Source organism: Streptomyces sp. V4I2 (genome assembly GCF_030817655.1).
In the GTDB taxonomy this organism is placed as follows: Bacteria; Actinomycetota; Actinomycetes; order Streptomycetales; family Streptomycetaceae; genus Streptomyces; species Streptomyces plumbiresistens.
This window is the reverse complement of the sequence record NZ_JAUSZM010000003.1, coordinates 8042292-8099276: the sequence shown is the minus strand read 5'-3', so window position 1 is coordinate 8099276 and position 56985 is coordinate 8042292. Positions and strand designations below refer to the sequence as shown.

Here is a 56985-nt window from a genome sequence, read left to right as displayed (position 1 = left end):
GTCACCCTCACCCCGGGTGCCGCCCGGGGCGGCAAACAGAGCCTCTACCAGCTCTCCTGGTCGACCGGGAACATCGCGGCCCCCGTGCTGTTCACCACCCTCCTGGCCGCCGGTGGCCTCGTGCCGTGGGTGGTTCAGGGCACTGCCTGTCTCCTGGCGCTGCTGGCGGTTCCCGCTCTGCGGCCGCTGCGCCCGGCGGCCACCGCCCCCACCGATCCCGAGGAGAGTCCGACATCACCGTGAAAGCGCACATCGCCTCCACCCTCCGCGAGGTCCCGGCGGACGACTGGGACCGGCTCGCCCGTTCCGCGGGCCTGTACCTCTCCCACCGCTGGCTGCTGGGAGAGGAGTCGGATCCCACCGCGACCGCGTCGTACGCCCTGGTCCGTGACGGGGACGGCACACTCCTCGCCGCCGCCCCCCTCTACCTCGTCCACAGCGAACCCAACGACTTCTACGACCCCCACCTGCTGGAGCTGTCCGGCCCGCCCGGACCGCGGGTGCTCGCCGGTGCCCGCCGCGGGTACCACAACGCGCCCCTGACCAACCCTGGCCTGCCTCCTGAGCGGCGCACCGCCTGCCTGGCCCTGTTGCGTGACTGCGCGCGCACTCACGCCGAGCGCCACGACACCACGCACTGGTGGCCGTATCTGACCCAGACCGCCGCCGAGCAGCTGGGCGCGGTGTACGACAAGGCCTCGCCGCAGCGGATGGACGACGACGCCGCCATCCCCCTGCCCGGCGGCTCCTTCGAGGACTACCTCGCCTCCCTGCCCTCCAAGCGCCGGGTCGCGGTGCGCCACGAACGTGCGGCGTTCCGCGACGCCGGGTTGAGCATCCGTCACCTGCTGCTCGGAGACTGCTTCCGGGAGGCCGGGCAGTTGCTGGCAGCCCTCCAGTCCTCGCACGGACACACAGCCGACGACGCCGGCCTGATGACCCGTCTGCTGGGCCGGCAGGCCGAGGCGATGGGCGAGCAGGCCCGGGTGACAGCCGCCTACGAGGGGCAGCGCATGGCCGCCTTCAGCCTCTACTACCACTTCGGCGGCACCACATGGCTGCGCGCCGTCGGCACCGACCCGTCCTGTTCCGCCCCGTTCGCCTACTTCAACCTCACCTACTACCTGCCCATCGAGGCCGCTTACCAGGAGGGCACCACCACCCTGCACGCGGGGATGAAGGCCATCCGCGCGAAGCAGCTGCGCGGGGCCGAGGTCACCGGCCTGTTCGCACTCCGATAGGCACGCCCGCGTCAGGCGTCAGGCCTCCGGGGTCAGACGCAGCGAGATCGAGTTGATGCAGTACCGCTGGTCCGTGGGGGTCGGATACCCCTCCCCCTCGAACACGTGCCCGAGATGCGACCCGCACCGGGCGCACCGCACCTCGGTCCGCACCATCCCGTGCGACCGGTCCTGGATGAGCTCGACCGCGTCCGTGTCCTTCGGGTCGTAGAAGGACGGCCAGCCGCAGTGGGACTCGAACTTCGTGGTGGAGGTGAAGAGTTCGGCGCCGCAGGCGCGGCAGGAGTAGACGCCCTCGGTCTTGGTGTCGGTGTACTCACCGACGAAGGCGGGCTCCGTGCCGGCCTGCCGCAGCACGGCGTACTCCGCCGGGGTCAGCTCCGCGCGCCACTGCTCGTCCGGCTTGTCGACGTCGTACGACATGAAGGCCAACCCCTTTGCTTCTGTGCGAGTCACTTCTGTGCGAGACGGTCCAGGATCTGCGGGCCGAGGTCCGTCACGTCACCCGCGCCCATGGTGAGAACGAGATCACCGGGCTTCGACATTCCCGCGACGGTCTCCGGCACCGCGCCCTTGTCGCGCACCGGCGTCACGTCCGCGCCCGCGGCCCGCGCCGCCTCGATGATCAGCTCGCTCGTCACGCCCGGGATCGGGTCCTCGCGGGCCGGATAGATGTCCAGGACGACCGACGCGTCGGCCAGGGTCAGCGACTGACCCATCTCCTTGCCGAGTTCCTGCGTCCGGGAGAAGAGGTGCGGCTGGAAGACGACCAGGATCCGGGCGTCGCCGGCCGCCGCGCGCATCGCCTCCAGATCCGCCGTCATCTCCGTCGGGTGGTGGGCGTAGGAGTCGATGACCTGGACCCCCGCCGCCTCGCCCTTCAGCTGGAGGCGCCGCTTCACACCGGTGTACGCGGCCAGCGCCGGGGCCAGCTCGGCGGCCGGCACGCCCAGCGCCACGCCCGCCGCGAGCGCCGCCACCGCGTTGTGGGCGTAGTGACGACCGGGCACGGAGACCGTGAAGGTGAGTTCCTCGCCGTCCAGGAGGACACTGACCTCGCTCTTCAAGCCCTGCGCCGTCACGGACAGAACCCGTACGTCGGCGTCCTCCGACTCCCCGTACGTCACCGTCCGCACCGACCCGGCCAACCGCCGCGTCAGCTCCCGCGCGCCCTCGTGGTCCGCCGTGATCACCAGCGTGCCACCGGGCACGATCCTGCCCGCGAACGTCTCGAAGGACTCGTAGATCTCGTCCATGGAAGCGTAGTTGGCGTGGTGGTCGAGCTCGACGTTGAGGATGATCGCGACCTCGGGCGCGTACTTGTGGAAGCTGCGGTCCGACTCGTCCGCCTCGGCGACGAAGATCTCGCCCTCGCCGTGCAGCGCGTTGGAGCCGGGCGCGTCCAGATCGCCGCCGATCGCGTACGACGGCTTCAGGCCCAGCTCGCTCAGCGACACCGCCAGCATCGACGTGGTCGTGGTCTTGCCGTGCGTGCCCGCCACCGCGATCGGCCGCAGGCCGTCCATCAGCCGGGCGAGTGCGTCCGAGCGGTGGACCACCGGGATGCCCAGCTCGGCCGCCCGGGCCAGCTCCGGGTTGTCGGCCCGGATCGCCGACGAGACGACGACGCACGTGGCGTCGTCCGCCAGGTGCCCCGCCGCGTGCCCGATGTGCACGGTCGCGCCCAGCGCGCGCAGTGCCTCGGCGGTCGCGGACTCCTTCGCGTCGCTGCCCGCCACCTTCGCCCCGCGCTGCGCGAGGATCTTCGCGATCCCCGACATCCCGGCCCCGCCGATGCCGATGAAGTGCGGTCGGTCCATGGCGGTGGGAAGGCCGGGTGCCATGTGTGTCTCCCTGTACGTGCTGGTGCGGCGACGGTTCGGCCACCCACCCTACTGACCCGTGGCCCACGCGACGGACAGCCGGTTGCGTCAGGCCTTGCTGTGCGAGAACAGCTTCAGCACCGGCACCCCCACCTTGTGCCGCGCCCGCGAGGCCCAGTCCCGGTGGAAGAACTCCTCCACGTAGTGCGGATCCGTCAGCACGATCACCTCGTCCGCGTCGATCTCGCCGACCAGGGACTTGAGCGCGTCCAGCGGATGGGCCTCGATCAGCCGCCCCTCCGCCTCGCTGCCGGCCGCCCGCAGGGCGCGCAGGGACACGTCCAGCGCCTGCTCGGCGAGCCCCTTCACCTTCTCGCCCTCCGCCGTCTCGAGCTCCCGCGCGGCCTCGTCGATCTCGCCGAGCGCGACGTCGTCGATGGCCCGCAACAGCCGGTCCGCCTGGTCGCCGCGCGGCTGCAACAGGACGTGGAAAGCGACCGGTTCGTCCCCGTGCAAGGTGGTGACGAACTCCACGTCGGCGGACGTAAGGGCCTTCTCGATCATCAAAACGCTTGTGAACACCGGGCGCCCCTTCTCCTCCGTGGGCCGTGCGAGGCCCTGCGGAAACCATCCTGCCCCGCGATCGCACAGGTACTGCCGGTTTCAGTGTGCCCGTCGAAAACGAAACGGAACGGCAGATTCCGCCGAGTCGCCGCCGAAGGGGGCGATCGAGCCGGTTTCGGGAGCAGCCGGGCCCGTCACGGCCGGTGGCCTCGGGCTCACGGCCGCCGCTTCCGGCCGGCTCACGGCCGTCGGTAGCGACTGAAGAGGAAGCCCTCCTCCTCCAGCAGGGACACCAGTGCGAACCGCTGCGGAACGGCGACCGAGGGCCCGCCCGCGATGCGCTGTGCGTCCCCCGCGGTGAGCATCGGGGCCACGGTCAGGCAGAGCTCGTCGAGCACCCCGGCGGCCACCAGCTGGCCGAGCAGCCGCGGGCCGCCCTCCGTGAGCAGCCGGGTGTGGCCGAGCTCGGCGAGGGCCCGTACGGCACGGGCGGGCTCGACGCCGACGCCGTCACCGGCGACGACCACCCGGGCGCCCGCCTTCTCGGCCGCCGCGATCCGGTCCGGGGCCGCGGCGGCGCCCGTGAGGATCAGCGTGGGCACCAGGGGGGAGGTGAACAGCGGGAGCGAGAAGTCCAGGTTCAGGCTGGCGCTGACCACCGCGATCGCGGGGACGGGCCCCTGCCCGGCCGCCTCCCGCAGCTCCGCGAACTCGGCACGCGCGCGTGCGGGCCGGTATCCCTCCTTGCGTACCGTTTCCGCGCCGGCGATCACCACGTCCGCGAGGGCCCGCAGGGTGCCGAAGATCCGCATGTCGGCGGCGCTGGAGATGGGCTGCGAACGGCCGTCGTGCTGGCCGGCCCCGTCGAGCGTGGACACCATGTTGGCCCGCAGCCAGACCTCCGGCCCACCGGAACCGGCCCCGGAGCCGGCCGCCCCGGCCGCTCCCCGGGGCCCCAGCCCGGGATAGGCGTAGGCGGCGGCCAGCTCGGCAGGGCTCCACTCCCGGTCGACCAGATGAGCCCGGCCGACCCCACCGGCACCATCACCTCCGGAGCCTTCACGTACACCCCCCTCCCCCTCGCCCGGGGGAGCCTCACCGGGGGTCCGGTTCACTGTCTCGTCGGTCACAGGAAACAGGCGTCGCATGTCGTGCAGTGTGGCACGCCCCCTGCGCTCCGACCGGTCGGTCGGGCCCAGGGCGCGGGGTCCGGCGGGCCTCCCCGCCCTCGGCTTCACCGGGCTCGTCCGCCGGGCGCCGCACACCCGGTCCGGCCGGTCCCGCCGGGCAGGCCCTAGCATGGGTAACCGTGCCTACCTCCCCCGCCGCGTCCGGATTCGGCCCCATAGCCGACATCGCCCCGCTGTCCCTGTGCGACCGTGAGCCGCATGTCCCCGCGGACCGGCTGGTCGCCGAGATGGTGCCGCCGCCGCGGTTCGACTCGGTGCGCTTCGGGACGTACATCCCGGACCCGAACCAGCCCAGCCAGACCGAGGCCGTGCGCGTCCTCGAGGGCTTCGCGGCCGGGCTCGGCGGGGCACACGCCTCCGGTGCCGGCAAGGTCAGGCGCGGCTTCCTGGGCCTCGGGAAGGGCAAGGCGCCGAAGACCCCGCCCGGCCCCCGTGGCGTCTACCTCGACGGCGGCTACGGCGTCGGCAAGACCCACCTGCTCGCCTCCCTCTGGCACGCCACCCCGGCCGAGCCCGCGCTCAAGGCGTTCGGCACCTTCGTGGAGCTGACCAACCTGGTCGGCGCCCTCGGCTTCCAGAAGACGGTCCAGACCCTTTCGGGCCACCGTCTGCTGTGCATCGACGAGTTCGAACTGGACGACCCGGGCGACACCGTCCTCGTGTCGACGCTGCTCGGCAAGCTCGTCGACGCGGGCGTCGCCCTCGCCGCCACCTCCAACACCCTGCCGGGCAAGCTCGGCGAGGGCCGGTTCGCGTCGGCCGACTTCTTTCGCGAGATCCAGGGGCTGTCCGCGCACTTCCGCGCCCTGCGCATCGACGGCGAGGACTACCGCCACCGCGGTCTGCCCGAGGCGCCGGCGCCGTTCACCGACGAGCAGGTCACCCGGGCCGCGCACCGCACGCCCGGTGCCTCGCTCGACGGCTTCCCCCAACTCCTGGACCACCTCGCCCGCGTCCACCCCAGCCGCTACGGCGCCCTGACCGACGACCTGACGGCGGTCTGCCTCACCGACGTCCGGCCGATTCCCGACCAGTCGACGGCCCTCAGGCTCGTCGTGCTCGCGGACCGGCTCTACGACCGCGAGGTCCCGGTCCTGGCCGCGGGGCTGCCCTTCGACCGGCTCTTCAGCGAGGACATGCTGAACGGCGGCTACCGCAAGAAGTACTTCCGGGCGATCTCGCGACTCACCGCGCTGGCCCGGGACGCGAAGGGCCTGGTCGAGCCCTCCTAGCGCACCGACTGCCCAAGATCAAGAGCGGGTTCACGCCAGCCACCCTGCCCGCTTCAGCCTCTCTTCAGGTCGAAACGTTAAGTTAACCCTGCAAACAACTTTGCCGGGCTAAGGTGTTTCTTGACCAGCCATTGACCAACCTTTGGCTTGGGCCAGAGAAGGACCGGCAAGGGACCAGAGACGAGAACTGCCTGAAGGGGGGCGCATGTTCCGAGGTACGACGGTACGGACCGTGATAGCGACCCTCGCCGCCGTCCTGCTCGCCCTCCAGTTCTTCGCACCCACCGCGTCCTTCGCATCCGCGCATACGGCCCGTCAGGCAGAGGCCAAAGCCCAGCCCGGAACCAAGCTCTCCGGCAAGGCACTGCGCGACGAGTCCGTCACGTACCGCCACTGCGACCCCGCCGAGGACCCGACCGGTCCCCTGCGCAACCGCGACCGGCACCGCGCCGTCGACTTCGCGCCCGAAGGGCCCGAGCGACCGCTGCCGGTCCAGGATCCGGCGGCCGTGAGCAAACCTGCCGTGCCCGGCGCCTTCCGGATGTCAAGACCCCCGACATCCCACGCCCCGGCCGCACTTCAGGTCTTCCGCTGCTGACAGCGCCGACAGCACGCAGTCACATCCCCCACATCTGTCATGTACGTCCGACGCGCCCTTCGGCGCGCCAGGAGGAGTCACCACACATGCAGCCCCTCATCGACAACGCCCGCACGTTCGGACAGCGCCCTGAGGAGTTCGCCAGGCTGGCCGAAGGCCAGTCTCCGCAGGTCCTCTTCATCACCTGCTCCGATTCCCGGGTCGTCCCGGCGCTGATCACGGGCGCCCGCCCCGGCGAGCTCTTCGAGCTGCGCACCGCGGGCAACATCGTCCCCCCGTACGCCTCCGAGCACCCCACCAGCGAGGCGGCCACCATCGAGTACGCGGTGGAGGTGCTCGGCGTCCGCGACATCGTGGTCTGCGGGCACTCGCACTGCGGCGCCGTCGGCGCCCTGGTGCGCGGCGACGACCTGACCGCCGTACCGGCCGTGCGCGACTGGCTCACGAACGCCACGCCACGCCCCGCGGGGGCGGTCGAGGATCCGTGCGTGGCCGAGGGCGTGCAGAGCCACGTCCTCGCCCAGGTACTGCGGCTCCGTTCCTACCCCTTCATCGACAAGAAGCTGACGGAAGGCCAACTGAACATCCACGCCTGGTACTACGAGGTCCACACGGGGTCGGTGCTGACCCACGACGTGTCCTCCGACGCCTTCCGGGCACTGTGAGGACGGCCGTGGACCTGCGAACCAAGTACCCTCACCTGCGGCAGGACTTCGCCGCCTCCCTCGTCGTCTTCCTCGTCGCCCTCCCGCTGTGCGTCGGCGTGGCCGTCGCCTCCGGGGTCCCGGCCGAACTGGGCCTGGTCACCGGCATCGTCGGCGGCATCGTCACCGGTCTCATGAGGGGCAGCAGCCTGCAGGTCTCCGGACCGGCCGCGGGTCTGACCGTGCTCGTCTTCGAGGCGGTCCAGGAGTACGGCCTCCCCGTGCTCGGCGTCATCGTCCTCGCCACCGGGCTGCTCCAGATCCTCATGGGCACCCTGAAGCTCGGGCGCTACTTCCGGGCCATCTCGGTCTCCGTCGTCGAGGGCATGCTGGCCGGAATCGGGCTCGTCCTGATCGCCGGACAGCTGTACTCGGTCGTGGACGCCGAGGCCCCGGCCTCCGGCCTCGGCAAAATAGCCGGGCTGCCCGGCGCTCTCGCCGACGCCGTCACGAACACCGGGGCGCTGGCCTCGCTGGGCCTCGGCGCGGGCACCATCGCCGTGCTCGTGCTGTGGAAGCGGATGCCGAAGCAGCTGCGCACGGTCCCCGGACCGCTCGCCGCCGTCGGTCTCGCGACCCTGGCCGCCCTGGTCTTCTCGATGCCGGTCGCCACCGTCGAGGTACAGGGGCTGCTGGGCTCCATCCAGCCGCCGTCGATGGACGCCTTCGGTGAACTCGCGAGCGTCGGCGTGCTCGGCACGATCGTCGCGTTCACGCTGATCGCGTCCGCCGAGTCGCTGTTCAGCGCGGCGGCCGTGGACCGGCTGCACGACGGTCCGCGCACCGCGTACGACAAGGAACTCGTGGCGCAGGGCGCCGGCAACGCGCTCTGCGGCGTGCTCGGCGCGCTGCCGATGACCGCGGTGATCGTGCGCAGCGCCGCGAACGTGCAGGCGGGCGCGAAGACGAAGGCGTCCCGCGTGATGCACGGCGTGTGGCTGCTGCTGTTCGCGGCGCTGCTGCCGAACGTCCTGGCCTACATCCCGATCCCGGCCCTGGCGGGCATCCTGGTGCACGCCGGTGCCAAGCTCATCCCCGTCCGGCAGATCGTGACGCTGTGGCGCGAGCACCGCGGCGAGGCGCTGATCCTGGTCGTCACGGCCGTGTCGATCGTCGCGGTCAGCATGTTCGAGGGCGTGCTCATCGGTCTCGCGCTGGCGGTCGTGAAGACCGCCTGGGAGGCCTCGCACATCAAGATGGAGGTCATAGACAAGGGCGCCGGCCCCGTCCAGGCGTACCTGTCGGGCAACGCGACCTTCCTCCGGCTGCCGAAGATACTCGACGATCTGGAGTCGCTGCCCCAGGACCGCCCGGTCGAGCTGGACCTGGCCGGGCTGCACCACCTCGACCACGCCTGCCGTACGGCTCTGGAGAACTGGGCCGAGCGGCACAGCGCGGTCGGCACGGAACCCGTGCGGGTCACTGCCGCGTAAGCACACCGGTGCCTGGTCCGGGGCCGATCGTGGCCCCGGACCAGGCACCGGGCATATCGTTGCAGGAGCAGACAGAGCGGACCTCTCGACGAGGAGGCCGGGATGCTCGAGGAACTGTTGGCGGCGGGCATCGCCGCCGGTTGTGCCGGGGCCGTCTACATCGCCTCGGCGGCGCGGGTCGTCAAGCAGTACGAGCGCGGGGTGGTCTTCCGGCTCGGGCGGCTCGCCGGTGAGGTGCGACCGCCGGGATTCACCTTGATCGTCCCGCTCGTGGACCGGCTGCACAAGGTGAACATGCAGATCGTCACGATGCCGGTGCCGGCCCAGGAGGGCATCACCCGGGACAACGTGACGGTGCGCGTGGACGCGGTCGTCTACTTCAAGGTGGTCGACGCGGCGTACGCGCTCGTCCGCGTCGAGGACTACAAGTTCGCGGTCTCCCAGATGGCGCAGACCTCCCTGCGTTCGATCATCGGCAAGAGCGATCTGGACGACCTGCTGTCGAATCGCGAAAAGCTGAACCAGGGGCTGGAGTTGATGATCGACAGCCCGGCCGTGGAGTGGGGCGTGACCATCGACCGCGTCGAGATCAAGGACGTGTCGCTGCCCGAGACCATGAAGCGTTCCATGGCCCGCCAGGCCGAGGCGGACCGTGAGCGGCGGGCCCGGGTCATCAACGCGGACGCGGAACTGCAGGCGTCCAAGAAGCTCGCGGAGGCCGCCGGCGTGATGTCGGAGCAGCCCGCCGCGCTCCAACTGCGCCTGTTGCAGACGGTGGTGGCGGTCGCCGCCGAGAAGAACTCGACCCTCGTCCTGCCCTTCCCGGTGGAGCTGTTGCGCTTCCTGGAGCGGGCACAGCAGGCGCCTGTGGAGCAGGCGTCCCAGAAGCCGATCGGGAAGTGACACGTCTACGCGCGTGGTTCCCGCGGCCGTCGGCAGGTGGTAGACACGGCGGGGTCACATGTTCCTGTCCGCCAGCAGGAAGGTTGCTGCCCCATGTCCGAGACCACCACCTCCGCCTCCGAGACGGCCTCCGCCTCGACAGCCGACACGTCGACCCGCCGTCAGATACTGGCCCGCACGGGCGCCCTGGGCGTCTCGATCGCCTTCGCCGGAAACCTCTCCGAACTCTTCGCGGGCACCGCCGCCGCACAGTCCCTGGGCCGGACCGGCTACGGCCCGCTGGTCCCCGACCCAAAGGGCCTGCTCGACCTGCCGGAAGGTTTCCGCTACCGGGTCCTGTCCCGCGCGGGCGACCCGCTGCGCTCCGGCGAGGGCAAGGTCCCCTCCAACCACGACGGCATGTCGGCCTTCGCCGGCAGAAACGGCAGTACTCCCGTCGTACATCTGGTCCGCAACCACGAGAACCGCAACACCGCCACGCTCGCCGTCCCGACGGTCAAGGGATTGACCTACGACCCGGCCGGCAAGGGCGGCTGTACGACGCTGACGCTGGACTCCCGTGACAGGGTGCTGTCCGAGCGGGTCGCGATCGCCGGTACGGCCGTCAACTGCGCGGGCGGACCGACCCCTTGGGGCACCTGGCTGACCTGCGAGGAGACCGAGGACAAGGCCGGCACCAACGGCTACACCAAGGACCACGGATTCATCTTCGAGGTCGACCCGGTCGACCCGCACCGCTCCGGTGCCGTACCGCTGACCGCGATGGGCCGCTTCCAGCACGAGGCGATCGCCGTGGACCCGAAACGGGGCATCGTCTACGAGACCGAGGACGCCTTCCTCAAGCCCTTCGGCCTCTTCTACCGCTTCCTTCCCGAGAAGCCGCTCGGCGGACCCGGCTCGCTGCGCAAGGGCGGCCGGCTCCAGGCGATGCGCGTGCCCGGCGTACCCGACCTGTCCTCGATCCAGGACACGGGCGCCTGCTTCGGCGGCGTCGAGTGGGTCGACGTACCGGACCCGCTCGCGGCCGAAACCCCCATCCGCCTCCAGGACTTCGGCCCGAAGGGCATCACGCACGCGCAGAAGCTGGAGGGCTGCTACTGGGGCGGGCGGTCGGTGTACTTCGTGTCGTCGTTCGCGCACAGCGCGGAGGGCTCGGCGGCCGACCACTTCGGGCAGATCTGGCGCTACGACCCGTCGGAACGCCGTCTGACCCTGGTGATCGTCTTCGGCCCGGACACCGACATCCAGCTCCCCGGCGAGTCCCCGGACAACATCTGTCTCGCCCCCAGCGGCGGCCTGATGGTCTGCGAGGACGGCAACGGCGCCCAGCACGTCTACGGCGTCACCCGGCGCGGCGAGGTCTACGCGATGGCCCGCAATCGTCAGAACATCGGCACGCCCGAGGAACCGGAGTGGGGCGAGTTCGCCGGAGTGACCTTCTCCCCGGACGGCGGGACGATGTACGTCAACTGCTACACGCCCGGGACGACCTTCGCGGTGACGGGGCCGTGGCGTAAGTAGCCGGACCGGAAGGGGTGCCCCGTGGCCGACAAGGACGCTCGTGGGAAGTCCGGGAAGGGCGGGAAGCGCGGCAGGACCAGGCTCCGTGAGCTGCTGCGTGTGCCGGGCGGCGAGCCGGTCGATCTCGCCTCCTACGACACCGGCTCCGTCCCTGTCGGCCCCGGGAAGAAGTCCGCGGGCAAGGCGGCCACCGCCCGCATGGGCGAGGACCTCGCCGGCCTGCAGGAACGCCTGTTCGCGGCGAGCACGGCGGGCGACCGGCGCCGGGTCCTGCTCGTCCTCCAGGGCATGGACACCAGCGGCAAGGGCGGCACGATCAAGCACGTGATCGGCTTCTGCAACCCCTCCGGCTGCCGCGTCCGGGCGTTCCAGGCACCCACCGCCGAGGAGCGGGCGCACCCCTTCCTGTGGCGGGTCGAGCAGGCCCTCCCCAACCCCGGCGAGCTGGGCATCTTCGACCGCTCGCACTACGAGGACGTCCTCGTCGCCCGGGTCCGCGAACTCGCCCCGCGCGACGAGATCGAGCGCCGCTACGACCAGATCAACCGCTTCGAGAAGTCCCTCGCCGCCGACGGCACGACCGTGATCAAGTGCTTCCTGCACATCTCCTACGAGGAGCAGCGCCGCCGCCTGGTCAAACGCCTCGACCGCCCGGACAAGCACTGGAAGTTCAGCCCGTCCGACATCGACGACCGGGCGCTGTGGCCCGCGTTCCAGGAGGCGTACACGATCGCTCTGGAGCGCTGCTCGACGTCGTACGCCCCCTGGTACGTGATCCCGTCGGACCACAAGTGGTACCGGAACTGGGCGGTGGGCCGGCTGCTCCTGGAGCATCTCCGGGAGCTCGACCCGCGGTATCCGAAGCCCGACTTCGACGTGGCTCAGTGCCGTCGGCGGTTGCTCGCGCAGTGAACCGGGCCGGACGGGGTACCCGGCCCGCATGACCGAGAACCCGCACGTCAGCGGCTCGTACTGGCTCCAGACCGCACAGGGCCCGGACCGCGCCACGCTGGCGGACGACATCGAGGTGGACGTGGCCGTGATCGGCGCCGGAGTCGCCGGGCTGAGCACGGCCTGGGAGCTGGCGCGGGCCGGGCAGCGCGTGGCGCTGCTGGAGGCCGAGCGGGTGGCGGCCGGCGTCACCGGGCACACCACCGCCAAGCTCACCGCCCTGCACACCCTGATCTACGACAAACTGCGGCGCACCCGCGGCCCCGAGGGCGCACGGCTGTACGCCCGCTCGCAGTCCGAGGCGATCGAGCGGGCCGCGCAGACCGCGCAGGAGCTGGGCGTCGACTGCGACTGGGAGCGCCGGAGCGCGTACACGTACGCCTGCGACCCGGGCCGGATCGACGAGCTGCGCGCCGAGGCCGCGGCCGCGCGGGAGGCGGGGCTGCCGGCCTCCTTCGTCACGGAGACCGGGCTGCCGTTCGCCGTGGCGGGCGCCGTGAAGGTCACCGGGCAGGCGCAGTTCCATCCGCGCAAGTACCTGCTGGCCCTCGCCGACGACCTGGTAGCGCGGGGCGGGCAGGTGTACGAGCACACGACGGTGGTGGGCCTGGAGGAGGGCGAGCCGTGCCGGCTGACCACCGACGCGGGGGCGCGGGTGACCGCCCGGGACGTCGTGGTCGCCACGCACTATCCGGTCTTCGACCGCGCCCTGCTGTTCACCCGGCTCTCCCCGCGCCGCGAGCTGGTCGTCGCCGGGACCATCGGCGCCGACCGGGACCCGGACGGCATGTACATCACGCCGGACGAGGGCACCCGGTCGGTCCGTACGGCACCGCACGGCGAGGACCGGCTGCTCATCGTCACCGGGGAGCACTTCACGCCCGGCACCGGCGACACCCGCTCCCGCTTCCAGCACCTGTCCGACTGGGCCGCCGAGCACTTCCCCGACGTCACCCTCACCCACGCCTGGGCCACCCAGGACAACGACCCCACGGACACCGTCCCGCTCGTCGGCCCGATGCACCCGGGCGCCCACCACACCTACGTCGCCACCGGCTTCGGCGGCTGGGGCCTGAGCGGCGGGATGATGGCGGGCCGTCTCCTGACGGCGCAGATCACCGGCGAGGAGTGCGCGTGGAGCGAGCTGTACGACCCGCGCCGGCTGCGCTCGACCGTCCGCGAGGCGCCGTCGTTCCTCAAGCACCAGGCGCAGGTCGCCCGCCACTTCGTCGGCGACCGGCTGCGGCCGCCGCCGCCGGTCGAGGCGCTGCCGCCAGGCGAGGGCGCCGTCGTCCGTGCCGACGGCGACCGGCTCGCGGTGTACCGGGACGAGGCCGGCCATCTGCACGCCCTCTCGTCGCGCTGCACCCACATGGGCTGTCTGGTCGCCTTCAACGCGGCCGAGTGCGCGTGGGAGTGCCCGTGCCACGGCTCGCGCTTCGACACGGACGGCAAGGTGGTCCAGGGACCGGCGACGCGGCCGTTGGAGCAGCGGGAGATCTGACCGGGTGACACAGCAGCCGCGCCTGCGCCCATAGCGAGACGATCATCATACGTTCCTACGGTGATCACTCGCGTACGTCGTGTCACCACCGCCTGCGGCCTTGCCGCCACCCTCGCCGCTCTCGCCGCCTGCGGCACTCCTCAGGCGCCCCAGCCCGCTCGCCCCGCCCCCTCCGCGTCCTCGGCGACCCCGTCCCGGCCGCCGACCCTCGCCCCCGGCCCGGCCGGCCTGACCCCCGTCTTCGAGAACGGCCCTCACCGCGCCTCGGACAGGACCGTCGCGCTCACCTTCGACGCCGACATGACCGCCGGCCAGGGGCCCCGGGCGGCGACGGGCGAGCGGTTCGACAATCCGCGGCTGATCGCGACGCTGCGCGCGCTGAAGGTGTCGGCCACGGTGTTCATGACGGGCCGGTGGGCCGAGGAGTACCCGGCCCAGGCCCGCTCCATCGGCCGGGACCCGCTCTTCGAGGTCGCCAACCACTCCTACAGCCACTACGCCTTCACCGACGACTGCTACGGGCTGCCGACCGTCTCCGAGAACCGGATGCGCGCGGACGTGGAGCGGGCGTACGGGGCGTTCCGCGAGGCCGGGGTGCCCGATCCGATGCCGTACTTCCGCTTTCCCGGCGGCTGCTACGACCGCCAGGCCCTGAAAGCGCTGACCCCGGCCGGGGTCACCGCCGTGCAGTGGGACGTGGTCGGCGGGGACGCGTTCGCGACGGACGCGGACGCCGTGGCCCGGCAGGTCCTGGAGGGGGTGCGGCCGGGGTCGGTCGTCGTCATGCACTGCACGCGCAGTGCGGCGCCGGCGACCGAGCGGGCCGTGCGCGTGATCGTGCCGGAACTGCGGAAGCGGGGGTACCGGTTCGTGAAGGTGTCCGAGCTCATCGGGGACGCGGCGCTCAGCCCGAGCAGGCCGTCCGCTGCGCCTCCTGCCACTCGCACACCGGGCACAGGGTGATCCCCTTGTACGACTCCGGGTACTCCGTGGGCTTCCGGCACAGGACGCACTCCGCGTACGGCGGCCCGTCCGCCTTCGGCGGTGTCGGCGCCTCGCGGATCGTGCAGTAGTCCTCGCTCATACACCCAGGGTAGGTTCCCGTCCCCCGGTTGGCAGACTGTGCGGGTGAGCAATGAGTCGACGCCCGTGAACGAAAGCCCCTTCCGGTCCGAGCCCGGTGAGCGCGATGTCGCACCGCAGTTCGTGCTGCCGCTCGTCGTGCGTATCGAGCGGGGCGCTCCCCCGGCCCGTACGGACGCTCTGGAGACCGCCGCCCGTGCCGTACTCGTGATGCTGAGCGACGAGCGGTCCCTCGGGGACGGCGACTGGGCCGAGACCGTGCGCGCATGGCAGGACGCCCGGATCCGCAAGGTCGTGCGGCGGGCCCGCGGTGCGGAGTGGCGGCGGGCCGAGGCGTTGCCCGGTGTGACCGTCACCGGGAAGTCCGCGGAGGTCAGGGTCTTCCCGCCGGTGCCGTTGGACGGCTGGCCGAAGGATCTGGCCCGGCTCCAGGTGTCCGGCACGGACCTCGACGACCCGGAGCCGCCCGTGGCGGCGGACGGCTCGGTGCCCGTGCTGTGGCTGAACCCGGAACTGGACATGTCGGCCGGCAAGGCGATGGCGCAGGCCGGGCACGGTGCCCAGCTCGCCTGGTGGGAGCTGTCGCAGGAGGAGCGGGCCGGGTGGCGTGACGCCGGTTTCCCGCTGGCCGTGCGGACCGCGGACCCCGGCCGCTGGGGCGAACTCACCACGCTCGGGCTGCCGTTGGTGCGGGATGCCGGGTTCACCGAGATCGCACCCGGATCGTGCACGGTGGTCGCCGACCACCCGGCACTGCGCTGACCGGCGGGGGTGTATCGGCCGCTCGTTTTCGCCCGCTGATTGAACAGCGGGGGTGGCTCCCGCGTATCTCCAGGCACTGCCCGAGGCCCGCCCGAACCTCAAATGTTGCTCTGAAGGAGCGTGCGGAGGGGTTCGGGGCCGCCCGGCGGGGCCATACCTCCGTCACGCCCGAGGAGGCGGCACCGCGGATCCGGAGGAAGCCGAGGAGGGGACCATGAAGCGACTGGGAACGGGCATCGGTTGGCGGCCCGAGATCGCGGACGCCGTGGAGCGCATGCCCGGCATCGACTGGGTCGAGGCCGTGGCCGAGAACGTGTGCCCCGGGCACCTCCCCGACTCGCTGCTGCGGCTGCGCGAACGCGGGGTCACGGTGGTCCCGCACGGCGTCTCGCTCGGCCTCGGCGGCGCGGACCGCCCCGACGAGGCCCGGCTGACCGCCCTCGCCGAGCGCGCGGAGGCGCTGGGCTCGCCGCTGGTCACCGAGCACATCGCGTTCGTCCGGGCGGGCTGGCCGCTGACGGCCTCCCCGCGCCTGGAAGCCGGCCATCTGCTGCCCGTCCCGCGCACCCGGGACGCCCTCGACGTGCTGTGCGAGAACATCCGCATCGCGCAGGACGCGCTGCCGGTGCCGCTCGCCGTCGAGAACATCGCCGCGCTCATCTCGTGGCCCGGCGAGGAGATGTCCGAGGGACAGTTCCTGTACGAGCTGGCCGACCGGACCGGCGTACGTCTGCTGATCGACGTGGCGAACCTGCACACCAACCACGTCAACCGCGGCGAGGACCCGGCCGAGGCGCTCGCCGAACTGCCCCTGGAGGCCGTCGCGTACGTCCATGTCGCGGGCGGCTTCGAACGCGACGGTGTCTGGCACGACAGCCACGCCCACCCGGTCCCCCGCCCGGTCCTCGACATCCTGACCGACCTCGCGTCCCGGGTGTCCCCACCGGGCGTCCTGCTGGAGCGGGACGAGAACTTCCCCGAACCGGCCGAGCTGGAGGCCGAGTTGGGGTCGATACGGGAGGCGCTGGCCAAGGGCGGCGCGAAGCCCGCGCCCGCCGGTACGCCGACGCCCGCCCCCTCGTCACCGGCTACGACCGCCGACGACCTCACCCGCCAGCGCCTCGCCCTCGCGCAGACGGCCCTGCTGTCCGCGCTGGTCGCGGGGACACCCGTACCGGAAGGCTTCGACCGGGTACGGCTGGGCGTGCAGGCCCGGGCCCTCGCCGGAAAGCGTGCGGACGTCGTGGCCAAGATCGCCCCGGAACTCCCGGAGATCCTCGGCACCGCCTACCGCCCCGCCTTCCTCGCCTACGCCCCCGGCCACCCGATGACCGCCGGCTACCGCCGCGACGCCCTGGACTTCGCCGAACACGTCCTGCTCGCCGGCCGCCTGGAGAACCCGGCGGCCCGACGCGCCCTGCGCGAGTGGTGGCTCGACCGCTCGGGATCGACCCCGCGCTCCCAACGACCGACGGTAAGACTGGCCCGAGCAACACGCCGGGCACTGCTGCGACGCTGAGCGCAGGCCCCTGCCGCCTGCTGAGCGCAGTCCCTGCCGCCCGCAGCGGTCGCCCCAGGCCACCAACCCGCGGTCAGCGGAGACCGCCAATCCACGACGGCCCACCCCAAATCCAGGCCCAGCCCTGCCCGCCGACCCGGACAACCGAGGCGGCCAACCAACAGGCACCCGAACCCGCCTATCCGCTGACGCCGGAACCGCCAGCACGCGGACGCCGAGGCCGCCAAACCGCAAACGGCCGAGGCAGCCGGTCCGCAGACGCCGAGGCCGCCTCTCCGCGCGCAACCAAGCCGGCCAGGACCCGTGCGCCGAGGCCGCCGGTCCGCAGACGCCGACGTCCTCAGTCCGCGGCCAACCGACAGGCTGCCCAACCCGCCACTCCAGGACCATCCCAGCCCGCCGATCCGCGGACGCCGGGCCCGCCAGTCCGCGGATCCCGAGCCCCCAGCACGCGGACGCCGGGCCGCCAGTCCGCAGACGCCGAGCCCCCAGCACGCGGACCCCGAGCCCTCAGCACGCGGGCGCCGGGGCCGGCAGTCCGCGGACGTCGAGCCCCCAGCACGCGGGCGCCGAGGCCGTCAGTCCGCGGGCAATCGTGCCGCCTAGGGCGGCACGGGTGGGCGCGGGCGGCACCCCGCCACGCCGGGCTGCGCACCCCACCGCACCGGCCAACCGCCCAACCGCCCTACGCCGCACCCCGCACCCCGACTAGGCGCACCCCCCACCCCCGACTGTGCCGGGGTTAACACCGCTCGACGACAGCCCACACCCCGCCCGCGCCTCACCCGCGTTTGTCACGAAACGCACCCCGCTCCCCTCCTCCATCGACCCTGCAACGCCCCCGATACGACCATTCGCCCCCGTACGGCAGTTGGCGTAGACCCCGCAGTAACATGTCAATCCCGCACCCGAAACGCACTAGCGTGCGGTGCCGCAAGCAGGAGGCACCATGCGACCCCGACCCCCCATCAACGGCAGAGGCATATTCACCGGCACCGGTCTCATCATCACCTGCCTGACCGCGACCCTCGTGGCGCTGATCTTCCCGATCTGGTCGTACGCCGACCGTTCCGGGACCGGCGTGGACGTGCTGAACGCCGAGACCGTGTCGACGAAGTACGGTCCGCTGTCCGGGCTCGACCGCGAGTTCGTCACGAAGGTCCGGCTGGCCGGACTGTGGGAGCTGCCCGCGGGACAGCAGGCGCAGCAGAAGGGCACCACCCAGGCCGTGAAGACGGCGGGACAGCACCTCATCGAGGGGCACATGTTCCTGGACGAACGCGTGCGTGACGTCGCGTCCGAGCTCGGTCTCGCACTGCCCAACGAGCCCAACGAGCAGCAGAAGCAGTGGCTCCAGACGCTGACCGCGGCCCAGGGCGTGACCTACGACCGGGACTTCGCCAACATCCTGCGGCTGGCGCACGGCAAGGTGTTCTCGGTCGTCGCCCAGGTGCGCGCCAGTACCCGCAACTCCCTGGTGCGGGCCCTCGCCGACGACGCGAACACGACCGTGCTGGACCACATCAAGGTCCTGGAGGCCACGGGTTACGTCGACTTCGACGCCCTCGCCCAGGAGATGGCCGCCGGCTCCACTCCCCCGCTCACCAACTCCCCGGCCCCGCCCGCCCCGCTCGCCGACCCGAGCCCGGCGATCCCGGTGACCCCAGCGACCCCAACAACCCCGGCGACCCCGGCGGCATCCCCGAGCTATCCGCTCCCCCCGCCCGCCACCAGTCCGCCGCCCCCACCGGATCAGTGACCGCGACACCGACCGGAACGTCACATACCGGCAACTCCTGGCCCGGATCGTGAACAAGGCATGGCGCCGCCCCGACCCGGTCGCATAGAAAATCCACATGTACTGGGTCCTTCTCCTGCTGCTGGCCTGGGCCGCCGCCGGCACGGCGTGTACGCGGCTGTGCCTGGCCGCCGTACGCGCGGCGGCCGTCGACGCGGACGCGGGCCGGGTACACGATCTGACGCTGTACGAGGCCGCGTTCCTGTCCGGCGGGCCCGGACGGGTCGCCGACCTGGCCCTCGTCTCCATGGCGCGCCAGCGGCGGCTGCTGCTCGCCCACACCGGCTGGGCGACCGTGGTCGACCCGCGCGGCCGGGACGACCTGGAACGGTCGGTGATAGGGGCCATCGGGCCGGAGGGGCAGTCGCTGATCGCGCCGGTACGGGCCACCGCCGCCGCCACGGACGCGGTGCGCGGCATCGCCGACCGGCTGGTCAGCGCGGGGCTCGCCGTGCCCGACGGGGCCCGGGCGGGGGTCGCGGCGGGGATCCGTCAGGTGCAGCTCGCCGTGGTGGCCGTCGCCGCGCTGGGCGCCGCCGCGCTGCTGACGCCGGCCCAGTCGGACATGCCGCGGCACCTGGTCGCCCTCTGGTTCGGGCTCCCGCTCGCGCTCACCCTGAGCTGCCTCGCGATCGCACGCATCGAGGTCCACCCGTACTCGCGCTGGGCCTCCCCGGCCGGCCAGCGCCTCCTCAGCGCCCTCACCAGGCGACCCGGCGGGGGCGACCGTACGGATCTCACCTCCGTCGCCGTCCACGGCATCCGCGCGATCGGCGAACCGGACCTGCGCGCGGCCTTCGCCCACGGCGGCGAGCAGCCGTACCGGCGCGAAGCGCGGTAGCGGACAGCGGGCCCCGCAGGGGGCGCACGGAGGCATAGGGTCCGACACCGGACGGGCGGTGCTTGCCTTCGCCCACAACGGAACGAAATATCCCTTTTGTTGCTGCCGTGCACCGAAGGGATACGCGATGAGAGCCCCCGCCCTCTACTCGGCTGCCGGGTCCTTGCTCCTGACCACGCTCGCCGCCGCCCCGGCCGACAGCGCCCCGGCCGTGCCGGGCGCGGCCGAGGTGCGCGGTACCGCGGTGGCCGCGGCGCGGGCCCGGGCCGCGGGCATCGACTTCGGCGCCTGCCCCAAGGGAGAGGACCTGCCCGGCAGCGTGCAGTGCGGCACGGTGTCCGTCCCGCTCGACTACGCCCGTCCCGACGGCAAGCGGATCGAACTGACCGTCAGCCGGACCCGGGCCACCCACAAGGACCCGCACAACAGCAAGCGCCGGGTGTCCCGGCAGGGCGCCCTGGTCTACAACCCGGGCGGGCCGGGCGCCTCCGGTCTGTACTTCCCGCTGATCGGCGCGCTCCCCGAGTGGAAGCGGCTGGCGGCGGCGTACGACCTCGTCGGCTACGCGCCGCGCGGGGTGGGCCGTTCCGCGCCCCTGTCCTGCGAGGACCCCAAGCGGTTCTACAAGGCGCCCTCGCCGGCGCCGACCCATCCCTCGGAGTCGTACAAGAGGGAGCGCATCGCGCAGGCGAAGGCGTACGCGCGCGGTTGCGCGCAGCGGGCCGGCGGCGCGCTGCGGCACTACACCTCCCTCAACAACGCCCGCGACCTGGACGTGCTGCGCGCCGCGCTGGGCGAGGAGAGACTGACGTTCATGGGCGCGTCGTACGGCACCTACTTCGGGGCGCTGTACGCGACGCTGTTCCCCTCGCACGTGCGGCGGATGGTGTTCGACTCGGCGGTGAACCCGGACCCCGACCAGATCTGGTACCGCAACAACCTCGGCCAGTCGGCGGCGTTCGAGGGCCGCTGGGCGGACCTCAGGGAGTGGATCGCCCAGCACGACGACGTGTACGGGCTGGGTGACACGGCCCAGGAGGTGCTGCGCAGCTACGAGAAGGCGGCGGCGCGGCTGGCCGTGGAGCCGGCGGGCGGGAAGGTGGGGCCCGGGCAGTTGCAGGGGGCGTTCCTCACGGCCGGGTACTACGACGACTACTGGCCGCACCGCGCGCAGGCGCTGTCGGCGTATCTGAAGGGCGACCCGAAGCCGCTGATCCAGCAGGCCGGGCCGCATCCGGAGGCGGCGGCCGAGGCGGAGAACGCGCACGCGGTCTACACGGCCGTCGAGTGCAACGACGCGCCCTGGCCGACCGAGTGGCGGGTGTGGGACCGGGACAACACGCGGCTGGCGCGCGTGGCGCCGTTCGAGACCTGGGACAACGTGTGGATGAACCTGCCGTGCGCCTACTGGCCGGCGCCCCGGCAGCAGCCCCTGGACGTGCGGACCGGTCCGGGTGAGCTGCCGCCGACGATGATCCTGGCCGGTGAGCGGGACGCGGCGACTCCGTACGACGGCGCCCTGGAGTTGCACCGGCGGCTGTCGGGCTCCGTGCTGGTGACCGAGCGGGACTCCGGCACGCACGGCATCGTCGGCGGGCCGAACCCCTGCGTCAACGGCCACGTGGACGCGTATCTGCTGGAGGGCCGGCTCCCGGTGCGGCGCGCGGCCTGCGCACCACGTCCGGAGCCGAGGCCCGGGCCGGCGGCCGACTCCCGGAAGACGCCGACCGCCAGGGCGGCAGCCGCACGCTGAGCGCCCGGCCCTTGGCCGATCAGGCCAGGCCCGCGACCAGCTCGCCGATGTCCTTGCGGCGCCCCGTGTAGAAGGGGACCTCCTCGCGGACGTGCATCCGGGCCTCGGAGGCGCGCAGGTGGCGCATGAGGTCGACGATGCGGTACAGCTCGTCGGCCTCGAAGGCGAGGAGCCATTCGTAGTCGCCGAGGGAGAACGAGGCGACCGTGTTGGCGCGCACGTCCGGGAAGCCGCGGGCCATCTTGCCGTGGTCGGCGAGCATGCGGCGGCGGTCCTCGTCGGGCAGCAGGTACCAGTCGTAGGAGCGCACGAAGGGGTAGACGCTGATGTAGTTGCGCGGCGTCTCGTCGGCGAGGAACGCCGGGATGTGCGAGCGGTTGAACTCGGCGGGGCGGTGCAGCGCCATGTTCGACCACACCGGCTCCAACGCGCGGCCCAGCCTGGTGCGGCGGAAGAGGTTGTACGCCTCCTGGAGCTGGTCGGCGGTCTCCGCGTGCCACCAGATCATGAGGTCGGCGTCGGCACGCAGGCCCGAGACGTCGTAGGTGCCGCGGACCGTCACGTCCTTCGCGGCGAGCTGGTCGAACAGCTCCTGGACCTCGTCGGCGTAGCCCGCGCGGTCCTCGGGGAGCACGTCCTTCAGCTTGAAGACGGACCAGAGGGTGTAGCGGATGACCTCGTTGAGGTCCTTGGCCAGCTTGCCCTTGTTCGGGATCCGGGCCGGGTCGGTGGTGGGGGCGTCGTCACTCATGGCCTCATTCTCCCGCTCCTCCGTGCAGACTCCGCACCGGGTTGGCGGTGAGCTCCTCCACGCCCGCCCGTCGCCCACCACCACCCTCAACCGAAGCGCTTCGCGCTACCCCTTTCGATTCCAAGGTCACCCTGGATCTGGTCGACGGCCGCGTACGCGCTCGCGATGCACGCCGGGATGCCCACGCCGTCGTACACCGCGCCGCAGACCGCGAGGCCCGGCAGCTTGCCGACGTGCTCGCGGATGCGGGCCACGCGCGCGTGGTGGCCGACGGGGTACTGCGGCAGCCCGTCGTTCCATCGGGTGACGCGGGTCTCGACAGGGGCGGCGTCCAGGCCGGTGGCCTCGCGCAGGTCGTGTCGGGAGACGGCCACCAGGTCGGCGTCCTCGCGCTGGAGGATCTCCGTCTCGCCGTAGCGCCCGACGGAGGTGCGCAGGACGAGCAGGTCCGGGTTCTCGTCGGCGATCCAGCCCCACTTCTGGGAGGCGAACGTCGACGCCTTGATGGTGCGCCCGTCGACCGGCGGCACGAGAAAGCCGCTGCCCTCGGGGAGGGTGATGTCGGCGCGGCGGTAGGCGAGGGTGACCAGGGCCATGGAGGCGTACTCGACGGCGGTGAGCTCGGCGGCGGCCGCCGGGGACTCGGTGCGCAGGAGCGTGCCGGCGGCCGGGGCGGGCACGGCGATGACGACGGCGTCCGCGTACAGCGCACGGTCACCGGCGAGGACCCGCCAGGTCGCGCGCGGCCGCGCCGCCGCGGGGAGCTGGGAGAGCGGGCCGTCGGAGGGGCTCGGTCCGGCCCCGTGGTCCGCCGACTCGTCTCCCGCGCGCGCGGGACCGACCCCGCCGACCGCCGAGCCGCCGCGGCCGAAGGCACGCGGCTCGCCCGCGCCTTCCGCTCCCGGCGGCCCCACCCTGCGCAGCTCCTTCACCGGCATCCCGGTCAGGATCTCGCCCCCGCGCTGCCGCACCGACTCCGCGACAGCCGGCGGCAGGGTCCCCACCCCGCCCTCGATGCCCATGAACACCGGCCCGGTCTGCTGGTTGGCGGCGGCCTTGGACTGGATCTCGCGGACCGCCTCCGTCAACGAGTCGTGCGTGAGCGCGGCCTGGAAGAGCTGCGGGACCGCCGACCGCATCGAGATGCGGTACGCGTCGCCCGCGTAGACGCCGCCCAGCAGCGGCTCGACGAGGCGGTCGACGACCTCGCGGCCCAGCCGCGCCGCCACGTATTCCCCGACCGCCACGTCCTCGCCGACCTCCGTGCGGGGCAGGTCGGCGTCGCGTTCGATGCGTGCGAGGCCCTCGTCGGACAGCACGCCGGTGAGGGCGGCGGCGGTGCCGGGGACGCCCATGACGTGGCCCTTGGGCATGGGGCGCAGGGCGCCGCGGGTCCACAGGGAGGCGGTCGCGGTGGCGGGCGGCTGGAGGCGGTCGGCGAGGCCGATCTCGCGGGCGAGGGCGACGGCCTCGGGGCGGCGGGCGAGCATCGACTCGGCGCCGAGGTCGACACGGGCGCCCGCGATCTCGCCGGGCAGCAGCTTGCCGCCGACCCGGTCGGACGCCTCCAGCACCGTCACGCGCGCGCCGCGCTGCAGCAGCCGGTGGGCGGCGGCCAGCCCCGCGATCCCGGCTCCGATGACGACGACATGCCCGCTGCCCGTACCCGTTGCGCTCATGTGCCCACTTTCTCAGACCCCACTGACACCGCCGCGGCGCCCCGGTGTCCTTCACGAGTCCCGACCGTGACCGCATCGGGACCGTTTCCCGCCAACGTTCGGGCGGGGTCCGGCGTCGAAGGAGCGTCAGTCGTCACAACCCTCGGGGGTACGCCCACATGCGCACACGACGTTCCGTACGACCCGTCCAGACCCTGGCCGGGGTCCTGCTGGCCGCGGCCCTCGCGCTGACCGGCTGCAGCGGTGGTGCCGACAGCAGTGATTCCGGTGCCGGCACGGCCAAAGACGAGGCCGCCGCGCAGAGCGAGGCGAAGGAGGTCGCTCCCGGCGGCGCCGCGGACAGCGACAGCGGCAGCGGCGCCAAGGCGACCGCCCCGCCCAAGATCTCCACGAACCACATCATCCGTACCGCCTCCCTGACCGTGCAGGTCAAGGACGTGTCGAAGTCCCTCGCCGAGGCCCGCACCACCATCGAGAACGCGGGCGGCTACGTCGGCAACGAGACCACGTCCCGGGACGAGGAGGGCCACGAGCAGACGCACGTGGTGCTGCGCGTGCCGGTCGACGAGTACGAGGAGGTCCTCGCCGACCTGGAGGGCTCGGGCAAGCTCCTGGAGCGCACGGCGAAGGCGCAGGACGTCACCGACCAGGTCGTCGACGTGGAGAGCCGCATCACCTCGCAGCGCGCGAGCGTGGCGCGGATCCGCGAGCTGATGGACCAGGCGACCAAGCTGAGCGACGTGGTGACACTGGAGGGCGAGCTGAGCACCCGCCAGGCCGACCTGGAGTCGCTGCTGGCCCGGCAGGCGTCCTTGAAGGACCGCGCCGGCCTGGCGACCATCACCCTGAACCTGTCGGAGACGCCGGTGAAGGTGGCCCCGAAGGAGGACGAGGATCCCGGGGTCCTCGACGCGCTGACGGGCGGCTGGGACGCGCTCGTGACGATGCTGCGCTGGATCGTGGTGGCGATCGCCGCGGTGCTTCCGTTCGCGGCGGTCATCGTGCTGGTCCTTCTCGTGTGGCTGCGTCTCATCCGGCCCCGGATGCCCCGTCGTCCCGCCACGGCGTCCGCGACGACCGCGCTGGGCCCGCTGCCGACAGCCAGGACCGCGCCGGAGCCCACCCGTCCTCGGGAGGGCGGCGAGGAGAACTGAGCCGGCCCGGAGAACCGGGCAGACCGAAATGCCCTGGCCCCGTAGCGTGTTCGCATGAGCATGAGCGGAGCGAGCCGTGGGACGGGCCGTAGGACGGGCTCTGGGGCCGAGCGTCTGGTGGTGATCGGCGGCGACGCCGCGGGCATGTCCGCGGCGTCGCAGGCCCGTCGCATGAAGGGCCCCGACGAGTTGGAGATCGTGGCGTTCGAGCGCGGCCACTTCACGTCCTACTCGGCGTGCGGCATCCCGTACTGGGTGGGCGGCGACGTCACCGAGCGGGACCAGTTGATCGCGCGGACGCCCGAGGAGCACCGGGCCCGCGACATCGACCTGCGGATGCGCACCGAGGTCACGGAGATCGACGTCGGGCGGGGGCGGGTACGCGCGCGTGACGTCGATTCCGGGGCCGAGTCCTGGACGTCGTACGACAAGCTCGTGATCGCGACCGGCGCCCGCCCGATCCGCCCGGACCTGCCGGGGGCCGACGCCCCTGGGGTGCACGGCGTGCAGACCCTCGACGACGGGCAGGCGCTGCTGGACACGCTGGCACGCACGCGTGGTCGGCGCGCGGTCGTCGTCGGCGCCGGCTACATCGGCGTCGAGATGGCCGAGGCGCTCATCAACCGCGGGTATGAGGTGACGGTCGTCAACCGCGGCAAGGAGCCCATGTCCACGCTCGACCCGGACATGGGCCGCCTGGTGCACGAGGCCATGGAGGGCCTGGGCATCACCATGGTCAACGACGCCGAGGTGACCAAGCTGCTCACGGGTGACGACGGCCGGGTGCGGGCGGTGGTCACGGACGACGCCGAGTACCCGGCGGACGTGGTGGTGCTCGGTATCGGCGTACGGCCCGAGACGGGGCTGGCGAAGGCCGCGGGGCTGCCCCTCGGCAACCACGGCGGGCTGCTGACCGACCTCGCGATGCGGGTGCGCGGGCAGCAGAACGTGTGGGCCGGCGGCGACTGCGTCGAGGTCCTCGACCTGGTGTCCGGCCAGGAGCGGCACATCGCGCTCGGCACCCACGCCAACAAGCACGGCCAGGTCATCGGCACCAACGCCGGAGGCGGCTACGCCACGTTCCCGGGCGTCGTCGGCACGGCGGTCAGCAAGGTCTGCGACCTGGAGATCGCCCGCACCGGCCTGCGCGAGAAGGACGCGCTCAGGGTGGGCCTGCAATTCGAGTCGGTCACCATCGAGTCGACCAGCCGCGCGGGCTACTACCCCGATGCCTCCCCCATGACGGTGAAGATGCTCGCCGAGCGCCGCACGGGGCGGCTGCTCGGCGTGCAGATCGTGGGCCGGGAGGGCGCGGGCAAGCGCGTCGACATCGCCGCGGTGGCGCTGACGGCCGGCATGACGGTGGAACAGATGACGGCCCTGGACCTGGGCTACGCGCCGCCGTTCTCACCGGTGTGGGACCCCGTGCTGGTGGCCGCCCGCAAGGCAGCGGTGAAAGTGCGGGCCTCTTGAGGGACTGCTGCTCGCCGGGCCGCTACGCCGACCCGTTGATCCGCTCGATGGCCTGCCGCGCCTGATCGGCCGGGGGCCGCGGCGGCAGCGACGAGACGGACGCGCTCGTGGGCATGGGCGTCGGCTGCTCGCCCGCGGGCTTCGCGTGGGAGGCCGCCGGCCGCGCGGACCGCAGCCGGTTGCTCACCGCCTCGTCGAGGGTCACCGGTCGCTGCATCTGGGAGGCCAGCCGTCCGGCCTCCTGGCCGAGCCTGGCCACGTCCTCCCACGGCAGGCGCAGCACCAAGGAGATCTCGGCCTCGCCGTCCGGCAGGGCGTGCATCGGAGGAGTAACTCGGTCGTTCATCGCCTGTTCCTCACGTCGTCCCCGCGAGCGCCTTCCCCGTGCCGCGGGCGGTTGAGGAGACATACGCACGCGCGGCGGACGGCGTTCACCGATTCACCGACCGCATCGGGGGCAGTACTTCCTTGTGGTCATCCCCGTCCATGACGTGAACCCGGCGCGGCGCACCCCCGTGGTGACGTACGCGCTGATCGCCGCGAACGTCCTCGTGTTCCTGTCCATGCCCGGCCTCGCCGGCTCCGTGGCCGGGGACAGCAGCCTGGCCCAGCTGTGCCACCTCCAGGCGTTCCTGGACCACTACGCGGCGGTGCCACAGGAGTTGATCCACCATCAGCTGCCGCGCGTGGTGCCGACGGGCGATGTCGCCGTAGGTCCGCAGGGCGCGGGCTGCGTGGTGGGCCCGCCGGGTTACGACAAGTCCCCCGAACTGTCGGTCCTCACTGCGATGTTCCTGCACGGCGGCTGGCTGCACCTGCTCGGCAACATGCTCTTCCTGCTGATCTTCGGCAACAACATCGAGGACCGCATGGGACACGTGCGGTTCGCGCTCTTCTACGTCGTCTGCGGCTACGCGGCGTCGTACGGCTTCGCGGTCCTCAACGCCGACTCGGCCGACCCCCTGATCGGCGCGTCGGGGGCGATCGCCGGGGTCCTGGGCGCCTATCTCGTGCTGTACCCGAAGGCCAGGGTCTGGGTGCTCGTCCCGTTCCTGGTCTTCCTGCCGCTGCGACTGCCGGCGTGGCTGGTGCTCGGGTTCTGGTTCGTGCTGCAGGCGTTCTACTCGTCCGGTGACGGCGTGTCCGACGCCGGGACGGTGGCGTACGCGGCGCACATCGTCGGCTTCCTCGCGGGCATGCTGCTCGCCTGGCCCCTCAAGCCGGGCACGCCCCCGCCACCGGAACCGCGCGGCCTGCTCTTCGGCAGGAAGGCACGGCCCCGGCACACCTGGTGAGACCGGCTCAGCGCGCGGTCTGCGTGTGGACGTACTCCACGAGACGGGTCAGCGCGTCCGGGTCGGTGGACGGCATGACGCCGTGGCCGAGGTTGAAGACATGGCCCTCGAGGCCGGCCGCCGCGTCCAGGACCTCGCGGGTCTTGGTCTCGACGGCCTCCCTGCCGGCGAACAGGACGGTCGGGTCGAGGTTGCCCTGGAGTGCCTTGCCGGGGCCGACCCGGCGGGCGGCCTCGTCGAGCGGGACGCGCCAGTCGACTCCGACGACGTCCGCGCCGGCCTCGCCCATGAGCCCCAGCAACTCGCCGGTGCCGACCCCGAAGTGGATGCGCGGGACGCCGTACCCCTCGACCGCGCGGAACACCTTCGCGGAGGCGGGCAGCACCGAGTGGCGGTAGTCGGCGGGGGCCAGCGCGCCGGCCCAGGAGTCGAACAGCTGGACGGCGCTCGCGCCCGCCTCGATCTGCACCTTGAGGAAGGCGGCCGTGATGTCCGCGAGGCGGTCGAGCAGGTCGGCCCACAGTTCGGGGTCGCCGTACATCATCGCCTTGGCGTTCTCGTACGTACGCGAGGGGCCGCCCTCGACGAGGTAGCTCGCGAGGGTGAACGGCGCGCCGGCGAACCCGATGAGGGGGGTGGAGCCGAGCTCGCGGGTCAGCAGCCCGATCGCCTCGGTGACGTACGACACGTCCTCGGGGATCAGGTCACGCAGCTGGGCGAGGTCCTCGCGGGTGCGGATCGGGCGTTCGACGACCGGGCCGACGCCGGGCTTGATGTCGAGGTCGACGCCGATGGCCTTGAGCGGGACGACGATGTCGCTGTAGTAGATCGCCGCGTCCACGTTGTGCCTGCGCACCGGCTGGAGGGTGATCTCGGTGACCAGCTCGGGCCGCGTGCAGGACTCGAGCATCGGGATGCCGTCGCGCACCTTGCGGTACTCCGGCAGTGAGCGCCCGGCCTGCCGCATGAACCACACCGGGGTGTGCGGCACGGGCTCGCGCCTGCACGCCTTCATGAAGGCGGACTCGTACGTGGCTGTCTGCTGCGGCGTCGCGGGGCTCTCGTTGGCACTCACGGGGCAAGTCTCGCACGGGGCCCGGCCCGGCCCGGACGGCAACCCCGACACCGGGCAACAGGGTGTCCTCCCTGCACGAAGCCCCCGTTCCCTTTAATCTTCCCCGCATGGCTGCGGCTCAGGGACGACTGTCGGACGGCGCTGACGGAATGGACGACGCGAAGGAGGAGGACCTGCATACGAGCGGCACGGATCCGCTGCCCTTCCGGGCGGCTGTCGACGCGCTCAGGGCCGCGCGGCTGCGGCCGCAGGTCGAGATCGAGCCGACGCGCGCGCCGCAGCGGCTCGCGCCGTACGCGTACGCGCTGGAGGCGGCGGTCGTCGACGGCGACCAGGACCTGGCCGACGGCCGGCTGGTGCTGCTGCACGACCCGGCCGGGCACGACGCCTGGCGGGGCACCTTCCGGCTGGTGACGCTGGTGCGGGCGGAGCTGGAGCCGGAGATGGCGTCCGATCCGCTGTTGCCCGAGGTGTGCTGGTCGTGGCTCACCGGTGCGCTCACGGCGCGCGGCCAGGCGTTCGGCGAGCCGAGCGGCACGGTCACCCGCGCGAGCTCCCACTACTTCGGCGGCCTGTCCGAACGGCCGGCCGCCTCCCAGATCGAGATCCGCGCCTCCTGGACGCCTCGCGAGGGCCTGGGGGGCGTTCCGGACACCGCGGCCCACCTGGCCTCCTGGTGCGACCTGCTCGCCCAGATCGCCGGCCTGCCGCCGGCCGGGCCGGGCGACGCGTCGGTGGTCACGCTGCCGCAGCGACGCGGCCCGCAGTCGCGCTGACAGCGGGGCATTCTTGGCAATCACTTTGTCGATACGGCCACTTTCGGCCGCGTATCGACACAGAATGAACCCGTTCGATCTTCGAATGATCGATCGCGTGTCCGAATTGCACGGATTGTTACTCACTAAATCGTGATCATTCTCTAAAGCCAAACGGGTTTGGTGCCGAAGACGTCTGTGACCTTCAAAGCATGGTTCGTCCCCCACCCAGGAGGCCTGGTGTCCGTTCTCCTCGAGCAGCCCGCAAGCCTGGTCGCCTACCGCCCGAACAAGCCGACCGCCATGGTGGTCGTGGCCGACCCCCGCGTCCGCTCCACCGTCACCCGCCACCTGTGGGCGCTCGGTGTGCGCGACGTCATCGAGGCCTCGTCCGTCGCGGAGGCTCGTCCCCGCATCGGCAACCCCCGCGACATCTGTGTCGCCGACGTCCATCTGCCCGACGGCTCCGGCCTCACCCTGCTGTCGGAGACCCGCGCCGCGGGCTGGCCCAACGGCCTCGCCCTTTCCGCCGCCGACGACATCGGCGCCGTACGCAACGCCCTGGCCGGCGGTGTGAAGGGCTACGTCGTCACCGGCACCCGCACCAACGTCGGGCTCCCCACCCGACCGGGTGCCGCCCCCATCGGAGCCGCCGCCGCCCGTATGCACCGCCGCCCCCCGGGTGCCCCGAGTCACCCGGGTGGCTACCGCGAACTGTCCGGCCGTGAGGTCGAGGTGCTGCGACTGGTCGCGGAGGGCCAGTCCAACAAGGCGATCGGCGTCTCGATGGGCCTGTCGGCCCTGACCGTCAAGAGCCACCTTGCCCGCATCGCCCGCAAGCTCGGCACCGGAGACCGCGCCGGCATGGTCGCCGTGGCCCTGCGGACCGGCATCATCCACTGACTCCGCCCTTTCACAGGCGTGAAGGGGATCGGCCGCTGATCCCCCACCACGTACCCCTCCCCCCGTCGTGAACCGGATCTTTCACCGAGCTGACTGGTTTACGACCCTCAAGCGCCCGTCGACGGAACGTTCCGTCGGCGGGCGCTGTCCATACACAGATACCCTTGACATGTGACCGACGCCCAAGACACCGCAGCAGACAGCACACTGCGAACCACCGGAGGCGCCCCTCCGGACGACGGCGGATCTTCTGCTACGGAGGCGCCGAACCCTGATACCGGCCCCGACCCGGGCCCCGAACCGATCCCTTTGCTCGAGCCGCGCGAAGGGATCCCGCCGGTCATCGCCGACGCGGACGCGCTCGCCGAGGTGATCGCCGCCTTCGCCGCCGGCTCCGGCCCGGTGGCCGTGGACGCCGAGCGGGCGTCCGGCTACCGCTACGGCCAGCGCGCCTACCTCGTACAGCTGCGCCGCGAGGGCGCGGGCACCGCGCTGATCGACCCCGTGGCCTGCCCCGACCTCTCCGGCCTCGGCGAGGCCCTGGCCGGCGTCGAGTGGGTGCTGCACGCGGCCACCCAGGACCTGCCGTGTCTGCGCGAAATAGGCATGGTCCCCACGCAGCTGTTCGACACCGAGCTGGCCGGCCGGATCGCCGGGTTCCCCCGGGTGGGCCTCGGCGCCATGGTCGAGGGCGTCCTCGGCTTCGTCCTGGAGAAGGGCCACTCGGCCGTCGACTGGTCCACCCGCCCGCTGCCCGAGCCGTGGCTGCGCTACGCAGCCCTGGACGTGGAGCTCCTCGTCGACCTGCGGGACGCGCTGGAGAAGGAGCTCGACCGGCAGGGCAAGCTGGAGTGGGCCCGCGAGGAGTTCGACGCGATCGCCTCGGCGCCGCCGCCGGAGCCCCGCAAGGATCCGTGGCGACGCACGTCCGGCATGCACAAGGTGCGCCGGCGGCGGCAGCTGGCCGTCGTACGGGAGCTGTGGCAGACCCGGGACCGGATCGCGCAGCGGCGGGACGTGTCGCCGGGCAAGGTGCTGTCCGACGCGGCCATCGTGGAGGCCGCGCTCTCCCTTCCGGTCGACGCGCAGGGGCTCGCCGCGTTGAACGGGTTCGGGCACCGGATGGGTCGGCGGCAGCTGGAGCAGTGGCAGGCGGCGGTGGACCGGGCGAAGGCGCTCACGGACGCCCAGCTGCCGCAGCCGGGGCAGGCGGTGACCGGGCCGCCGCCGCCGCGGGCCTGGGCCGACAAGGATCCGGCCGCCGCGGCTCGGTTGTCCGCGGCGCGTGCGGCGGTGTCCGCGCTGGCCGAGGCGCTCAACATGCCGCAGGAGAACCTGATCGCACCGGACACGGTTCGGCGGGTTTGCTGGGAGCCGCCGGGGGTTGTCAGCGCCGAGTCTGTGAGGGCCGCGCTTGCGGGGTTCGGGGCGCGGCCTTGGCAGGTCGAGCAGGTCACGCCGGTTCTTGTGGCCGCGTTGTCCGCCTAGCCTTGTCCGCCTGGCCGCCGTAGGGCTTCTCGCGTACGGCGGCTGCGGGTCCGTTGTGGTTGCTCGCGCAGTTCCCCGCGCCCCTGAAAGCAAAGCGCCTCACCTGGTCGCTCCTCGCATGAAGCCGTTGTAGATGAACCGCTGCAACGACAGGAACACGATCAGGGTCGGCAGGATCACCAGGACCGCTCCCGCCGATATCACCTCCCAGTGGGCGCCGTAGGGGCCGCGGAAGCGGAAAAGGGACGTCGAGATCACGCCAAGATCTTCGGAGGTCATATAGAGGAAGGGGATGTAGAAGTCGTTGTAGACGGTGATGCCCTTCACGATGACGACCGTCGCGATCGCGGGCCTGAGCAGCGGGAAGATGATCTTCCGGTAGATCGTGAAGGCGTTGGCGCCCTCGAGGCGGGCCGATTCGTCGAGGGAGATCGGGATGGACCGTACGAACTGCAGGAAGATGTAGATCGAGACGATGTCCGTGCCCATGTAGAGCGCGATCGGCGCCCACAGGGAGTCGAACATGCCGAAGCTGTTGACGATCTGGAAGGTCGCCACCTGGGTGGTCACCCCGGGGACCAGCGCGGCCACCAGGAAGAGAGCGACCACCAGCTTCTTGAAGCGGAAGGTGAAGCGGTCGATGGCGTAGGCCGTCATCGAGCCGATGAGGACGGTGCCCCCGATGGCGACGACCAGGATGATCGCCGTGTTGGTGAACGCCGTGAGCATGCGGCCGTCCTGGAACGCCGTCACGTAGTTGTCGACGTTGAAGAGGCTGTCGGGGAGCGAGAGCGCGCCGCTGCCGCCCGCCAACTCCTTCGAGGACTTGAGGGAGGTGAGCAGGACCACGCCGAGCGGGAGCAGGACGAGGATCGTCGCGGCGATCAGCGAGAGGTACACGAGGGTGCGGGCCACGGTGCGGCGTGTCATGCGAGGTCCACCTTGTCGTCCGGGACGAGGCGGCGCTGCACCCAGGTCACCAGCAGGATGATCAGCAGCAGCACGACCGCGGCGGCCGAGGCGAGCCCCGTCTTGTTGAAGCGGAAGGCCAGGTTCAGCGTCTGGATCACGAAGGTCTCGGTGCCGGTCGCCCCGCCGGTCATGATGTACGGGATCTCGAAGGCGGACAGCGAGCCGGAGATGGACAGGATCACCGTCAGGGTGAGGACCGGCTTGATGCCGGGCGCGATGATGTAGCGGAACTGGTGCCAGCGGTTCGCCCCGTCCAGTTCGGCCGCCTCGTACAGCTCCCCGGGAATGGACTGGATCGCGCCGAGGAACAGCACGAAGTTCAGGCCCAGGTAGCGCCAGATCGAGACGCCGGCGAGGGATGTGTTGGCGGAGACCGGTGTGCCCAGCCAGGCGTGGTCCGTGTGGACGCCGAAGAGGGACAGGACCGAGTCGAGGGTGCCGCCGTCCTGGAAGAAGTAGAGGAAGACGAAGCCGATCGCGACCCCGTTGATCAGGTACGGGAAGAAGAGCACGCCCTTGAAGAAGTTCCGGAAGCGGAGATTGAAGCTGAGGATCGTCGCGAAGTAGAGCGCGGCGACGATCTGGACCGCGGAGGCGGCGAGGTAGTAGCCGCTGACGAAGAAGACCCGGAAGAGGTCCTCCCTGGTGAAGATCTCCGTGTAGTTCTCGACGCCCGTGTAGTGCAGCTCGGGGCTCACGCCGTCCCAGTCGGTGAAGCTGTACGCCAGCATGTTGGCGATCGGCGCGTACGTGAAGGTGATCAGCAGGGCGAGCGGGGCGATCAGGAAGAGCCAGGGCGTCACTCCGCGCCATACGCGCGTCCTGCGTGGTGCGGGGGCCGGGACGGGGGCGGCGGGCGCCGCCCCCGGGGCGGCCTTCACGGTCGCCTTCTGGGTGGTGTCCGTCATCAGGACCCCAGCGTCTGCTGCGTCTGCGTCCAGCGCTTGCTGAGGTCGGCGAAGAAGTCGTCCAGGCTGCCCTTCTTCGCGCCGCGGGCGAGGTCGACGAGGTTCTGGCGGTACTCGGGGGCGTAGATGCCGACCTCGGACTGGTTGTCGATCTGCTTGACCTTGGCTCCCGCGCTGTCGTCCAGCTCGATGAGCTTCACACCCTCGTCCTCGTACGGCTTCAGCACCTCGGGCAGCGGCGCGTCCTTGAGGGGCGAGATGGCCAGGTTGTCCTTGTCGTAGCCGGACTTGTCGGTGAACCAGTCGATCCAGGCGCGGGCGGCCGGCTTGTTCTTGGAGTGGACGTTGACGGCCTGGTTGTAGTCGGGCGCCATCACGGCGCAGAACTTCCCGTCCACCTTGGACGGGAAGGGCATGAACCCGATGTCGTCGGGGCTGGTCCCGGCCTGCCGGGCAGCGTCCTGGAACTGGACGATCGCCCAGGTGCCGAGCCACTGGGTGGCGAGCTCGCCCTTCGCCAACCGGGGCTTGGACTCCTCCCAGTTGGTGGTCGTCGGGTCCTTCTCGATCAGGCCCTCGTGCACGGTGTCGTACAGGAGCTTGTCGCCGACGCGCAGGTCGGCGCCCTCGGCCCACGGGTCGCTCTCGGCGAGCTTCGTCGACGCCTGGGGGTCGCAGCTGACCGAGCCGTTGACCTGCGTCCACTGGGACAGCGGCCACTGGGCGGCGAAGTTGGTGTAGTAGGGCACCGCGTCCGTCCTGGACTTGATCGCCTTGAGGTCGGTGAGGAACTCGGCCGGGGTGGCGGGCCAGTCGGTGACGCCGGCCTCCTGCCAGACCCTCTTGTTGTAGAGGAAGCCGGGGATCACGCCGATCGGACTCTGGCCGTAGACCTTGCCGTCGACGGTGGTGTAGTCGGTGAACAGGTACTTCTTGCTGCGCTCCGCCTCGGTGCCCAGCGAGGCGAAGAACCTCGGGTAGTCGTCCTTCTTGATGACCGCGGGGATCAGCAGCACATCGCCGTAGTTCTCCGTGTTCATACGGATCTTGACTTCGGTCTCGTAGTTCGTGAGGGCCTCGAACTCGACCTTGACCTTCGGGTACGTCTTGTTGAACTCGGCGGCGTACTTCTTCATCGTGCCGTCGGTGACCAGATCGGTGCGCTGGGTGAGGACCTTGATGGTTCCGGTGACCTTCGACGGGTCGTCGGGTGCCTTGGCGTCGGCGCCCTTCGAGGTGCCTCCGGTGCCGGTGCAGCCGGGGACCAGCAGGGCGGCTGACACGGCGATGGCGAGGATGTGACGGCGGTTCATGTGCATCAGCTCCGTTCTAGGGACGTTCCAGGGACGGACGAGCACGTGCGGATTGCTGGGTTGGCTGATTCGGCACTCTGACAGCGCTTTCTGAACCGGTAAAGTCCCTATTTCGCCAAGGCTGCAAACATGGGACCGCGTACACGGCTGAAACGGTTTAGGAGCGCGCATGCTGGAGGCCACACCGCTCACCGAGGGCTGGATCCTGCACCACGAGGGGGAGGCGCTGCCGGCCTCGGTGCCGGGCTGTGTGCACACCGAACTGCTGGCGGCGGGGGTGATCCCGGATCCCTTTCTCGGGCGCAACGAGGCCGAGGTGGCGTGGGTGGGGCGGCGGGAGTGGACGTACGAGACGCAGCTCGCGGCGACGAACGGGCACGAGCAGACCGACCTCGTCTTCGACGGTCTCGACACCGCGGCCGAGATCCGCCTCGACGGTCGGCTCCTGGGCCGCACGAGGAACATGCACCGCTCGTACCGCTTCGACGTGACCGGGCTCGGCGGACGTCTTTCGGTGCGGTTCGGCTCCGCGTACGCCGAGGCGGAGGCGGTGCGCGGGACGCTGGGCGAGCGGCCCGCCGCGTACGCCGAGCCCTATCAGTACATCCGCAAGATGGCCTGCTCCTTCGGCTGGGACTGGGGGCCGACCCTGGTCACGGCCGGGCTCTGGCGGCCGGTCCGGCTGGAGCGGTGGTCGACGGCCAGGGTGGCGCGGGTGCGGCCGCTGGTGACCGTCGAGGACGGCGTGGGGCGGGTCGAGTTGCACGTGGACGTCGAGCGCTCCCGGGTCGAGGCCGAGCTGTCCGTGGAGGTGACGGTCGGCGGAGTGCGGACGCGTGCCCGGATCGACGGGACGCGGGGGGTCGTACGGCTGGACGTGCCGGACGTGCGGTTGTGGTGGCCGCGGGGGTATGGCGAACAGCCTTTGTACGACGTCGAGTTGACGCTTCTGCACGAGGACCGCGCGCTGGACGGGTGGCGGCGCCGGATCGGCTTCCGGACCGTCGAGCTGGACCGGCGGCCCGACGCGCACGGCTCCGGGTTCACCTTCGTCGTCAACGGCGAGCGGCTCTTCGCGCGCGGCGTGAACTGGATTCCGGACGACGTGTTCCCGTCCCGGATCGGCCGGGACCGGTACCGGGAGCGGCTGCGGCAGGCGGCCGACGCCGGTGTGGACCTCGTGCGGGTGTGGGGCGGGGGGATCTACGAGAGCGAGGACTTCTACGACGCCTGCGACGAGTTCGGGCTGCTGGTCTGGCAGGACTTCCCTTTCGCGTGCGCGGCCTACCCGGAGGAGCAGCCGCTGCGGGGCGAGGTCGAGGCGGAGGCGCGCGAGAACGTCGTACGGCTGATGCCGCATCCCTCGCTGGTGCTGTGGAACGGCAACAACGAGAACCTGTGGGGGTTCCGGGACTGGGGCTGGGAGGAGCGGCTGGCCGGGGACTCCTGGGGCGAGGGGTACTACCTGGGCGTACTGCCGCGTGTGGTGGCCGAGTTGGATCCGACCCGGCCGTATGCGGCGGGCAGTCCGTGGTCGGGGTCGTGGGACCGGCATCCGAACGATCCGGCGCACGGTACGCATCACTCGTGGGAGGTGTGGAACCGGGAGGACTACGCGGAGTACCGCGCGAACGTGCCCCGGTTCGTCGCCGAGTTCGGCTGGCAGGGGCCGCCCGCGTACGCCACGTTGCGGCGGGCGCTGCCGGGCGAGGAGCTCGCGTCCGACTCCCCCGGCATGCTGCACCACCAGAAGGCGGACGACGGCAACGGCAAGCTGGAGCGGGGCCTGGCCCGCCATTTCGCCGTGCCCGAGGGCGACTTCGACCGCTGGCACTACCTGACGCAGGTCAACCAGGCGCGGGCGGTCGCCGCCGGGATCGAGCACTGGCGCTCGCACTGGCCGGTGTGCGCGGGGACGGTCGTGTGGCAGCTCAACGACTGCTGGCCGGTGACCTCCTGGGCGGCGATCGACGGGGACGGGCGGGAGAAGCCGCTGTACCACGAGCTGCGGCGGGTGTACGCGGACCGGTTGCTCACGTTTCAAGTGCGCGGCATTTCCATGGCGTTGGCCGTCGTGAACCAGTCGGCGGAGGAATGGTCCGGTGCGCTGACCCTGCGGCGGATGTCCGTCGAGGGTGGCGTGATCGGGTCGTCCCGCGTTCCCTTCACCGCCGGGAGGCGGTCCGTCGCCGACGTCGGCGTCCCGCGCGAGCTGGAGCCCGTCGGGCCCAAGGAGTTCCTCGTCGCGGACGCGGACGACGGGCTGCGTGCCCTGTACTTCCCGGTGCCGGACCTCGAAGTGCCGTATCCGCGCCCCGAGTTCGAGGTGGCAATCGTGCCGGGCGGGATCGAGGTGCGGGCCCACACCCTCGTACGGGATCTGCTACTGCAGGCCGACCGGCTGGAGCCGGCGGCGCGGGCCGAGCGGGGACTGATCACGCTGCTGCCCGGCGAACGGGTCACCATCGGGGTGCGCGGCTGGCAGACTCCGGATGCCGAGAAGGCACGTTCAGCCCTGTACTGCATGGAGACCGGCCGATGACGGCAACGCCGACCCCCCGCGTCACCATCAAGGAGGTCGCCGCGCGTGCCGGCGTGTCCAAGGGTGCCGTGTCGCTCGCCTTCAACCAGAAGCCGGGGCTGTCGGAGGCGACCCGGGACCGGATCTTCCGGGCCGCGCGGGAGCTGGGGTGGGCGCCGAGCCCGACCGCGCGGACGCTGGCCGGATCGCGGGTGGACGTGGTGGGGCTGGCGATCTGCCGGCCGGCCCGGCTGCTCGGGCTCGAACCCTTCTACATGGAGTTCGTCTCGGGCGTGGAGAGTGTCCTGACCGAGCACTCCTGCTCGCTGCTGCTGAGGCTCGTACGCAGCCTGGAGGAGGAGGTCGGGCTGCAGGAGTCCTGGTGGCGGGGGCGGCAGATCGGCGGGTCGATCCTCGTGGACTTCCGCGCGGACGATCCCCGGGTGGCGACGGTCGAGCGGCTCGGGATGCCGGTGGTCGCGGTCGGGCATCCGTCGCTGACGGGCAGCCTCACCTCCGTGTGGACCGAGGACGCCACCGCGGTGACGGAGGCGGTGCGCTATCTCGCCGCGCTCGGGCACCGGCGGATCGCCCGGGTGGGGGGTGCGGCGACCCTCGGGCACACCTCCATGCGGACCGCCGCCTTCGACGAGGCGGCCCGCGCCCTGGAGCTGGCCGGGGCCTGGCAGGTGGCCACCGACTACTCCGGGGAGGCGGGGGCGCGGGCGACCCGGTCGCTGCTGACGGCGGCGGCCCCCGACCGGCCGACGGCCATCGTGTACGACAACGACATCATGGCGGTGGCCGGGCTGGCGGTGGCGGCGGAGATGGGGCTGAGCGTGCCGGACGACGTGTCCCTGCTCGCCTGGGACGACTCCCAGCTGTGCCGGATCACGCATCCGCCCCTCTCCGCTATGAGCCACGACGTGCACGGATTCGGCGCGGAGGCGGCGCGGACGCTGTTCGGGGTGATCACGGGAGAGGGGCCGGGGTCGCATCCGGTGCCCACTCCGGTGCTGACTCCGCGGGGATCCACGGCTCCCCCGAAGGTGTGACCTTCACCGCTTGGGGCGGGGGGACTGGGCAGCCTGGTTACCCACAAGTAGCATGGGTTCTGAGCGCGCGCTCAGCGCATCGCAGCAGTAGAGCCGTCCCGCATTCTGGAGGAGAGCCATCGTGCCTCGTACCGTCAGGGACGTCGTCTTCGTAGACGGCGTCCGTACCCCGTTCGGCAAGGCGGGCCCGAAGGGCATCTACCACGAGACCCGTGCCGACGACCTCGTCGTGAAGGCGATCCGGGAGCTGCTGCGGCGCAACCCCGGTCTCGACCCGAAGAAGATCGACGAGGTCGCCATCGCCGCGACCACGCAGATCGGCGACCAGGGCCTGACCCTCGGCCGCACCGCGGGCATCCTCGCCGGTCTCCCCCAGTCGGTCCCCGGCTACTCCATCGACCGCATGTGCGCCGGTGCGCTGACCGCCGTGACCTCGGTCGCGGGCAGTGTCGCCTTCGGCGCGTACGACGTCGCCGTCGCCGGTGGTGTCGAGCACATGGGCCGCCACCCCATGGGCGAGGGCGTGGACCCGAACCCGCGGTTCGTCAGCGAGAAGCTGGTCGACGAGTCCGCCCTGTTCATGGGCATGACCGCCGAGAACCTGCACGACCGCTACCCCCAGATCACCAAGCTGCGCGCCGACGAGTACGCGGTGCGCTCGCAGGAGAAGGCCGCCAAGGCGTACGCCAACGGCAAGATCCAGGCCGACCTGGTCCCGATCTCCGTACGCCGGACGAACCCGGAGGCCGGTGAGACGGGCTGGGGCCTGGTCACCGCCGACGAGCCGATGCGCCCGGGGACCACCCTGGAGAACCTGGCCGGTCTCAAGACGCCGTTCCGTGTGCACGGGCGGGTCACCGCCGGCAACGCGGCCGGTCTGAACGACGGTGCGACCGCCTCCCTCATCGCGAGCGAGGACTTCGCCCGCGAGAACAACCTGCCGGTCAAGATGCGCCTGGTCTCGTACGCCTTCGCGGGCGTCGAGCCGGAGGTCATGGGCTACGGCCCGATCCCGGCCACCGAGAAGGCCCTCGCCAAGGCGGGCCTCGCCATCGAGGACATCAACCTCTTCGAGATCAACGAGGCCTTCGCCGTCCAGGTCCTGGCCTTCCTCGACCACTACGGCATCGCGGACGACGACGCGCGCGTCAACCAGTACGGCGGTGCGATCGCCTACGGTCACCCGCTGGCCTCCTCCGGCGTCCGGCTGATGACGCAGCTGGCCCGCCAGTTCGAGGAGCAGCCGGAGGTCCGTTACGGCCTCACCACCATGTGCGTCGGCTTCGGCATGGGCGCCACGGTCATCTGGGAGAACCCGCACCACAAGGACGCCGGAGGCGACAAGTGAGCACCGCTGAACTCCTGAAGGGCGCGGCCGAGCTGTTCCCCGACGAGGTCGTGACGTCCGCGCACGTACGCCACCTCGACCTGCCGTTCGGTGCGGGCCGTTTCGCGCTCATCACCCTTGACAACGGCCTGGACCACACCAAGCCGACCACCTTCGGCCCGGCCTCGCTGGCGAACCTCAACACCGCCGTCGACCAGGTCGAGAAGGAGGCCGCGGCCGGCGAGATCGTCGGTGTCGGCATCACCGGCAAGCCGTTCATCTTCGCGGTCGGCGCGGACCTCAAGGGCGTCGAGCTCCTGAAGAACCACGACGACGCGCTCGCCATCGGCAAGGGCGGTCACGAGGTCTTCAAGCGGCTCTCTGCCCTGGCTGTGCCGACCTTCGCGTACTACAACGGCGCGGCCATGGGCGGTGGCGTCGAGGTCGGCCTGCACTGCAAGTACCGCACGGTGTCGAAGGCGATCGCCGCCTTCTCGCTCCCCGAGGTCTTCCTCGGTCTGGTACCGGGCTGGGGCGGCTGCACCCTGCTGCCGAACCTGATCGGTGCCGACAAGGCCGTCTCGGTGATCATCGAGAACTCGCTCAACCAGAACAAGCAGCTCAAGGGTCAGCAGGTCCTCGACCTCGGTATCGCCGACGCGATCTTCGAGGGCGCCGACTTCCTGGAGCAGTCGCTGCTCTGGACGGCCAACGTCCTCAAGGGCGACGTCGAGGTCGAGCGTCCGGTGATCGACCGCGGCGAGGCCTGGGACCAGGCCGTCGCCAAGGGCCGGTTCATCGCGGACAGCAAGGTGCACGGGGCGGCTCCGGCCGCCTACCGCGCCCTCGACATCATCGCCGCCGCCAAGAACGGCGACCTCCAGCAGGGCTACGACGCCGAGGACAAGGCGCTCGCCGACCTGATCATGGGCGGCGAACTGCGCGCCGGGATCTACGCGTTCAACCTCGTCCAGAAGCGCGCCAAGCGTCCGGCGGGTGCGCCGGACAAGAACCTGGCGCGTCCGGTGACGAAGGTGGGCGTCGTGGGCGCGGGCCTCATGGCCTCGCAGCTCGCGCTGCTGTTCCTGCGCCGCCTGGAGGTGCCGGTCGTGCTGACCGACATCGACCAGGAGCGCGTCGACAAGGGTGTCGGCTACGTCCACGCCGAGATCGACAAGCTGCTCGGCAAGGGCCGTATCAACCAGGACAAGGCCAACCGCCTCAAGGCGCTGGTGACCGGTGTGCTGGACAAGGCCGAGGGCTTCTCCGACGCGGACTTCATCATCGAGGCCGTGTTCGAGGAGATCGGCGTCAAGCAGCAGGTGTTCGCGGAGGTCGAGGCGGTCGCCCCGGCGCACGCGATCCTCGCCACCAACACCTCCTCGCTGTCGGTCACCGAGATGGCGTCGAAGCTGAAGAACCCCGAGCGGGTCGTGGGCTTCCACTTCTTCAACCCGGTCGCGATCCTGCCGCTGCTCGAGATCGTCCGCGGCGAGCAGACCGACGACGCCTCCCTCGCCACCGCGTTCGGTGTCGCCAAGAAGCTGAAGAAGACCGCGGTACTGGTGAAGGACGCCCCGGCGTTCGTCGTGAACCGCATCCTCACCCGCTTCATGGGCGAGATCCAGAACGTCATCGACGAGGGCACGTCGGTCGAGGTCGCCGAGAAGGCCGTCGAGCCGCTCGGTCTGCCGATGTCCCCGCTGGTGCTCCTGGAGCTGGTCGGTCCCGCGATCGGTCTGCACGTGTCCGAGACCCTCAACCGGGCCTTCCCGGACCGCTTCACGGTCTCCCCGAACCTCGCGGCCGTCGTCAAGGCGGGCAAGCGCGGCTTCTACGTGTACGACTCCGGGAAGCCGGAGCTCGACCCCGAGGTCGCCGCGCTGCTCAAGCAGGGCGATGTGGTCCTGACGGAGGAGCAGGTCCGTGACCGCGTCCTGGGCGCGGTGGCGCAGGAGATCGGGCTCATGCTCGACGAGGGCGTCGTCGCCGAGGCCCAGGACATCGACCTCTGCCTGATCACGGGCGCCGGCTGGCCCTTCCACCTGGGCGGCATCACGCCGTACCTGGACCGCGAGGGTGTCTCCGAGCGCGTGACCGGGAAGCGGTTCCTGGCTCCGGGCGTGGCGTCGGTTCCGGCGTAACCGTAACCGCCGTAAGGACGTGAAGAGGGCCTGCGCCGATCGCGCAGGCCCTCTTCTCATGCGTCGCTCTTCTCCACGGCTTCGAGCCTGGCCCTCAGCTCGTCGTTCTCGGCCTCCAGAACGGCTATGCGCTTTCGGGCGAAGTACAGCTCCATGACGGCGTCGTGGAACTCCGAGATGAGTTCCTCGGGGGTCAGTTGCATCTTCGCTTCCCTTACGCCTCGGCCAGCGTGGTGACTCTGCCGCTGGAGCTGCGCCACTTCAGCGCACCGGCCTCCGCGTACAGCTGGCCCCCGCCGACCGTGTAGTCGGGCGCGGCCGGAGGCGTGGCGACATCGGTGATCTGGGTCACGCCCTGGACGACGAGCGCGGGTGCCTTGGTGCGCTGGACCACGTGCACCTGGCCGCGCACGGTGCCGCCGCGGTCGATGCCGACGCCGATCAGGCCGGTGCCTTTGACGACGAAGTCGTCCAGCCCCGTGTTGTTCCGCAGCGTGAGCAGAGCGCCCTTGGTCGGCGCGGACGCGAACACGTAGATGCCCTGGGCCGCGGTCCCCGCCGTCTTCAGGTCGATCGACAGGGCGGAGCCCCAGGAGTCGGAGCCGTCGGCGTGTCCCACGTGAGTGATCTTGAGGGTGCCGTTCGCAGTCTCCTTGCCCTTCAGGTACATCGCCGAGGTGTCCGGATTCTCGGAGGACACGTTCAGGGCCGCGCCGCTGCCCGACGTGGCCGCCTGATAGACGGTCGTCGCGTGGTCCGTCGACGTCGTCTTGAAGTACGCGGACTCCGCGGTGGCGTCGGTGTAGAACTTCTGAGCGGTCACCGGGCCGGCGAACGTCGTGGTCGGCTCGGCGGCGGCTGCGGTGTCCGCACTGCCTAGGGCGACGGTCACCGCGCCCGCGGTGAACCCGCCCAGGAACACTCTTCGCCCCATTGCCATGGGCCAACTCGCTTTCCGCGTAAGTGCGTTGGAGATGTGATTGCTGACGTGTCCGGCATCTCGAACCTTTGTACGAGTGGCCGGGCGGGCCCATCATAGGATGTGCGCACCCGCGTCCTGCTCCCTTTGCCGCTCAGACCTCCCGCCAAGCCGTGAGCGCCAGCCCCGGCTCGTCCTTGCGGCGGGTCAGGAGCAGTTGACCGGACGAGGGTGACAGCGTCGCCGCGACGACCCGGTCGTCCTCGTCGACGGCCAGGCACACCTCGGCGTCCGCGGGGAGCTGGGGCCCCGACTCGGTCCACCAGGCGCCCGCCGACTCATGCTCGGTGGGGTACGCGGCGAACGCCACCCGGCCGCTCGCGGAGCGTTGGGCGATCAACGTGCAGTCGTGGCCGTCGAGTTCGCAGCGGACGGCGGAGACCGGGCCGGGTCCGGCGGAGGCGAGGAGCGTGACCGGTTTGGCGCCGGGCCGCCAGGCGCACAGGTCGCCGGAGGTGTCGGCGAAGAAGAGAGTCGTGCTTTCCGGAGAGGTGGCGAGGGCGCGCAGTGTGCCGGGGCGCACCGGGGCCTCGATCGTCTCCTCCAGGACCGGCTGGGCGCCCGGCTTCTCCTGCCGCCAGTGCAGGAGGCCGCCGGGTACGGCCGCGTACAGCTCGACGCGTCCGGACTCCCCCGTCACGGCCGCCAAGTCCTCCTGTACGTCGCTCCCCTTGAGGTCGCGCCAGGGGTCCCAGCCGCCCTTCTCCTTCTGGGCGACCATGCTCACGCCGCCGCCCTTGTTCCGCACGAAGACATGGGCGCGGCCCTGCGCGTCGACCGCGACGGCGGGCGTACCGGTGCGGGCGCCCTTCTTGTCGGGCTGCCCGATCGACAGCCAGTCGAGGGCGGCGAGCCGGGGCCGGAAGTGCGTGGAGTGCACCAGGGCACACTCGCCGGAGGCGGTGGGCCGCCAGGAGACCAGATGGGCGTAGCCGTCGGCGCCCTGGCCGACCGCGAGCACGGGCTGCAGCTTCTGGCCGCCGCCCACCCGGCGGGCGGGTTCCCACGACCCGCCGGGCCCGCGCTCCGCGCGGCACAGGACGGCGTCGCCCGCGGGCAGATACACACTGAGGCGGCCGTCTCGGCCGCGTAGGAGCCAGTCGCCGTTCACCGGTTCACTCTAAGCGGAGGGGGTTTCCCGACACCGCCTGGCCCCGGGTGCGGGGAGGCGCCCCGCCGGCTTCCGCTTCGATCGGGCAGGCTGGTCGGCAGCAGTCGGCACCGTACGAGGACAGGAAGTTGACGTCATGACCGACACCCGCACCGTGAGCGTTCTCGGCACCGGGATCATGGGGGCCGCGATGGCCCGCAACCTCGTCCGCGCCGGACACACCGTCCGGGCCTGGAACCGCACCCGTGACAAGGCCGAACCCCTCGCCGCCGACGGCGCGTACGTCGCCGGCACCCCCGCCGAGGCGGTGCGGGGCGCCGACGTCGTCCTAACGATGCTGTACGACGGCCCCGCCGCCCTGGATGTGATGCGCGCGGCGGTGCCCGGCCTGCGTCCCGGCGTCGCGTGGGCGCAGTCGACGACCGCGGGCATCGAGGCGATCGGCGAACTGGCCGACTTCGCCCGCGAGCAGCACCTGGTCTTCTTCGACGCGCCGGTGCTGGGCACCCGGCAGCCCGCGGAGGCGGGCCAACTGACCGTGCTGGCCGCCGGACCCGACGAGGGTCGGGCCGCGGTGACGCCGGTCTTCGACGCGGTCGGCGCCCGGACGGTGTGGACCGGCGAGGACGGCGCGGCCGGTTCCGCCACGCGGCTGAAGCTGGTGGCCAACAGCTGGGTCATCGCCGCCACCGCGGCGACCGGCGAGGTGCTGGCCCTCTCCCAGGCCCTCGACGTCGACCCGCAGAACTTCTTCGACCTCATCGCGGGTGGCCCGCTCGACATGGGCTATCTGCACGCCAAGGCCGCGCTCGTCCTCGAGGACCGGCTCTCCCCCGCCCAGTTCGGGGTGGCCACCGCCGCCAAGGACGCCCGTCTCATCGTCCAGGCGGGCGAGCGGAACGGCGTACGGCTGGACGTGGCCGTCGCGAGCGCCGAGCGGCTGGAGCGGGCGGCCGCGCAGGGGCACGCCGACGAGGACATGGTGGCGGCGTACTTCGCGAGCTTCGACGAGAAGCGGGAGGACTGAACAGAGGCGGGAGGACTGAACAGGCGCCCGGCTCCCCCATCGGCCGTGGGACCCTGGCCGGTATGGACGACAACGCCCCCCTGCTCGTGATCGTGGACGCCGCGAACGTCGTCGGGTCGGTGCCCGACGGGTGGTGGCGCGACCGGCGGGGGGCCGCGGAGCGGCTGCGGGACCGGCTGGCGGCGGACGGGGTGCCGGGGCGTTCCGGGGCGGTGGAGATCGTCCTCGTTGTCGAGGGCGCGGCCCGTGGCGTGGAGCCGGTACCGGGCGTGCGGGTGGAAGCCGCGCCGGGGAGCGGGGACGACCACATCGTGGCCCTGACGGGCCAGGCGGGTGACCGCGCGGTCCTGGTCGTGACGGCGGACCGCGAACTGCGACGCCGGGTCGGCGAGTTGGGCGCCGAGGTAGCAGGTCCACGGACCGTCAGGCCGACCTGACGAACGACCCGCCCGGACCTCCGTTTCGGGGGCCCGGGCGTTCGCGGGCCCGCAGCACCGACGAGCGACCGCCCGGTGCCGGACGGAACAACAGACCACGAACTACGGCATCAGGTCGGCGAGTTGGGGGCCGAGGTAGCAGGCCCACGGTCCGTCAGACCGACCTGACGAACGACGCGCCCGGACCTCCGTTGCCGGAGCCCGGGCGCTCGCGGGCCGCAGCACCGGTGGCTTAGCCCTCGCTGCCGTTCGGCGGCTTCACGACCTGGCCGACCTCGGTCTCCTGCTGCCGGCCCAGACGGCTGTGGGAGCGGCCGTAGAGGAAGTACACGACGAAACCGACCGCCATCCAGATGGCGAACCGCAGCCAGGTCTCGGCGGGCAGGTTGAGCATCAGCCAGAGCGAGGCGCACACCGACAGGATCGGGATGAACGGCACCCACGGGGTGCGGAAGGCCCGGTGCAGGTCGGGGCGGGACCTGCGAAGGATGATCACGCCGATCGCGACGACCACGAAGGCGAACAGCGTGCCGATGTTCACCAGCTCGGCGAGTTCGCTCAGCGGGGTGAAACCGGCGAGGATCGCGATGAGCACGCCCAGCAGGATGGTCGGGCGGTGCGGGGTCTTGAACCGTGGGTGGACCTGCGAGAAGAAGCGGGGCAGTAGTCCGTCGCGGCTCATCGCGAAGAAGACGCGGGTCTGGCCCAGCAGCAGGATCATGCAGACGGTCGTGAGGCCGACGGCGGCGCCGAAGCTGATGAAGCCCGCGTACCAGGGGTGTCCGGTGGCCTTGAAGGCGTCGGCGAGCGGGGCGGTGATGGACAGCTCGGTGTAGTGCTGCATGCCGGTCACGACGATCGACACCAGGACGTACAGCGTGGTGCAGATGACGAGGGAGCCGATGATGCCGCGGGGCATGTCCCGCTGCGGGTTCTTGGTCTCCTCGGCGGCCGTGGCGACGACGTCGAACCCGATGAAGGCGAAGAAGACGACCGAGGCGGCCGTGAAGATGCCCATCACGCCGAAGTTGGAGGGCGCCCAGCCGAACATCAGCTGGATGAGCGGGGACTGGAGACTGTCGCCCGCCGGCACCTCCTGCGCCTTCGGGATGAACGGGTCGTAGTTGTCGCCCTTGATGAAGAAGGCACCGGCGATGATCACCGTCAGGACGACCGTCACCTTGATGGCGACGACCAGCGAGGTGACACGCGCGGAGAGCTTGGTGCCGAGCACCAGGATGGCGGTGAGCACCAGGACGAGCGCGGCGGCGAGGATGTCGAAGCCGAAGCCGTCGGCCCCGTCTCTGCCGCTGAGCGCCTCCGGCAGCTGCCACCCGGCGTTGTCCATCAGCGAGGCGACGTAGCCGGACCAGCCGACGGCGACCACCGCCGTGCCGAGCGCGAACTCCAGGACCAGGTCCCAGCCGATGGTCCAGGCGGGCAGTTCACCGATTGAGGCGTACGAGAAGGTGTACGCCGAGCCGGCCACCGGGACGGTGGAGGCGAACTCGGCGTAGCAGAGCGCGGCGAGCGCGCAGACCACCCCGGCCACCACGAAGGCCAGGGCGACGGCGGGACCGGCATTGTTCCTGGCGACGGTGCCGGTCAGGACGAAGATGCCGGTGCCGATGATGACGCCGACGCCGAAGACGGTCAGATCCAGCGCGGACAAGGATTTCTTGAGCGCGTGCTCTGGCTCCTCGGTATCGAGGATGGACTGCTCGACCTTCTTCGTCCGGAAGAGGGTGCTGCTCACGGGTACCTCCCACGCTTTGTCGTCCTCGACATGATCGAGAGGGGGCGTAGTGCGTATGCCCCGACGCGGGCGGATTCACGCGAATGGGCCGCTCGTACCACTGTGAAGGGTGGTACGAACGGCCCATTCGGGGGTGTCAGTCGCGCGCGGGCTCCACCGAGTCGACCTCGGCCGCCGTGCTGCCGTACTTGCCGTCCAGCCTGGAGACCAGGCCGGTGACCTGGCGGGCGATGTCGGGGGCGGTGAGGCCGATCTCCGCCATCACCTCGGCGCGGGAGGCGTGGTCGAGGAAGCGCGGCGGGATGCCGAAGTCGCGCAGCGGGATGTCGACGCCGGCGTCGCGCAGGGCCTGCGCGATCGTCGAACCGACACCGCCGACGCGGGAGTTGTCCTCGACGGTGACGACCACGCGGTGGCGCTCGGCGAGCGGGGCCATGGCCTCGTCGACGGGCTTGACCCAGCGCGGGTCGACGACGGTGGTGGAGATGCCCTGCTTGTCGAGGAGGTTCGCGATCTCCAGGCACATGGGCGCCAGCGCGCCCACGGAGACGAGGAGCACGTCCGGGGTGTCGGTGCCGGGCTCGCGCAGCACGTCCATGCCGCCGACGCGGCCCACGGCGGGTACGGCGGGGCCGACGGCGCCCTTGGAGAAGCGGACCACGGTCGGCGCGTCGTCGACGGCGACGGCCTCGCGCAGCTGGGCGCGGACCTGGTCGGCGTCACGCGGCGCGGCCAGCCGCAGCCCCGGTACGACCTGGAGGATCGACATGTCCCACATGCCGTTGTGGGAGGCGCCGTCGGTGCCGGTGACGCCGGCCCGGTCCAGGACGAAGGTCACCCCGCACTTGTGCAGGGCGACATCCATGAGGACCTGGTCGAAGGCACGGTTGAGGAAGGTGGCGTACACCGCGAACACCGGATGCACACCGCCCGTGGCGAGGCCCGCCGCGGAGACGGCGGCGTGCTGCTCGGCGATGCCGACGTCGTAGACCCGCTCCGGGAAGGCCTTGGCGAACTTGTCGAGGCCGACCGGCTGCAGCATCGCGGCCGTGATGGCGACGATGTCCTCGCGCTCCTTGCCGAGCTCGACCATCTCCTCGCCGAACACGGAGGTCCAGTCGGCGCCGGAGCTGGAGATCGGCAGGCCGGTGTCGGGATGGATCTTGCCGACGGCGTGGAAGCGGTCCGCCTCGTCCTGGAGGGCGGGCTGGTAGCCGCGGCCCTTCTCGGTGAGGCAGTGCACGATGACCGGGCCGCCGAAGCGCTTGGCACGGGCGAGCGCGGACTCCAGGGCCTCGATGTCGTGGCCGTCGATCGGACCGACGTACTTCAGGCCGAGGTCCTCGAACATGCCCTGGGGCGCGATGAAGTCCTTGAGGCCCTTCTTGGCCCCGTGCAGGGTCTCGTACAGCGGCCTGCCGACGACGGGCGTCCGCTCCAGGACCTCCTTGGTGCGGGCGAGGAACCGCTCGTACCCGTCCGTCGTCCGCAGCGTGGCCAGGTGGTCGGCGAGGCCGCCGATGGTCGGCGCGTACGAGCGCTCGTTGTCGTTGACGACGATGACCAGCGGGCGGTCCTTGGCGGCCGCGATGTTGTTGAGCGCCTCCCAGGCCATGCCGCCGGTCAGCGCCCCGTCACCGATCACCGCGACCACGTGGTCGTCGCGTTTGAGGATCTGGTGGGACTTGGCGATGCCGTCGGCCCAGCCGAGGACCGTCGAGGCGTGGCTGTTCTCGATGACGTCGTGCTCGGACTCGGCCTGCGAGGGGTAGCCCGAGAGGCCGCCCTTCATCTTCAGCTTCGAGAAGTCCTGACGGCCGGTGAGCAGCTTGTGCACATAGGACTGGTGTCCGGTGTCCCAGAGCACCTTGTCCTTCGGCGAGTCGAACACCCGGTGCAGGGCGATGGTGAGCTCGACCACACCGAGGTTGGGGCCGAGGTGGCCGCCGGTCTTGGAGACGGCGTCGACGAGGAAGTTCCGGATCTCCTCGGCCAGCTGGTCCAGCTGCTCCAGGCTGAGCCGGTCCAGATCACGCGGTCCCCTGATGCGGGTCAGCAGCGGCACCCGTGCCTCCTTGCAGTAGAGCTGTTGCCGGGCTTGTCGAGTCTAATGTTCCGCCTTTGCGACCCGCGCCCGGGCGGTGCGTCGTACGTCACGCGATCGGCTGTACCCAAGTTGCGGCACCCCTACGACATGACTGTTGCCCGGCACTTTTCAGTGCCGGGCAACTGAGGCGCCCTGAAGGGGCGCGGGGCTGTGACATGTTGCGGCTCCGCCGCGTGGGCGCGACCAGCCACGACGGGCCGGCACCCGCAATCCGAGCCGCACCCCCGCGGCGCGACCGCGCTACGCGCGCCCCGCGGCCTTCTGACTCCTGCGCGAGACGGAGTCGATAACAACCGCACCCAGCAGAACCGCACCCGTGATCATGTACTGGATCGACGTGTTCATGTTCAGCAGGTCCAGACCGGTCTGGATCGACTGGATGACCAGCATGCCCAGCAGCGCGGACCACACGGTGCCCCGCCCGCCGAAGAGGCTGGTGCCACCGATGACCGCCGCGGCGATCGCCAGCATCAGCGTGTTGCCGCCACCGGCGTTCAGCGTGGCGCTCTGCGTCTGCCCGGCGAAGAACATGCCGCCGACCGCCGCGAAGCCACCGGCGATGGCGAACACGGTGATACGGATCATGGACACGTTGATACCGGCACGGCGGGCGGCCTCGATGCCACCGCCGACCGCGAAGACCTTGCGGCCGTACGGCGTACGCCGCAGCACGAAGTCCACGATCACCAGCGACGCGAGGAAGATCACCAGCGCGTTGGACACACCGGCCGACGAGTTCAGCACGTACGCGGCCACGAACGCGGCCACCGCGAGGGCCCCGACCCGCAGCGCGATCTCACTGGTGGGCCGGAAGGGCACTCCGGCGGCACGACGGCGGCGCTGGTCCATGAGCGAGCCGTAGAGCATGGAGGCGACACCGAGGCCGGCCAGCAGGTAGCCGCCGATGACGGCCTGGTCCATGAAGAACGAGCTCTGGCCGAACAGGTGCACCGGACCCTCGTCCGGGATGTTGATGGTGCCGCTCTCACCGAGCAGCCACAGCATCAGACCGTTCCAGCCCAGGAAGCCCGCCAGGGTCACCACGAAGGCCGGAACACCGATCCTTGCGAAGAACCAGCCGTGCAGGGCGCCGATCCCGACACCGGTGACCACGGTCAGCACCAGGGCCAGCCACGAGTTCACCCCGTGGTCGACCACGAAGACGGCGAACAGGGTGGACGCCAGGCCGCTGACGGAGCCGACGGACAGGTCGATCTCGCCCAGCAGCAGCACGAACACCAGGCCGATGGCGAGCATGCCGGTGGCCGAGAGGTAGTAGCTGATGTTGGACAGGTTGTCGGCGCTGAGGAACCGGTCGTTCTGCAGCTGGAAGATCGTCCAGATGACGATCAGGCCCACGACGACGGGCAGGGAGCCGAGCTCGCCGCCCTTCATCTTCCGCTTGAACTCGGTCAGGTAGCCCTTGAGACCCTCTTCGCGGATCAGCAGCCGCGGGTCGAGGACGGTGACCGGGGCGGCCGTGGGGTCGTCGGCCGGAGCGACGGTGGCCTGGGAGGCCGGCTCGGGATCCTGCTTCACGGTCTTGGACGTGTCGCTCACTTTGCCGCCTCCGTGGTGCGACGCCCGGCACGACGGGTCACGGCGTTCTCCGTGGCCCCGGTGATCGCGGCGATGATCTCTTCGTGGGTGGTGTCCTTCACCGGGAAGGACCCGTTGTTCTTGCCCAGGCGCAGGACGGCGACGGTGTCCGCGACCGCCTTCACGTCGGCCATGTTGTGGCTGATGAGGATGACGCCGAGGTCACGCTCGCGCAGCCGCTCGACCAGGTCGAGGACCTGCGCGGTCTGCTCGACGCCCAGGGCGGCGGTGGGCTCGTCGAGGATGACGATCTTCGGGTCGCCGATCAGCGCGCGGGCGATCGCGACGACTTGGCGCTGACCGCCGGAGAGGCTGGCGATCGGGATGCGCACGCTCGGGATGCGGATGGAGAGGGTGCTCAGCAGCTCGCGGGCGTTCTTCTCCATCGTGACCTCGTCGATGACACCGCGGTGCAGCAGCTCACGGCCGAGGTAGAGGTTGCCGACGACATCGAGGTTGTCGCACAGCGCGAGGTCCTGGTAGACGGTCGCGACGCCGAGTCCCTGGGCGTCGTGCGGCTTGTTGATGCTGACCGGCTTGCCGTCCCACTCGATGATGCCCTCATCGATGGGGTGCACGCCGGCGATCGTCTTGACCAGCGTGGACTTTCCTGCGCCGTTGTCGCCCACCAGGGCGACCACTTCTCCGGCGTGGACCTCCAGTTCGACGTCGGTGAGGGCCTGCACCGCACCGAATCGCTTGGAGACTCCGCGCAACGCCAACACGGGCGTAGCGGACACGTGAACCATCTCCTTCGCCGCCTGACCGGCGGGGATGCCGCGCTTGTCGAAAGGCGCGGAGGGTTGTGCTCGAGGCACTGGTCAACAAGATGAACATGCGCGCGGCCGGTGCCTCTTGGCAACGGCTGAGCGGCGCCGGGACGGCGCGGGGAGGTGCCCGACCGTCCCTGGCCGCTCGCGTCATGCTTCCGTCCGGCGCCCGCCCCGCAGCGGGGTGTGAAGGTGGGGCGGGCGCCGGACAGGCTCTGCATGCCGCTGCGCGGCTGCTACTGCAGACCGGCTGCCTTGCACTTGGCGGCGTAGGTCGCGGTGCAGATGTCGGCGACGGTGTACAGCTTGTCCTTGATCACCGTGTCCTGGATGTTGTCGACGGTGACCGAGACCGGGGTCAGCAGCTGCGAGGGCACCTTGTCGCCGGAGCCGCTGGTCAGCGTCTCGGTGGCCAGGTCGTCGATGCTCTTGCCGTCGAGCAGGTTGACCGCGAGCTGGGCGGCCGCCTCGGCCTCCGGCTTGAAGGCCTTGTAGACGGTGCTGGACTGGGTGCCGGCGACGATGCGCTGGATACCGGCGAGCTCCGCGTCCTGACCGGTCAGCGGGATGCCGCTGATGCCGGCGCCCTTGAGGACGGTCGCGATACCACCGGCCATGCCGTCATTGGCGGCGTAGACGCCCGCGATGTTCTTCGCGCCGAGCTGGGTGATCGCGGCCGACATCTTCTGCGCGGCGACCGTGTCCTTCCACAGACCGGACTGCTCGTAGGCGATGTCCACCTTGCCGTCGAGGGCCTTGTGGGCGCCTTCCTTGAACTGCGCGGCGTTCGGGTCGGCGTCGTCACCGTTGATCATGACGACCTTGGACTTCGGGGTCGCCTTGGAGCCGAGAGCGTCGATCAGGGCCTGGCCCTGGAGCTCGCCGACCTTGACGTTGTCGAAGGAGACGTACGCGGAGACCGGGCCCTGGGCCAGACGGTCGTACGCGATGACCTTGACGCCCTTGTCGACAGCCTTCTGGATCGAGGACTTGATCGCGGCGGAGTCCTGGGCGCTGACCACGATGACCTTGACGCCCTTGGTGATCATGCTGCTGACCTGCTGCGCCTGCTTGGCCGAGTCGGCGGCGGCGTTGGCGTACTCGACCGTACAGTCGGAGCAGAGCGCCTTGACCTTGTCCTCGAAGTACGGCTTGTCGAACTTCTCGTACCGAGCGGTGACGTTGTCGGGAAGAAGCAGGCCGATCGACTTGCTGTCCGAGCTGCTGCCGCCGTCCGAGTCGTCGTCCCCGGCCTTGCCACAAGCGGCGGCCGAGACGGCGAGGGCCGAGACCACAACAGCAACGGCGGCGCGACGCATACGCGTATTCACTTCAGAAACCTCCCTGACGAGGCCGCGACATTGCGACCGAGGTGGCTGGAAGTCAACTCGGCCACACGTGCGACGTCAAGAAGTAAATACTTAACGAGATGGCAACGGCGTCCTGCGTTCTCTAAGTGAAGGCAGGAGTGGCCGCGTGCAGTGTGCCATCCAAAAGGGTCGAATCACCCATCTCGCTCAGCGCGAGAGCGAGTGCTCCGAGCACCTCCGCACGACCTCCAAGAGCCCCTGGAAGCACCGACAGTTGGCGTGCCGCACTGGGGATCGCATAGCGGCCGACAGACTCCCTGATCGGACCGAGCACCAGCTCACCGGCCTCGGCGAGATCACCACCCAGGACCACCCGGCTCGGGTTCAACAGATTGCAGAGATTGGCGACTCCACTGCCGATGTGTCGGCCGACGTCGGCGATCACCCGACGACAGCCCGGATCTCCGTCCCGTGCCAGTCGTACGACACCTTCCATCGTCAGGTCGGTCCCGTGGCTGGACTGGAGCAGCGGCAGCACATAGCGCGCGGCCGCGAAGGTCTCCAGGCAGCCCCGGTTTCCGCAACGGCAGACGGGGCCGGACTCGTCAAGTGTAATATGCCCGATTTCTCCCGCAGTGCCACCGGGCCCGCGGTAGATCGTCCCGTTGATCACCAGGCCGGCACCGACACCGCTGGCGACCTTGATGTACGCCAGGTCGCGCACCCCCCGCCCGCTGCCCCACACCAGCTCGCCGAGAGCGCCGAGATTGGCGTCGTTGTCCACGTGCACGGGCACGCCCAACCGGCCTTTGAGCTCCTCGGCGGGCTTGGTGCCGATCCAGCCCGGCAGGATGGCGGAGGAGCCGAGGGTGCCGGACTCCAGGTCGATCGGGCCGGGTACGCCGAGGCCCACACCGGCGATCTTCGACCGGTCGACGCCCGTTACTGCGATCAGGCGACTGACCAGCTGTTCCGCCCGGTCGAAGCCCTGCGTCGAGGAGGCGTCCACATCGAGCGGCTCGGCCTCCTCGGCCAGCACCTGGTGGGCGAGGTTTCCGACCGCGACGCGCAAATGCGTGTGCCCGAAGTCGACGCCGATGACGATCCCGGCGTCCCCGCTCAGCGAGACGCTGCGGGCCCGGCGGCCGCCCGCCGAGGTGGGCGTGACCTCGACGGTTCCGCCCTCCTTGAGTTCGCGCACGATGTTGGAGACGGTCGCCGCGGACAGGCCCGTCGCCCGCGCGATCTCCGCCTGCGTGAGCGACCCGGCCAGCCGCACGGCCCGTACGACCCGCTCCAGGTTGGCTCGGTGCAGCGACGACTGCGACCCCGGAGTCTCCACGACGACCTCCTGCGCGCGGGACCGCTTCAATGAGGCCCCGTCTATGTCCAACTAGTGAACTCTAAGCTGAGCCGTTCGGGTTGCCTCCCGTCAAGAGGTTGAACCGCATCCGCGTTCATGTACACAAACACGGCCACCGCTTCCGGAAGATCCGGAAGCGGTGGCCGTACGGGTGAGGGCGCCCTTACTTCAGCGCCCCCGCGGTCAGTCCCTGCACCACCTGACGCTGGAAGATGATGTACGCCGCGAGCACCGGCAGCATCGCCATCACCAGGCCCGCGAACAGTCCCGACCAGTCGCCCTTGTACCCCTGGCTGACCGCCAGCTGCACCAGGCCCTGGGTGAGGACGCGCTTGTCCGGATCGGTGTTCAGCACCGTGGGCAGCATGTACTGGTTCCACTGCCCGAGGAAGTTGAAGATCCCCACGCTGATCAGGCCGGGCTTGGCCATGGGCAGCATGATCTGGAAGAACGTCCGGGAGTGCGAGGCCCCGTCCACGAAGGCCGCCTCCGCCACCGAACTCGGCAACGTGCGGAAGAACGCGGTCAGGAAGAACACCGTGAACGGGAGCGAGTAGGCGATGTAGACCAGGATCAGGCCGTGGATCGTGTTCAGCAGGCCCATGTTGTTCACGACGTAGAACAGCGGGACCAGTGCGAGCATGACCGGGAAACTCATGCCGCCGATGAACAAGTAGTAGATGAACCGGTTGCCCGGGAAGTCGAAGCGGGCCAGGACATAGGCCGCCATCGATCCGAGCACCAGCGTGCCGATGAGCGAACCCCCCACCACCAGAATGGTGTTGAGGAAGTAGTCGCTCATGTTGGCCTCGGTCCAGGCCCGCGACCAGTTGTCGAAGTGCAGTGTGTCCGGCAGCGACCAGGGCGAGCCGAAGATGGAGCTGTCGTCCTTGAAGGACGTCATCACCGCCCACAGCAACGGCATCACGACCAGGATCGCCCAGATGACCAGGATCCCGTGCGAGAAGACGTTGAGGGTGGTGCCCTCCTTCTTCTCCTTTCGGGGCGGGCCGGCCGCGGAGTCGACCTTGGCGACGGGGACACCGGGCTCGGCCGGAACGGGGGCGGGGGTCTCGGTCTTCATCTGATCAGTACTCCAGCCGCTCGCGCCGGCCCAGCCGCATCACGAGGGCGGCGAAGGCCAGCGTGACGACGAGAAGGGCGACGCCGATGGTGGTGGCATAGGCGGCCTGCCCGTCGCGGAACGCCTTCTGGTACACGTACAGGACCATGACGGTGGTCGAGTAGTCGGGACCGCCGGGACCGGTCGTCATGATCTGTACGACCGCGAACGACTCGGCGCCCAGGGCGAGGATGCCCATGTAGACCCAGCCGGACTGCACGGTGTCCCACAGCAGCGGCAGGGTGATCCGGAAGAACGTGGTGGCGCGGCCCGCCCCGTCGAGCAGGGCGGCCTCGTACAGGTCCGCCGGGATGGAGGCCATCCCGGCGGAGAACAGGACCACGAAGAAGCCGACCGTGGACCACACCAGCACGGCCATCACGCACCACAGGGCCAGGCTCGGGTCGCCCAGCCACAGGGGCTGGACGCTGTCGAGCCCGATCCCGCGCAGCAGCGAGTTGATGGCGCCGCTGTCCGGGTTGTACGCGAAGGCGAACAGCAGGGCGACGATCGCGATCGAGAGCACCTGCGGGAAGAAGTAGACGATCTTGTAGAAGGAAGAGCCCCGGACGCCGGAAATGACCGGTCCGCCCTTCCTTCTCCGGCCACCGACATTGATCATGAAGGCGAAGAACAACGCCAGACTGATCGTCACCAGCGGCAGCACGAGCGCGAACATCAAGCTGTGCTGCAAGGACTTCCAGAAGATCTCGTCGTCCAGCATCCTCCGGTAATTGTCCAGGCCGACCATCTTGAATTCGGGGCTCAGGCCGGTCCAGTCCGTGAACGAGTAGTAAATGGACTGGATGAACGGCCAGATCACGAATAGCGCGTACAGTCCGAGGGGCAGCGCCAAAAACCCCACGATGAACCGGTACTTGCCGTGCTGCATCGCTTCTCCGGTCCGTTTACTGGTGCTTGTAGTGCTTGATCGACGTGTCCTTGGCGGTCTCGTCGGCGTAGGCCTGGATCTTCTTCATCGCCTCGGCCGGAGTAAGACGGCCGGCCATCATCTCGCCGAGTCCGGACACCCCGATCTTCTCCTTCTGCAACTGCACGTACCAGTCCTGCATACGCGGGTTCACCACGTTGTCGCCGGCCTTCTCCAGCGCCGCGACACCGGACTTGAGGCCCGGGGTGAGGGTGATGCCCTCGGTGCCGCCGTTGTAC

General features: G+C 70.9%; 52 protein-coding genes (2 of these 52 running past the window's edge). 28 read left to right on the top strand and 24 right to left on the bottom strand.

All coding sequences use genetic code 11. The features are described from left to right. Together QFZ76_RS38045 and QFZ76_RS38040 are read left to right on the top strand one after the other, a co-directional pair. Positions 1-243, top strand: partial view of an MFS transporter gene (locus tag QFZ76_RS38045; protein ID WP_307677922.1) — the end only. The gene continues 1083 nt to the left of window position 1, outside the view; 243 of the gene's 1326 nt are visible here — the last part of the coding sequence; its start codon lies off the left edge, out of view; it ends in the stop codon at positions 241-243. Beyond that, positions 240-1241, top strand: a complete 1002-nt coding sequence (locus QFZ76_RS38040) for a GNAT family N-acetyltransferase (protein ID WP_307677921.1) — start codon at positions 240-242, stop codon at positions 1239-1241. Before QFZ76_RS38045 ends, QFZ76_RS38040 begins: the two co-directional genes overlap by 4 nt. An 18-nt stretch (positions 1242-1259) precedes the next feature. Here the strand turns inward: QFZ76_RS38040 and msrB are convergent, their stop codons facing one another. The 4 genes from msrB to QFZ76_RS38020 form a co-directional block, all read right to left on the bottom strand. Further along, a complete protein-coding gene (gene msrB, locus QFZ76_RS38035; RefSeq protein ID WP_266432474.1) occupies positions 1260-1664 on the bottom strand; it encodes a peptide-methionine (R)-S-oxide reductase MsrB in 405 nt (134 codons plus the stop codon). Positions 1665-1693: 29 nt separating this feature from the next. Further along, on the bottom strand, positions 1694-3085 hold the full coding sequence (gene murC, locus QFZ76_RS38030) for a UDP-N-acetylmuramate--L-alanine ligase (RefSeq protein WP_307677920.1): 1392 nt from the start codon (positions 3083-3085) through the stop codon (positions 1694-1696). Between the two features lie 87 nt (positions 3086-3172). Beyond that, a complete protein-coding gene (locus QFZ76_RS38025; RefSeq protein ID WP_266432478.1) occupies positions 3173-3646 on the bottom strand; it encodes an indole-3-glycerol phosphate synthase in 474 nt (157 codons plus the stop codon). Positions 3647-3867: 221 nt separating this feature from the next. Continuing rightward, a complete protein-coding gene (locus QFZ76_RS38020) occupies positions 3868-4776 on the bottom strand; it encodes a pyrimidine reductase family protein (RefSeq protein ID WP_307677919.1) in 909 nt (302 codons plus the stop codon). A gap of 161 nt (positions 4777-4937) precedes the next feature. Here QFZ76_RS38020 and zapE point away from each other — a divergent pair, with 161 nt between their 5' ends. From zapE to QFZ76_RS37975, 9 genes are all read left to right on the top strand, one after another. After that, a complete protein-coding gene (gene zapE, locus QFZ76_RS38015) occupies positions 4938-6050 on the top strand; it encodes a cell division protein ZapE (RefSeq protein ID WP_307677918.1) in 1113 nt (370 codons plus the stop codon). Between the two features lie 205 nt (positions 6051-6255). Further along, entirely contained in the window at positions 6256-6648 is a 393-nt protein-coding gene (locus QFZ76_RS38010; RefSeq protein ID WP_307677917.1) for a hypothetical protein, read from the top strand. Positions 6649-6734: 86 nt separating this feature from the next. Next, positions 6735-7313, top strand: coding sequence for a carbonic anhydrase (locus QFZ76_RS38005; protein WP_307677916.1), 579 nt, complete (start codon positions 6735-6737; stop codon positions 7311-7313). A 14-nt stretch (positions 7314-7327) separates the two neighbouring features. Beyond that, positions 7328-8785, top strand: coding sequence for a SulP family inorganic anion transporter (locus QFZ76_RS38000; RefSeq protein WP_307680243.1), 1458 nt, complete (start codon positions 7328-7330; stop codon positions 8783-8785). 102 nt (positions 8786-8887) lie between these two features. Then, complete coding sequence (locus QFZ76_RS37995; protein ID WP_307677915.1) at positions 8888-9688, top strand: slipin family protein; 801 nt, start codon at positions 8888-8890, stop codon at positions 9686-9688. Positions 9689-9781: 93 nt separating this feature from the next. Further along, entirely contained in the window at positions 9782-11209 is a 1428-nt protein-coding gene (locus QFZ76_RS37990; RefSeq protein ID WP_307677914.1) for a PhoX family protein, read from the top strand. A gap of 21 nt (positions 11210-11230) precedes the next feature. After that, entirely contained in the window at positions 11231-12121 is an 891-nt protein-coding gene (locus QFZ76_RS37985; protein WP_307677913.1) for a PPK2 family polyphosphate kinase, read from the top strand. 28 nt (positions 12122-12149) lie between these two features. Beyond that, the gene (locus tag QFZ76_RS37980) at positions 12150-13664 is read left to right on the top strand and encodes an FAD-dependent oxidoreductase (protein ID WP_307677912.1); all 1515 of its coding nucleotides are present in this window, start codon (positions 12150-12152) and stop codon (positions 13662-13664) included. 60 nt (positions 13665-13724) lie between these two features. Then, the gene (locus tag QFZ76_RS37975) at positions 13725-14627 is read left to right on the top strand and encodes a polysaccharide deacetylase family protein (protein ID WP_307677911.1); all 903 of its coding nucleotides are present in this window, start codon (positions 13725-13727) and stop codon (positions 14625-14627) included. On the opposite strand, the gene QFZ76_RS37970 is transcribed toward QFZ76_RS37975, so the two are convergent. Then, positions 14569-14748, bottom strand: a complete 180-nt coding sequence (locus QFZ76_RS37970; protein ID WP_307677910.1) for a hypothetical protein — start codon at positions 14746-14748, stop codon at positions 14569-14571. The genes QFZ76_RS37975 and QFZ76_RS37970 overlap by 59 nt on opposite strands. 38 nt (positions 14749-14786) lie before the next feature. Between QFZ76_RS37970 and QFZ76_RS37965 the strand changes: the two genes are divergently transcribed. From QFZ76_RS37965 to QFZ76_RS37945, 5 genes are all read left to right on the top strand, one after another. Beyond that, positions 14787-15509, top strand: a complete 723-nt coding sequence (locus QFZ76_RS37965) for an aminoacyl-tRNA hydrolase (RefSeq protein ID WP_373464409.1) — start codon at positions 14787-14789, stop codon at positions 15507-15509. A 214-nt stretch (positions 15510-15723) separates the two neighbouring features. Continuing rightward, complete coding sequence (locus tag QFZ76_RS37960; protein WP_307677908.1) at positions 15724-17028, top strand: DUF692 domain-containing protein; 1305 nt, start codon at positions 15724-15726, stop codon at positions 17026-17028. 949 nt (positions 17029-17977) lie between these two features. After that, positions 17978-18787, top strand: a complete 810-nt coding sequence (locus QFZ76_RS37955) for a DUF4142 domain-containing protein (RefSeq protein ID WP_307677907.1) — start codon at positions 17978-17980, stop codon at positions 18785-18787. A 97-nt stretch (positions 18788-18884) separates the two neighbouring features. Next, on the top strand, positions 18885-19667 hold the full coding sequence (locus QFZ76_RS37950) for a TIGR04222 domain-containing membrane protein (RefSeq protein WP_307677906.1): 783 nt from the start codon (positions 18885-18887) through the stop codon (positions 19665-19667). Positions 19668-19794: 127 nt separating this feature from the next. After that, complete coding sequence (locus tag QFZ76_RS37945) at positions 19795-21420, top strand: alpha/beta hydrolase (RefSeq protein WP_307677905.1); 1626 nt, start codon at positions 19795-19797, stop codon at positions 21418-21420. Positions 21421-21439: 19 nt separating this feature from the next. Here QFZ76_RS37945 and hemQ read toward each other — a convergent pair whose 3' ends face one another. Together hemQ and hemG are read right to left on the bottom strand one after the other, a co-directional pair. Further along, positions 21440-22171, bottom strand: coding sequence for a hydrogen peroxide-dependent heme synthase (gene hemQ / locus QFZ76_RS37940; protein ID WP_266432507.1), 732 nt, complete (start codon positions 22169-22171; stop codon positions 21440-21442). An 86-nt stretch (positions 22172-22257) separates the two neighbouring features. Beyond that, entirely contained in the window at positions 22258-23850 is a 1593-nt protein-coding gene (gene hemG / locus QFZ76_RS37935) for a protoporphyrinogen oxidase (protein ID WP_307677904.1), read from the bottom strand. 158 nt (positions 23851-24008) lie between these two features. Between hemG and QFZ76_RS37930 the strand changes: the two genes are divergently transcribed. Together QFZ76_RS37930 and QFZ76_RS37925 are read left to right on the top strand one after the other, a co-directional pair. Then, the gene (locus tag QFZ76_RS37930; RefSeq protein WP_307677903.1) at positions 24009-25004 is read left to right on the top strand and encodes a DUF4349 domain-containing protein; all 996 of its coding nucleotides are present in this window, start codon (positions 24009-24011) and stop codon (positions 25002-25004) included. Positions 25005-25058: 54 nt separating this feature from the next. Continuing rightward, positions 25059-26477 (top strand): FAD-dependent oxidoreductase, encoded by a 1419-nt coding sequence (locus tag QFZ76_RS37925; protein WP_307677902.1) that lies wholly within the window; start codon positions 25059-25061, stop codon positions 26475-26477. A gap of 22 nt (positions 26478-26499) precedes the next feature. On the opposite strand, the gene QFZ76_RS37920 is transcribed toward QFZ76_RS37925, so the two are convergent. Beyond that, the gene (locus QFZ76_RS37920; RefSeq protein ID WP_307677901.1) at positions 26500-26823 is read right to left on the bottom strand and encodes a hypothetical protein; all 324 of its coding nucleotides are present in this window, start codon (positions 26821-26823) and stop codon (positions 26500-26502) included. A 124-nt stretch (positions 26824-26947) separates the two neighbouring features. Between QFZ76_RS37920 and QFZ76_RS37915 the strand changes: the two genes are divergently transcribed. After that, the gene (locus tag QFZ76_RS37915) at positions 26948-27772 is read left to right on the top strand and encodes a rhomboid family intramembrane serine protease (protein WP_307677900.1); all 825 of its coding nucleotides are present in this window, start codon (positions 26948-26950) and stop codon (positions 27770-27772) included. 7 nt (positions 27773-27779) lie between these two features. Here the strand turns inward: QFZ76_RS37915 and hemE are convergent, their stop codons facing one another. Continuing rightward, the gene (gene hemE, locus QFZ76_RS37910; RefSeq protein WP_307677899.1) at positions 27780-28847 is read right to left on the bottom strand and encodes a uroporphyrinogen decarboxylase; all 1068 of its coding nucleotides are present in this window, start codon (positions 28845-28847) and stop codon (positions 27780-27782) included. Positions 28848-28954: 107 nt separating this feature from the next. On the opposite strand from hemE, the gene QFZ76_RS37905 reads away from it, so the two are divergent. The 3 genes from QFZ76_RS37905 (at position 28955) to QFZ76_RS37895 (ending at position 31993) form a co-directional block, all read left to right on the top strand. After that, positions 28955-29623 carry a DUF3000 domain-containing protein gene (locus QFZ76_RS37905; RefSeq protein ID WP_307677898.1) on the top strand — a complete coding sequence of 223 codons (669 nt, stop codon included), beginning with the start codon at positions 28955-28957 and terminating at the stop codon, positions 29621-29623. A gap of 219 nt (positions 29624-29842) precedes the next feature. Beyond that, a complete protein-coding gene (locus tag QFZ76_RS37900; protein ID WP_053751649.1) occupies positions 29843-30505 on the top strand; it encodes a response regulator transcription factor in 663 nt (220 codons plus the stop codon). A gap of 171 nt (positions 30506-30676) precedes the next feature. Next, positions 30677-31993 (top strand): ribonuclease D, encoded by a 1317-nt coding sequence (locus QFZ76_RS37895; protein ID WP_307677897.1) that lies wholly within the window; start codon positions 30677-30679, stop codon positions 31991-31993. A 99-nt stretch (positions 31994-32092) separates the two neighbouring features. Here the strand turns inward: QFZ76_RS37895 and QFZ76_RS37890 are convergent, their stop codons facing one another. Genes QFZ76_RS37890 through QFZ76_RS37880 form a run of 3 tightly spaced genes read right to left on the bottom strand, consistent with a single transcriptional unit; the run spans position 32093 to position 35186 of the window. Further along, complete coding sequence (locus QFZ76_RS37890; RefSeq protein ID WP_307677896.1) at positions 32093-32923, bottom strand: carbohydrate ABC transporter permease; 831 nt, start codon at positions 32921-32923, stop codon at positions 32093-32095. Continuing rightward, positions 32920-33873 carry a carbohydrate ABC transporter permease gene (locus QFZ76_RS37885; RefSeq protein WP_307677895.1) on the bottom strand — a complete coding sequence of 318 codons (954 nt, stop codon included), beginning with the start codon at positions 33871-33873 and terminating at the stop codon, positions 32920-32922. Before QFZ76_RS37885 ends, QFZ76_RS37890 begins: the two co-directional genes overlap by 4 nt. Then, positions 33873-35186, bottom strand: a complete 1314-nt coding sequence (locus QFZ76_RS37880; RefSeq protein ID WP_307677894.1) for an ABC transporter substrate-binding protein — start codon at positions 35184-35186, stop codon at positions 33873-33875. The genes QFZ76_RS37885 and QFZ76_RS37880 overlap by 1 nt, the downstream gene beginning before the upstream one ends. Positions 35187-35355: 169 nt before the next feature. Between QFZ76_RS37880 and QFZ76_RS37875 the strand changes: the two genes are divergently transcribed. From QFZ76_RS37875 to QFZ76_RS37860, 4 genes are all read left to right on the top strand, one after another. Continuing rightward, a complete protein-coding gene (locus QFZ76_RS37875; RefSeq protein WP_307677893.1) occupies positions 35356-37728 on the top strand; it encodes a glycoside hydrolase family 2 protein in 2373 nt (790 codons plus the stop codon). Continuing rightward, on the top strand, positions 37725-38762 hold the full coding sequence (locus tag QFZ76_RS37870; RefSeq protein WP_307677892.1) for a LacI family DNA-binding transcriptional regulator: 1038 nt from the start codon (positions 37725-37727) through the stop codon (positions 38760-38762). The genes QFZ76_RS37875 and QFZ76_RS37870 overlap by 4 nt, the downstream gene beginning before the upstream one ends. A gap of 121 nt (positions 38763-38883) precedes the next feature. Continuing rightward, entirely contained in the window at positions 38884-40110 is a 1227-nt protein-coding gene (locus tag QFZ76_RS37865; protein WP_266432531.1) for an acetyl-CoA C-acyltransferase, read from the top strand. Continuing rightward, positions 40107-42233, top strand: a complete 2127-nt coding sequence (locus tag QFZ76_RS37860) for a 3-hydroxyacyl-CoA dehydrogenase NAD-binding domain-containing protein (protein ID WP_307677891.1) — start codon at positions 40107-40109, stop codon at positions 42231-42233. The genes QFZ76_RS37865 and QFZ76_RS37860 overlap by 4 nt, the downstream gene beginning before the upstream one ends. Before the next feature lie 56 nt (positions 42234-42289). Here the strand turns inward: QFZ76_RS37860 and QFZ76_RS37855 are convergent, their stop codons facing one another. From QFZ76_RS37855 to QFZ76_RS37845, 3 genes are all read right to left on the bottom strand, one after another. Then, entirely contained in the window at positions 42290-42436 is a 147-nt protein-coding gene (locus tag QFZ76_RS37855; RefSeq protein WP_307677890.1) for a hypothetical protein, read from the bottom strand. A gap of 11 nt (positions 42437-42447) precedes the next feature. Next, positions 42448-43167 (bottom strand): hyaluronoglucosaminidase, encoded by a 720-nt coding sequence (locus tag QFZ76_RS37850; RefSeq protein ID WP_307677889.1) that lies wholly within the window; start codon positions 43165-43167, stop codon positions 42448-42450. Positions 43168-43306: 139 nt separating this feature from the next. Further along, complete coding sequence (locus tag QFZ76_RS37845; protein WP_307677888.1) at positions 43307-44323, bottom strand: hypothetical protein; 1017 nt, start codon at positions 44321-44323, stop codon at positions 43307-43309. A gap of 136 nt (positions 44324-44459) precedes the next feature. Here QFZ76_RS37845 and QFZ76_RS37840 point away from each other — a divergent pair, with 136 nt between their 5' ends. Together QFZ76_RS37840 and QFZ76_RS37835 are read left to right on the top strand one after the other, a co-directional pair. Further along, positions 44460-45350 (top strand): NAD(P)-dependent oxidoreductase, encoded by an 891-nt coding sequence (locus QFZ76_RS37840; protein WP_307677887.1) that lies wholly within the window; start codon positions 44460-44462, stop codon positions 45348-45350. Between the two features lie 62 nt (positions 45351-45412). Beyond that, positions 45413-45787 (top strand): NTP pyrophosphohydrolase, encoded by a 375-nt coding sequence (locus tag QFZ76_RS37835; RefSeq protein WP_307677886.1) that lies wholly within the window; start codon positions 45413-45415, stop codon positions 45785-45787. 232 nt (positions 45788-46019) lie between these two features. Here the strand turns inward: QFZ76_RS37835 and QFZ76_RS37825 are convergent, their stop codons facing one another. The 9 genes from QFZ76_RS37825 to ngcE form a co-directional block, all read right to left on the bottom strand. Beyond that, positions 46020-47543: an amino acid permease gene (locus QFZ76_RS37825; RefSeq protein ID WP_307677885.1), complete on the bottom strand. Its 1524-nt coding sequence runs from the start codon at positions 47541-47543 to the stop codon at positions 46020-46022. Positions 47544-47679: 136 nt separating this feature from the next. Next, entirely contained in the window at positions 47680-49608 is a 1929-nt protein-coding gene (gene dxs, locus QFZ76_RS37820; RefSeq protein WP_307677884.1) for a 1-deoxy-D-xylulose-5-phosphate synthase, read from the bottom strand. A 282-nt stretch (positions 49609-49890) separates the two neighbouring features. Then, positions 49891-51210, bottom strand: coding sequence for a sugar ABC transporter permease (locus tag QFZ76_RS37815; protein WP_307677883.1), 1320 nt, complete (start codon positions 51208-51210; stop codon positions 49891-49893). Beyond that, entirely contained in the window at positions 51207-51998 is a 792-nt protein-coding gene (locus QFZ76_RS37810) for an ATP-binding cassette domain-containing protein (RefSeq protein ID WP_266432564.1), read from the bottom strand. The genes QFZ76_RS37815 and QFZ76_RS37810 overlap by 4 nt, the downstream gene beginning before the upstream one ends. 257 nt (positions 51999-52255) lie before the next feature. Further along, a complete protein-coding gene (locus QFZ76_RS37805) occupies positions 52256-53338 on the bottom strand; it encodes a sugar ABC transporter substrate-binding protein (RefSeq protein ID WP_307680242.1) in 1083 nt (360 codons plus the stop codon). Positions 53339-53471: 133 nt separating this feature from the next. Beyond that, positions 53472-54671 carry an ROK family transcriptional regulator gene (locus QFZ76_RS37800; RefSeq protein ID WP_307677882.1) on the bottom strand — a complete coding sequence of 400 codons (1200 nt, stop codon included), beginning with the start codon at positions 54669-54671 and terminating at the stop codon, positions 53472-53474. A 184-nt stretch (positions 54672-54855) separates the two neighbouring features. Further along, complete coding sequence (locus QFZ76_RS37795; protein WP_307677881.1) at positions 54856-55776, bottom strand: carbohydrate ABC transporter permease; 921 nt, start codon at positions 55774-55776, stop codon at positions 54856-54858. A gap of 4 nt (positions 55777-55780) precedes the next feature. Beyond that, entirely contained in the window at positions 55781-56707 is a 927-nt protein-coding gene (locus QFZ76_RS37790) for a carbohydrate ABC transporter permease (protein WP_307677880.1), read from the bottom strand. Between the two features lie 16 nt (positions 56708-56723). After that, positions 56724-56985 carry the end of an N-acetylglucosamine/diacetylchitobiose ABC transporter substrate-binding protein gene (ngcE, locus tag QFZ76_RS37785; protein ID WP_307677879.1) on the bottom strand. Its footprint extends 1193 nt past the window's final position, so only the last 262 of its 1455 coding nucleotides appear in the window; the start codon falls outside the window, past its right edge; the stop codon is at positions 56724-56726.

Excerpts from the sequence above, each read along its gene's own strand:
- QFZ76_RS37850 (WP_307677889.1), bottom strand. The coding sequence starts at position 43,167 with ATGGGGCGAAGAGTGTTCCTGGGCGGGTTCACCGCGGGCGCGGTGACC.
- QFZ76_RS37960 (WP_307677908.1), top strand. The coding sequence starts at position 15,724 with ATGAAGCGACTGGGAACGGGCATCGGTTGGCGGCCCGAGATCGCGGAC.
- QFZ76_RS37880 (WP_307677894.1), bottom strand. The coding sequence starts at position 35,186 with ATGAACCGCCGTCACATCCTCGCCATCGCCGTGTCAGCCGCCCTGCTG.
- QFZ76_RS37995 (WP_307677915.1), top strand. The coding sequence starts at position 8,888 with ATGCTCGAGGAACTGTTGGCGGCGGGCATCGCCGCCGGTTGTGCCGGG.
- QFZ76_RS37875 (WP_307677893.1), top strand. The coding sequence starts at position 35,356 with ATGCTGGAGGCCACACCGCTCACCGAGGGCTGGATCCTGCACCACGAG.
- QFZ76_RS37930 (WP_307677903.1), top strand. The coding sequence starts at position 24,009 with ATGCGCACACGACGTTCCGTACGACCCGTCCAGACCCTGGCCGGGGTC.
- QFZ76_RS38005 (WP_307677916.1), top strand. The coding sequence starts at position 6,735 with ATGCAGCCCCTCATCGACAACGCCCGCACGTTCGGACAGCGCCCTGAG.
- QFZ76_RS37835 (WP_307677886.1), top strand. The coding sequence starts at position 45,413 with ATGGACGACAACGCCCCCCTGCTCGTGATCGTGGACGCCGCGAACGTC.
- QFZ76_RS37970 (WP_307677910.1), bottom strand. The coding sequence starts at position 14,748 with ATGAGCGAGGACTACTGCACGATCCGCGAGGCGCCGACACCGCCGAAG.
- QFZ76_RS37840 (WP_307677887.1), top strand. The coding sequence starts at position 44,460 with ATGACCGACACCCGCACCGTGAGCGTTCTCGGCACCGGGATCATGGGG.
- QFZ76_RS37980 (WP_307677912.1), top strand. The coding sequence starts at position 12,150 with ATGACCGAGAACCCGCACGTCAGCGGCTCGTACTGGCTCCAGACCGCA.
- QFZ76_RS37955 (WP_307677907.1), top strand. The coding sequence starts at position 17,978 with ATGCGACCCCGACCCCCCATCAACGGCAGAGGCATATTCACCGGCACC.
- QFZ76_RS37795 (WP_307677881.1), bottom strand. The coding sequence starts at position 55,776 with ATGAAGACCGAGACCCCCGCCCCCGTTCCGGCCGAGCCCGGTGTCCCC.
- murC (WP_307677920.1), bottom strand. The coding sequence starts at position 3,085 with ATGGCACCCGGCCTTCCCACCGCCATGGACCGACCGCACTTCATCGGC.
- hemG (WP_307677904.1), bottom strand. The coding sequence starts at position 23,850 with ATGAGCGCAACGGGTACGGGCAGCGGGCATGTCGTCGTCATCGGAGCC.
- QFZ76_RS37905 (WP_307677898.1), top strand. The coding sequence starts at position 28,955 with ATGGCTGCGGCTCAGGGACGACTGTCGGACGGCGCTGACGGAATGGAC.
- msrB (WP_266432474.1), bottom strand. The coding sequence starts at position 1,664 with ATGTCGTACGACGTCGACAAGCCGGACGAGCAGTGGCGCGCGGAGCTG.
- QFZ76_RS37990 (WP_307677914.1), top strand. The coding sequence starts at position 9,782 with ATGTCCGAGACCACCACCTCCGCCTCCGAGACGGCCTCCGCCTCGACA.
- QFZ76_RS37920 (WP_307677901.1), bottom strand. The coding sequence starts at position 26,823 with ATGAACGACCGAGTTACTCCTCCGATGCACGCCCTGCCGGACGGCGAG.
- QFZ76_RS37950 (WP_307677906.1), top strand. The coding sequence starts at position 18,885 with ATGTACTGGGTCCTTCTCCTGCTGCTGGCCTGGGCCGCCGCCGGCACG.
- QFZ76_RS37885 (WP_307677895.1), bottom strand. The coding sequence starts at position 33,873 with ATGACGGACACCACCCAGAAGGCGACCGTGAAGGCCGCCCCGGGGGCG.
- QFZ76_RS38020 (WP_307677919.1), bottom strand. The coding sequence starts at position 4,776 with ATGCGACGCCTGTTTCCTGTGACCGACGAGACAGTGAACCGGACCCCC.
- QFZ76_RS37890 (WP_307677896.1), bottom strand. The coding sequence starts at position 32,923 with ATGACACGCCGCACCGTGGCCCGCACCCTCGTGTACCTCTCGCTGATC.
- QFZ76_RS37925 (WP_307677902.1), top strand. The coding sequence starts at position 25,059 with ATGAGCATGAGCGGAGCGAGCCGTGGGACGGGCCGTAGGACGGGCTCT.
- QFZ76_RS38010 (WP_307677917.1), top strand. The coding sequence starts at position 6,256 with ATGTTCCGAGGTACGACGGTACGGACCGTGATAGCGACCCTCGCCGCC.
- QFZ76_RS37790 (WP_307677880.1), bottom strand. The coding sequence starts at position 56,707 with ATGCAGCACGGCAAGTACCGGTTCATCGTGGGGTTTTTGGCGCTGCCC.
- QFZ76_RS37805 (WP_307680242.1), bottom strand. The coding sequence starts at position 53,338 with ATGCGTCGCGCCGCCGTTGCTGTTGTGGTCTCGGCCCTCGCCGTCTCG.
- QFZ76_RS37810 (WP_266432564.1), bottom strand. The coding sequence starts at position 51,998 with ATGGTTCACGTGTCCGCTACGCCCGTGTTGGCGTTGCGCGGAGTCTCC.
- QFZ76_RS37855 (WP_307677890.1), bottom strand. The coding sequence starts at position 42,436 with ATGCAACTGACCCCCGAGGAACTCATCTCGGAGTTCCACGACGCCGTC.
- QFZ76_RS37945 (WP_307677905.1), top strand. The coding sequence starts at position 19,795 with ATGAGAGCCCCCGCCCTCTACTCGGCTGCCGGGTCCTTGCTCCTGACC.
- hemQ (WP_266432507.1), bottom strand. The coding sequence starts at position 22,171 with ATGAGTGACGACGCCCCCACCACCGACCCGGCCCGGATCCCGAACAAG.
- QFZ76_RS37870 (WP_307677892.1), top strand. The coding sequence starts at position 37,725 with ATGACGGCAACGCCGACCCCCCGCGTCACCATCAAGGAGGTCGCCGCG.